This is a genomic window from Archangium violaceum Cb vi76 (genome assembly GCF_000733295.1).
Lineage (GTDB): Bacteria > Myxococcota > Myxococcia > Myxococcales > Myxococcaceae > Archangium > Archangium violaceum.
The window spans coordinates 1-40,653 of sequence record NZ_JPMI01000141.1 but is presented as its reverse complement, the minus strand read 5'-3'; the positions used below and the strand labels follow the sequence as shown (position 1 = coordinate 40,653).

Genomic DNA, 40,653 nt, shown 5'->3' with positions numbered 1-40,653 from the left:
ATGCGCAACAAAGGAGCAGTGCCATGATGAAGAAGCTGCTGTGTGCCCTCGTGGTCCTCACCGCGGTCCCCTCGCTGGCGCAGGACAAGGAGGAGGACGTGCGCATCCGGACGCCGCTGCCCGTCCGGGCGCCGATGCCGCCCCAGCTTCCCATGCCGCCCATGCCGCCCGAGGCTCCCATCGGGCCGCCCTCCTTCGGGATTCCGCCGGAGGTGGCGGCGAGGATCGGCCTGCCGCAGAGCCTCGTGCAGAAGGTGCAGGACATGAGTTTCGAGGCCAATGACGCACTGATCGGCCTGGAGGCGGAGCTCAAGCGGGCCCAGCTCGCACTGGAGAAGGAGCTGCGCCAGCCCACTCCGAACGAGGGAAGCGTGAAGGAGCTGGTGGAGAAGGTGGGCCGGGCGGAGACGGCGGTGCGCCAGAACCGGGTGGGCCTGATGGTGGCCATCAAGAAGGCGCTGGGCCCCGATAACTGGCAGAAGCTGGAGGCGGAGATGGGGAGCCTGAGCATGGGGCGCAGCTTCCCGCGCCGGCTCCACATCCTGCGGCGCGGCGAGGAGCCGCGGGGCGCTCCGGCGGCACCCGTGCCCTCCGGCCAGGAGCCCCAGGAGCGCAAGCGGTAGGCCTCCCCGGAGTGCCGACGAGCCCACACTCCGCACCGCGGTCCCCTTCCATCTCCTGGCCGAGTGTTCATGGTGCCGGGCATGGAAGACGACAAGCAGCATCAGTTGGACGCGGATGCGGCCCAGCTCCAGCGGTTGGGGTACGCGCAGCAACTGCTGCGTGACATGGGTGGCTTCTCCAACTTCGCCGTCTCCTTCTCCATCATCTCCATCCTCACCGGAGCGGTGACGCTCTATGGCCATGGCCTGCGCTTTGGCGGGCCGTTCGTCATGACGGCGGGGTGGCCGTTGGTGGCGGTGATGACGCTGACGGTGGCGGCGAGCCTCGCGCAGCTCGCCTCCTCGTTCCCCACGGCGGGGGCGCTCTACCACTGGTCGGCGATGCTGGGGGGCCCACGGGTGGGCTTCTTCACGGCGTGGCTGAACACGATTGGCCAGTTCGCGATCACCGCGGGCATCGACTACGGGTTGGCGGAGTTCCTGGCGGACATGCTGGGGTTGTCGCGGGAGCGGGGCCATGTGCTGCCGCTCTACGCGGCCATCCTGCTGTCGCACGCGGTGCTCAACCACGTGGGCGTGCGCGCGGTGGCGCTGCTCAACAACCTGTCGGCCTGGTACCACGTGGCGGGCGTGGCGGTGGTGATTGGCGCGCTGGTGGCCTTCGCGCCCCGGCAGGACGCGGCCTTCCTCCTCACGCGCTTCACCTCCGAGTCCAACGTCTACACGTACGGTTTCCTCATCGGCCTGTTGCAGGCGCAGTGGACGTTCACCGGCTATGACGCCAGCGCCCACGTGTCGGAGGAGACGATGGACCCGACGCGCAACGCGCCCTGGGGCATCTTCCTGTCGGTGGCGGTGAGCGCGGTGGTGGGCTACGCGCTGCTGGTGGGGGTGACGCTGGCGATCGGGAACCTGCCGACGGCGGCGGCCGCGCCCAACCCGTTCCTGTATGTGCTGCGCGAGTCGCTCGGGCCCGCGCTGGGCGGGGCGCTGGTGTGGATCACGATCGGGGCCATGTGGTTCTGCGGGCTGTCCTCGGTGACGTCCAACTCGCGGATGCTGTTCGCGTTCGCACGGGATGGGGGGTTGCCGGGCTCGGCGCACCTGGCGCGGGTGTCTCCGCGCTTCCGCAGCCCGCACGTGGCCATCTGGGTGTCGGTGGTGGCGGCCTTCGGGGTGGCCATCTGGAGTGGGGCCTATGCGGCCATGGTGGCGCTCAGCACGCTGGCGCTCTATGCGTCGTATGCGCTGCCCATCTGGGTGGGCTGGCGGGCGCGGCGCAACGGGACGTGGTCGCGCCGGGGACCGTGGGATCTGGGGCGCTTCTCGCCGCTGGTGAACGGGGTGGCGCTCGGCTGGTGCGCGGTGGTGATGGTGCTCTTCGTCCTGCCACCCCACCAGTTGGCGGGGTACACCTTCGTGGGCGTCCTGGCCCTGTTGATTGTCTACTGGCAGGCATCGCAGCGGCACACGTTCCTGGGGCCGAAGGTGACGTTGCTGGCTCCGGCCCAGTCCGGACGGGTTCCGGGAAGTGAGATCTGCTAGACCCGGTCCGGGGTCCCTTCTTCTGGAGTGGCACACGTATGAGCAAGCGGCAGCAATCCGAGTCCTCCGAGTTGGTCAGTGCCGCGGCCTCCATCGAGGAGGAGCTGCGCAGGTTCGAGTCGCTGGCGGAAGAAGTGCGCACGGGCACGATGCGGTCGCAGAAGAACCTGGAGAAGATGGGCAAGCTGCTGACCCAGGTGGCGGACTGCGACGAGCGGATGGTGGGGCACATGCGCACGCTGCTGGGGGTGCTCAACGGGTGGAGGGATCGGCAGCAGGCGTTGGCGTCCGAGGTGAACGAGCGGGCGCTGGAGCTGCAGGAGCGCACGAAGGTGTACCAGACGCTGATGGAGCGGTTCGGCGAGCTGGGGCAGCAGGCGGCATCGTTGAGCTCGCAGATGCACCAGGTGGCGGGGATGACGCAGCAGGGGCAGGCGATGAAGACGGAGGAGGTCATCGCGTCGCTGCAGGCGGTGAACGAGAAGATGACGGAGGTGGCGGAAGGGGCGGGGAAGCTGGCGAGCGACGCGGAGGCGCAGGACTTCATCGACGTGTCGCGAGATGCCGAGTCCCTGCGTCAGCAACTCCTGTCGGCGCGCAACCGGGCGAACCTGTTGCAGCAGAAGCTGCACTCGGCGAACGCCTGATCCCATCCCCAGCGCCCATCGTCCGCGCCAACCCCATTCACACCCGAGCCCATTTCCCCTCTCCCCCTGGGAGAGGAGCCCCCCGTCGTTCAAAGGGGGGGCAAGCCCCCCGGGGTGAGGGTGCCCGGACCCCGGGTTGAATCCGTCACCCCGAGGCCGGTGTATCCGGAGTGGCCGGAGGCTCGGGCTCCTTGTGGAACATCCGGGCGAGAATCCGTTCCGCGGCATCCGCGAGCAGATCCCGCTCGAGTCGGATCTCCTCACCAAAGAATCGGGTGCCCACGGAGGCATCGAGCACGTGGGTGGCGAGGAGCGAGAAGGCGGCGGCCTCATCGAAGGAGGTCTCGGAGGCCAGCACACGCTTGCCGGGTTGGAGGTCCTCCTGGTCGAAGCGGCCTTCCCAGTTCTCGCCGAGGGTGACGGAGAAGTACTGCACGGCCACGTTCCCGGGGCGGGCGGTGTGCGAGACAGCGACCACGGCGCGCAGCCGGGCGAGCTCCTCCGGGGTCATCCGCTGTTTCCAGGCCTCGATGGTCGCGTGCATGGTGTCGATCTGGTCGCGGGCGGCGTCCTCGGCGTTGCGGAGGATGTCCGGGACCTGGGCACGGGTATAGGCGGAGAGCGCCTCGGCCGACACACCGTCCCCGGAGAACACCTGCTCGAGGATCGCCGCCGAGGCCTCGAGGATGCGGCGCTGGCGTGCGCTCTGCTCCAGGGAGAGCCCGCGGCGCTCGATCCCCTCCAGGCTCACGGAGATGAGCCGCTGTATCCCGGAGAGCCGGTCCCGTGTGGCCGCGTCCATCTCCCCGCGTCGGCCGGAGAGCAGCACATGAAGGGCGAGCGGAACGTGGGTGACCACCTTGAGCTCGTGGTAGCGCCGGGTGCGCGCGGGCCCGACGAGACGCTGACCGCCGCGCCGGAGGATGAGCAGGTCATCGATCTGGGCGATGACCGGGCCCATGCCGGCGAGGATGGCGTCCCGGCGAGCCGCGTAGGCGTCGCGGAAGGCCGTGTTGAGCGCGGAGAGTGGATCCGAGGGCTCGAGCGCGGCATGGGTGCTCGGGGGAGCGGACTCAGCGGGACCTTCAGCCATGGTGGGCCCTGGGGAGCTTCGTCCCGCCCATCTCGAGGATGCGCTTGAAGTGCTCGGGAATGACGGGGGTCACGCTCACGCGGCTCTTCTTGATGAGCGGGAACTCCTTCAAGTCGGGGGTGGCCTTGACGGTGGCGAGCGTCACCGGCTCCTTCAGGGCCACCACGGGGCCCACCACCACCGAGGCCCAATCCTCACCGGGCGCGGTGGGGTCCTCGGTCGGCCCGGAGATCACGCGGGCCACGGCCACCACGGCCTTGCCCTCGTTCGAGTGGTAGTAGAGGCACAGGTCCCCGGGCTTCATGGCCCGGAGGTTGTTGCGCGCCTCGTAGCTGCGCACGCCCGTCCACTCCGTCCTGCCGTCCTTCTCCAGCTGGGCGTAGGCGTAGACGGAGGGCTCGCTCTTGATCAGCCAGTACTGGGGTTTCGCCATGGCGGTGCTAGATAGCAGGCCCATGGCCATTCAGGGATACGACGCACTCGACGCCACGGCGCTCGCGGAGCTGGTCCGTAAGAAGGAGCTCCAACCCACCGAGCTGGTGGAGGAGGCCATCTCGCGCATTGAAGCCGTCAACCCGAAGCTCAACGCCGTCGTCCACAAAATGTACGACCAGGCGCGCAAGACCGCCGCGGGCCCGCTGCCGCAGGGGCCCTTCTCCGGGGTGCCCTTCCTGGTGAAGGACCTGGACGGCTATCTGGCGAACGAGCCCTACGCGGGTGGGTGCCGGGCGCTGGTGGGCTTCGTGCCGGACCACGACGCGGAGCTCATGGCGCGCTTCCGCCGCGCGGGCGTCGTCATCGTGGGCAAGACGGCCACGCCCGAGCTGGGCATCCTCGGCGTCACCGAGACGGTGCTCAATGGGCCCACGCGCAACCCGTGGAATCCGGAGCACACGCCGGGAGGCTCCAGCGGAGGCTCGGCGGCGTGCGTGGCGGCCCGGGTGGTGCCCATGGCCCACGGCGGAGATGGCGGTGGCTCCATCCGCATCCCCGCGTCCGCCTGCGGCCTCTTCGGGCTCAAGCCGACCCGCGCCCGCAATCCACTGGGTCCGGACTCGGCGGAGGGGTGGGGTGGCTTCGTCCAACAGCACGTGCTGACCCGGAGCGTGCGGGACAGCGCCGCGATGCTCGATGCGACCCAGGGGCCGGACCTGGGCGCGCCCTACGCGGCGCCTCCACCCGCGCGGCCCTTCCTCCAGGAGGTGGGCACTCCGCCCGGCCGCCTGCGCATCGCCTTCTCCACCGGCTCGCTCTACGGCAAGCACGTGCACCCGGACTGCAAGGCGGCCGTCCAGGACGCGGTGAAGCTCTGCCAGGAGCTGGGTCACGAGCTCGTCGAGGACGCTCCCCGGTTCGATCGCGAGGAGCTGGTGCGCTCCTACCTCGTGAACGTCGCGGCCAACACCACGGTGCAGATGGAGGAGATCTCCAAGGCGACCGGCAAGCCCGTGACGGCGGAGGACGTCGAGCCGTCCACCTGGGCGCTGGTGCAGCTCGGAAGCATCCTCTCCGCGGCGGACCTGCAGCGGGCGCGCGACGTCATGCACAGGGCTGGCCGGATGATGGCGGCCTTCCACGAGCGGTACGAGCTCTTCCTCGACGCGACGCTCGCGTACCCTCCGGTGCGCATCGGCGAGCTGGCGCCCAAGCCCGCGGAGCTCGCGGCGATGGCCGTGCTGCGCAAGCTGCCGCTGAAGCCGGTGTTCCTCAAGCTGCTGGACGCGCTCGCCGGAAACGCCCTGGAGCGGACCCCCAACACCCAGCTCTTCAACCAGACGGGGCAGCCGGCCATGTCCGTGCCGCTCTTCTGGAACACCGCCGGGCTGCCCGTGGGCGTGCAGTTCGCCGCGCGCTTCGGGGACGAGGCCACCCTGTTCCGCCTGGCCTCGCAGCTCGAGCAGGCGCGCCCGTGGGCCGGCCGCAAGCCGTCCTGACCTCTAGAAACACCAAGGGCCTGCCCCCAGGATTTGGGAGGCAGGCCCTGGATCGAGCCTCTATCGTCGAGCGAAGTGGCTCAGGTCCCCATCAGATGGGGCGCACGTTCTGCGCCTGCAGGCCCTTGGGGCCGCGGGCGACGTCGAACTCAACGCGCTGGCCCTCGGCCAGGGTGCGGAAGCCCTCGGTCTGGATGGCGGTGTGGTGGCAGAACAGATCCTCGCCACCGCCCTCCTGCATGATGAAACCGAAGCCCTTCGCGTCGTTGAACCACTTCACAGTACCAGTCGCCATTACTTGTCTTCTTTCTCGTCCGGACGCGGTGGAATGCGCCGGAACTCCGCCGCACTGAGCGCGGAGACCCCTATCTGGCACCTTTGAGCGAACAAAGGAAGTCCCCCCCTTTCTATTTCTCCATGAAAAATGTGGGGGGGCCCTCACCCGGAGCGGCCGATGAAGAGCGTGTGGAGCGGTCCACCGCCCTTGCCGCGCGCCGGTGTCTCCACGACGTCGGTGGTGAAGCCCGCCCGCTTCAGCCGCGTGGCGAAGGCCTTGTCCGGCGAGGCGGACCACACCACCAGCACGCCCCGCGGCTTGAGGGCGCGCTGGATGGAGGCCAGCCCCCGCTCGCCGTAGAGCCAGCGGTTCTCCTCCTGCGTGAGCGCCTCGGGGCCGTTGTCCACGTCCAGCAGCACCGCGTCGTAGTGCCCCTCCGCCTGGCGGAGCAGCTCCCCCACGTCGCGTGTTTCCACCTTCACCCGGGGATCATCCAGCGGCCGTCCGGCCAGGGGTCCGAGGACGCCCCGGTTCCACGTGACGACGGCGGGAACCAGCTCCGAGACCACCACCTCGGCTCCCGGGGGGAGCCGTTCCAGGGTGGCCCGGACGGTGTAGCCCAGCCCCAGGCCTCCCACGAGCACCCGGGGCCGCTTGCCGCCGAGGCCCGTGCAGGCCACCTCGGCCATCTTCTCCTCGGAGCCGTGCTGGCGGCTGGACATGAGCTCGCGCCCGTTCACCCGGATGGCGAACTCCTCGCCCCGTTGGTGCAGCACCAGCTCTCCGCCGCCCGGCGCGGGCGCCCGATCAATCACCTTCCACGGCTTCATCGCCCCGCTACCTTACGCGTTTCCGAGGCACCGTGGAGGTTCCCTCTCCCCTGGGAGACGGTCAGGGGGGAGGGTTTTCCCGCTCTCAGTACGCCTCGGCCGCCTCGTCCTGGCCCACCTCGGCCATCAGCGAGGCCAGCTCGGCCTTGAGCTTGTCCTTGGCGCGGATCTCCAGCTGGCGGGCGCGCTCGCGCGAGAAGCCGAAGTGCTCGCCCAGCTCGCTCAGCGTCATCTCCGCGTCACCCATCACCCGGTTCTCGATGATGAAGCGCTCGCGCGGATCCAGCCGCTGCAGCGCCAGGCGGATGCGCTCGCGGGTGATCTGCGCCTGCTGCCGATCCGCCACCTCGTCCACCTGGGAGGCGGACTCGGACTCCACGAAGTCCAGGTGCGTGGCGTCGCCCTCCTCGCCCACGGGCGCGTCCAGCGACAAGTCCCGCCCGCCCATGCGCTGCTCCATCTCGCGCACCTCGGAGGCCTTCACGTTGAGCTTCCGGGCGATCTCCTCGGCGTCCACGATGGTGCCGTCCGCCGAGCCCAGCTTCTCCAGCTCGCGGCGCGTGCGGGCCAGGCTGAAGAACAGCCGGCGCTGCGCCTGCGTGGTGCCCAGCTTCACCAGCGACCAGTTCTTCAGGATGTAGTTCTGGATGTACGCGCGGATCCACCACACCGCGTAGGAGATGAGGCGGATGCCCTTGTCCGGATCGAACTTCTGCACCGCCTTCATCAGGCCGATGTTCCCCTCCTGGATGAGGTCGGACATCTTGATGCCGTAGGAGCGGTACTCGTAGGCCACCTTCATCACGAACCGCAGGTTGCTCGTCACCAGGCGGTGGCCGGCGGACAGATCGCCCTGGCGGAAGTTGCGGGCCAGGGTCTGCTCCTGCTGCACGGTCAGCAGCGGGTACTGGCTGATGTCCGAGAGGTACGTGGTGAGGGTTTCGGTGGAGGACAGGGAGTTGGTGGCCTGCATGGAGTCTCTCGGGGGATGGAGGACGTTGATCTTCGCGCTGCGACTTCGTGCCCATTGCCAAAAGCAACGGGGATGCCAGCGGCCTTCCGGCAACGTTCCTCAGTGAATGCGGGGAGTTGCATCGCGAGCCCATCGTGACTAGGGCGGAACCCTGTCGTATTTACAGGGCCCGGTTTGGAGGTTTTTTCGGGCCCTACCTGGGCGTACGGAAGCCTACCTCCTGTCCTCGGGTAGGAGGTGGGTGTCAGGCAGTGGACGAGAGGGGGAGGTGGGCCCGGGTGGAGCGTGCGCTGCTGGACGCCCAGGGGCGGTGGGGAAGGGGGGCTGCCTGCTCAGAAGCTCCAGTTGTGGATATTCCAGCCCCATGAAGTCCCCTTCTGAGCTGCCCTACCGCGAGCTCTTCCTCACCATCGTGGAGGAGATGCCGGACGCGGTCTTCACCAAGGATCTGCAGGGGCGCTACACCTTCATCAACGGCATGGGGGCGCACTACCTCGGCAAGCCGGCGGCGGAGATCGTGGGCCGTACCGACCGGGAGCTGCTGTCCGAGGAGGAGGCGCAGAACACGCTGGAGTTCGATCGGCAGACGCTGCTGGCCGGGCGCACGCTCCACGCGGAGATGAGCGAGCACATGGCGGGGGTTCAGCGCGAGTGGCTCTCCACCAAGGGCGTCATCCGCCGGCCGGATGGGCAGGTGGTGGGGCTGTTCGGGATCGCCCGGGACTTGTCGCACCACCGGAGGGGCGAGGCGGCCCAGCGCCAGAGCGAGGCGCTCTTCCGGGCGGCGGCCAGCAACAGCTTCGACGCCTTCTTCATCCTCCGGGGCGAGCCGGAGCACTTGAGGCTGCTGCGCCTCAACAACCATGCCGGGTCGCTGCTGGGCTGTGAGGCGCGCGTGGCGGAGGGGCAACCGCTCTCCGAGTTCCCCCATGCGGCCTTCATCGCGCCGCGCCACCTGTGCGAGCAGGTGTGGCGGACCGGCCGGACCCATGAAGACGAGGTGGATCAACTCCTGCCCGGCAAGGGCCGCCGTTGGTTCCGCCGCCAGCTGTGCGCGGTGGGGGACTGCATGGCCGTCACGGTGCGGGACATCACCGCCCAGCGGGAGAACGAGCTGCGCCTGCGGCTCAACGAGCGGATGGCTTCCATCGGGATGCTCGCCGCGGGGGTGTCGCACGAGATCAACAACCCGCTGGCCTTCGTCTCCAGCAACCTGGGCTTCATCGGCACGGAGCTGCGCCGGCTGGAGCTGCCGGAGGAGGACGGGCAGGAGTTGATGGAGGCGGTCAACGAGGCCCGCGAGGGCACCGAGCGCATGCGGCTCATCGTGGAGAGCCTCCGGGCGCTCTCCCGGGGCGACGCGGTGAACACCCACCCGTTGGAGCTGCACGAGGTGTTGGAGAACTCGGTGCACCTGGCGTGGGGCCGGTTGCGCAGTCGCGGCCGGCTGGTGCGCGACTACGGGGATCTGCCCGAGGTGCTGGGCAACTCCGTGCAGCTCGCACAGGTCTTCACCAACCTGTTGATCAACGCGGCGCATGCCCTGCCCAGGTCGGGCGGGGAGATCCATCTGGTGACGCGCCTGCACGGCACCTCGCAGGCGATGGTGGAGGTACGGGACAACGGCTGCGGGATTCCCGTGGAGAACCTCGAGCGCATCTTCGAGCCCTTCTTCACCACCAAGCCGGTGGGAGAGGGAACGGGGCTGGGGCTGTCCATCAGCCACGACATCATCCGCGGGCTCGGAGGGACGCTCTCGGTGGACAGCGTGGTGGGGCAGGGAAGCACCTTCCGGGTGCTGCTGCCCCTGGCGTGGGCGGAGGCGGAGGACCCACGCCCCGCCGGGCCCGGGCGTCACTCCGTGGCCTGAGCGATAGCGCCAGCTCCCCCTGGTTGGGTAGGACAGAACTTTCGACGCGCACATCCGTTTCCCCGTCGGCTCCTGTTCTCCGCTCCAGGGAATTTCATGCTCGAACACGTCGTCCCACGTGCCCTCCTCGTCCTCGTCACCGTGGGCCTCGCCTTTCCCTCCGTCCAGCAGCAGGTATTGGCCGCCCGGGCGGACACGGATTCACTCGGCGGGCCCGACCGCCATCTGACCTTCATCAGCACCGACAAGCCCCTCTACCGGCCCGGTGAGAAGGTGATGGCGCGAGGCCTCCTGCTCGAGGCCCGCCGTCATACCCCCTTCGGGCACCCGGTGATGGCCAACGTGGAGATTCGGGGTCCCAAGGGGGACGTCGTCACCTCCACGAGGGTGGGGGGCGACGCCTCGGTCTGGGGTTACTCCTGGACCGTTCCACAGGACATGGCCGGGGGTGAGTACACGCTCCGCGTCTCCTATCCCCAGACGGGCGACGCCCCCGCCGAGCGCAAGTTCGATGTGCGGGCCTACCGCGCTCCCCGGCTCAAGTCGCAGATCGAGTTCCTCCGCGATGGTTACGGACCGGGGGACACGGTCACCGCCACGCTCGACGTGAAGCGTGCCGAGGGAGGTGTTCCCTCGGGGGCCCGGGTCACCGCCACCGCCCTCGTGGATGGCGCCACGGCGGCGCGGGTGACGGGCGTGGTCGATGCGCGGGGGTTGTGCACCGTCAGCTTCAAGCTGCCTGGCCGGATCGAGCGGGGTGAGGGCTCTCTCGCCTTCGCCATCGAGGACGGTGGGGTGGTCGAGACGGCGGCCAAGACGATCCCCATCCTGTTGCAGACCCTCGATCTCACCCTGTATCCGGAGGGCGGCGACCTGGTGGCGGGACTGCCTTCGCGCGTCTACTTCCAGGCGCTGACGCCCGCGCACAAGCCCGCGGACCTGTCCGGCGCGGTAATCAATCTGGCCACGGGCGAGGTGGTGGCGCCGGTGCGCTCGGAGCACGAGGGCCGGGGCCGTTTCGAGCTGACCCCCAGGGCTGGCGTGAAGTACGCGCTGCGCATCGACGAGCCCTCGGGCATTCGCGGGCCCTTTCCGCTGCCCGAGGTGAAGCCCCGGGGCGCCGTCCTGCGTGCGAGCGAGGACGTCATCCCCGCCGGACAGGCCGTGGTGCTCACCGTGGGGTTGTCGGGGGTGAAGCAGGCGAAGGTGACCCTGAGCCAGCGGGAGGTGGAGCTCGCCTCGTCGCGGGTGGACCCGAACGAGCGGGTCATCCTCGATCCGAAGGACGCGGACGGGGTGCTCATCGCCACCGTATGGGACGCCGAGGGCCGTCCGCTCGCGGAGCGGCTGGTGTTCCGCCAGCCCGCGAAGGCCCTGTCCATCGAGTTGAAGGCGGACAAGCCGCGCTATGTGCCGGGCGATCGGGTGGAGCTCACCGCCCGGACGACGCGCGGAGGAAAGCCGGTCCCGGCGCTGGTGATGCTCACCGTCACGGACGACGCGGTGCTGGAGCTCATCGAGAAGCGTGATCAGGCGCCTCAGTTGCCGGTGATGGTGCTGCTCGAGCCCGAGGTGCGGGAACTGGCCGACGCCCAGATCTACCTCGACGAGAAGAACCCCAAGGCGAAGCGGGCGGTGGACCTGCTGCTGGGCACCCAGGGCTGGCGGCGATTCGCGCTGGCGGACGCCGGGCAGTTCCTGGCCCAGCATGGCGAGCTGGCTCGGCGCGCGCTCGCCGTCCGGGTGCCGCTGCCGCCTCCGGAACCGGATTTCGAGGGGGGCGTCCTCGATGAGATGGCCGGGGCGCCGCCTCCCATGCCCGCAGCGGTGCCCCAGGCCGCGCCAGTCCCCCCAGCGGTGCCAGCTCCCGAGCCCGTGATGGCTCCGCCTCCCGCGGCCGTCGCCGCGAAACCCGTGGCTCCCGCGGGCAGGGTGGCGGCGGAGCGCAGGGCCAGGAAGGAAGCCCCGCGGCAACAGGAGATTGCCGCGGACCGGGAGATGCCAGCGGAAGAGATAGCGGCGGCGGGGATGGTCTGGGAGCCCTGGGTCTATTTCCGCGAGTACGCCCACACGGTGCGGCCCGGGCGCAAGGCGGGGGATCGCGTGGACTTCACGGAGACGCTCTTCTGGAACGCGGGCGTGCGCACCGACGAGAAGACGGGAGAGGTCCGCGTCTCGTTTGGCTTGAACGACTCGGTCACCAGCTTCAAGGCGTTCGCGGGGGCCGTGGGGGATGACGGCGCGCTCGGCTCGGCGGTGGCCACGATCGAGTCGGTGCAGCCCTTCTATGCCGAGCCCAAGCTGCCGCTCGAGGTGACGTCCGGGGATGTGATCCAACTGCCGCTGGCGCTGGTGAATGGCACGTCCGAGACGCTCAAGGGAGCGGCGGTGAAGGTGTGGCTGAGCGGTGATGTGAAGGCGTCCTCCCTCGGTGCGATGAACCTGGCCGCGAACGAGCGGGCCCGGCGCATCCTGGAGCTGAAGGTCGGTGCTCAATCCAGACCCGTGGACGTGACGCTCACGGCGAGCGCGGGCAACTACGTGGACACGGTGAAGCGCACGCTGAGCATCAAGCCCAATGGCTTCCCCATCCGGGCCTCGTTCGGCGGGCTGCTGTCGTCACGGCAACCGGTGGTGCACGCGGTGACGCTGCCCGCCAACCACGTGCGCGGCAGCGTGAAGACCTCCATCGCCGTGTACCCCTCGCCACTGGCCAACATGACCGAGTCGCTGGCCCGGCTCATCCAGGAGCCCTCCGGCTGCTTCGAGCAGACGAGCTCGACCACCTATCCGATGACGATGGCGCAGCAGTACTTCCAGACACACAGCGGAGTGAGCCCCGAGCTGGTGGCGGCGGCGCGCGAGAAGCTGGAGAAGGGCTACAAGCGGTTGGTGGGCTTCGAGTGCTCGGAGAAGGGCTACGAGTGGTTCGGCGAGAATCCGGGCCACGAGGCCCTCACGGCGTTCGGGTTGATGCACTTCAGCGACATGAAGCAGGTTCGGGACGTGGACGCCGCCATGCTCGAGCGCACGCGGGCCTGGCTGCTCAAACAGCGCGATGGCAAGGGCGGCTTCGAGCGGAAGCGGCGTGCGCTCCACACCTGGATCGAGGACTCCGACACCTCCAATGCCTACATCCTCTGGGCCTTGCTGGAGAGCGCGGACAAGCCAGCACAGCAGGCCCGTGAGCTGTCCAAGGAGGTGGGGGCGTTGAAGGTAGCCGCCATCCAGAGCAAGAACAGCTACGTGCTCGCGCTCGCCGCGAACGTGATGGCGCTCGCGGGGGAGGGGGCCGAGGCCCGCAAGCTCATGGCGCGGCTCGCGGAGAAGCAGGGGAAGACAGGGGTGGTGGAGGGGGGCACACAGTCGATCGTCGGCAGCATGGGAGAGACGCTCCAGATCGAGACCACCGCGCTGGCGGTGCTGGCCTGGCTGAGGGAGCCCGCCCATGCGGGGAACGTGGAGCGCTCGATGCGGTTCCTGGCGGACTCGTGCGAGGGTGGCCGCTATGGCTCGACCCAGAGCACGGTGCTCGCGCTGCGAGCCATCGTCGCCTACGACCAGGCGCGCGGGGCGAAGCGGGCTCCAGGCTCGGTGCGCGTCTACGTGGACGGCCGGCCCGTGGGCGACGCCGTGAAGTTCGATGGCAAGACGCAGGAGGCGCTCAAGCTGCCGGAGGTGTCCGAGCTGCTCACCGCGGGTGAGCGGAAGATCGAGCTGCGGATGGAAGGAGGCTCGGAGATGCCCTACTCGGTCGAGGTCACGTACAACGCCCTCGTGCCGGCCAGCTCGCCGGACACCCGGGTGGACCTGGAGGTGGCGCTGGCGAAGACGGCCCTGACCGAGGGCGAGCCGACCGAGGCGCGCGTCTGGGTGACGAACCGGAGCGACCAGAAGCTGTCCACCACGGTGGCGATCTTCGGCGTGCCGGGGGGGCTCGAGGTCCGGCATGACCAGCTCAAGGAGCTGGTGAAGAAGCACACGGTGGACTCCTACGAGGTCATCGGCCGCGATGTCGTCCTCTACTGGCGGGGCATGGAGCCGCGGAAGAAGTTGGAGGTGCCCCTGTCGCTCATCGCGGCGGTGCCGGGCACCTACACGGGTCCGGCGAGCCGCGCGTACCTCTACTACGCGGACGATTACAAAATCTGGCGCGACGGCCTCAAGGTCTCCATCGCTCCGAAACAGTGAGTGTCTCCCGCCCTGGCGCGGGCCCCTCTGGGCAGCGGCGGATGCCGTTGCCCATCCCCGCTGAGTCGCCAGCCATGTTCACGGGCTCTCTTGTGCCCCTGGCTCGGTGGATGGTGCTCTCTCCTGGGGGGCAGGAGAGGGTCAGACTTCCTCGTCAGGCAGGAGTGTGAGCAGCAACTCGTCGTCGGGGCCGAGCGGGCGCCAGCCGGGATGCGGCGGTGTGGCGAGGAGTGCATCGCCGGCCTTGTCGGCGCGTTCCTTATGGGTCTCTGGGGTGAAGGTAACCCACGCGCCGAGTGCATGGGCGACGTCGAAACGGTTTGCGTCGTCGAGCACTGCTGGCCAGCCGTTTGGGAGACATGCCCACAGTTCTCGCACGAGTTGTCCGCGCACCAGGCGTGTGAGCCGACGGCTTCGCTCTGCTTCGGCCACCAGCCCTTTGAACACCTGCACTCCCGCGACGTCGTCCGGACCAAGCTCCTCAGCCAGAGCCACCAGCGACGCGGTGGGGCGTGCCTCGGCGAAGGCCGTGAGTGAATCGTAACCCCGCTCGCGGACCCGCTCGTACAGGCGTGCTACCCAGTTGCCCTGAAAAGGATGTCTATCGCTCATGGTCCTCTCCACGGGATGAAATTCATTGGGATGTAGTACGCCTTCATACGCTCCGCGACGATCTTCAGGATCTCGTTCTGAGTCAACATACGGCCCGCTCTGGACTCGGTCCTTCCCAACACCTCCATGATCATCCGGTTCCATTCGCCGGGCCATATGCGCCCCAGCTTCCAGTCGCCACCGCCGTGAATGGCCTCGTGGTGAGCCTGCTCCAGCCTGACGCAGAATTGGTCGATGTCCATCTCGCCGGTGAAGCCGCGCTTCTCGAACCACTCGCGGAACTCTTTCGGCATGACGTGGTGCCGTGGTGGCTCGGCCATGCCGGCGCCCGCTTTGCCCGTCACGTGCATGCCCCGCACCTCGGGCCCATCGCCGAGCGCCTCGCGCACGCCCCTGGGAAGCTCTCCGTGCGCCTCGGCCATCATCACCTGGCCGGCCTGAATCCGAACGGCGGCGCTGACCGCGGGCACGGAGAGGATGCCTGCCCGCACCAACTGGCGCATCATCTCCACCCACTCGGCGGAGACGACCATCCGCGTGCCGAGCATCACGCCGTTGGAGCCCACCATGAATCCCACGCCGAGTGTGGCGGGACCGGCTCGCGGCAGCAGCCGGGGCAGTGAGAATTTCAGCGAAGACAGCAGGGTGAGCGCCTCCATGGCCTCCTTCAGTGCCAGCGCCTTCTGGAGGACTTCCGCCCCCTTGCGTATGGCCTCACGGAGTGCGGCGAACTCGCTGGTGAGGTGGCCTACCAGGGCGGGGACGTCTTGCGCCGCTGCCTCCACCTGCTCTGGCTCCAACGACGAGAGCGCCGTCATGGTGGGCTCGAGCATCTTCTGGAGGCGGTCCATGTTCATGAACAGCGTCTCCACGCTCTGGAGGTGCCGGGCGAGCGCGGTGTCGGTGAGGTTGAGGAAGTCCAACCACACAGCCAGAAGGAGGGAGCCCATCATGGCGGCCTCCAGCCGTGGGCCAGCCAGGCGTAGCAGGGCGAGCCGCATGTCCGGGTCTTCCACCTTCGAGGCGGCGGTGGCCATCCGGGTGGCTGCTGCGAGTTCGGCATCAATCCACTGCCGTTGACGTTCGCCGTAGTCGACGTATCGGACGAAGATGCTGTTGCCTACGCTGGGGATGCCCGGGTCGCCGGCCTTGAGCCTGGAGAGCGCACTGGAGACACGGCGCGAGGAGGCTGACACCTCGTTCACGGCACCGAGAAACGCCACGTGGGCCGAGAGGGCGATCGACCACGCATTTCCCTCAACCCTTCCTGGACTCTCCGCCGTCATGGCTTTCCGCGATCCCCGGCTCCGGTGCAGCGGCTCCACACCGCTTGACTCGGGCGGGGTGGGAGGCGGGGAGGCGCGGGAGATGGGAAGCTCCTCGTCTGGCCCTCCGGCCATCGCGAGCCTTGTGGACTCGCGCGGCGTGTAGTGCAGGCTCATCCCCCGGCCGGGCGGTGGCTTCAGCGACGCACATGCGTTGGACAGCAGAGCCAGGGCGAGCAATAGCCCCGTTCCCCTTGCCCCTGGCGAGTCAGCACGCATTGTCTACCCCCAGACCCAGGGACGCGAAACAGCAGTGTGCCGAGGATTCACACAAACTGCGGGAAAGCCGCAACTGGGGCAAGCCCACTGGCGGTGGCATGGGGGAGCGCTCTCTCGCCACGTGACGAGACCGGACACCCACCAGGGCGTCCCCACCTTGATTCGGACTCCATGGGTGTCTACCTGACGCATCGCACCGAGGCGCGAGGACCCTCCCGTGGGTGGGATGTTGTGCTATGCGCTCGGGCGGACCGGACGGGATTCCGCTGCCTTCGGGCACGTTTCACGTCCAGTGAACGAAAGGCACGATTCGATGGCGTCACTCACCGAGACGTTGACCAACCAGAGCAAGAAGGCGGCGGTCATTGATGACTGCTGCACGCTCATCGACGCCGAGGTCGCCGACAAGGGCGGCATCTCGGGGCTCGCCATCAAGGCGGGCTACAGCGCCGTGAAGAACATCAAGCCGGGTTTCATCCGGCACGCCGTGGAGGATCTCCTCCCCGACTTCGCCAAGGCGCTGGATCCGCTCTACCAGGAGGCGAAGACGGGCGGGAGGCCGGTGGGGGCGCACATCGCGGCGAACTCCGGCCGCGCCGCGGATGCCCTGCTCACCATCACCGATGGCAAGGTCCGCAATGCGCAGAGCGGCCTCGTCAAGGGCACCTACGAGAAGCTGCGCGGCACGGCGAAGAAGAACGTCGAGGCCGCCATTCCCCGCATCGGCAAGCTCCTCGAGAAGCACGCCGGCTGAGCGGTGGGGGGAACCCCACTGGCTCTTGCATCACGCCACTGCACGCACGGGTCTGGACGCAGCGGCCGTATCCCCGGACTCAGTCCGTCGCTCCTCCTCGATGAGCGCGAGGGTCTTGCGGTACTCGGCCGCCTCGGCCACCCGGGTCAGCTCGAAATCGCCGTGGTGCTTGCGCACCGCCTCCGCGATCTCATCGAGCGATACCCGGAAGAACTCCTTGCGCTCGTTGATGCGGTTGACGCGCCTGTGCGCGAAGCTCCGGTGCAACGCTGCTTCCAGTGCCGGAGCATCCTGGGTGCGGATGATGGCGTGGACGTCGAAGTCGAAGGGCACCGAGGCATCCCCCAGTTCGTCGACGCGATCCTGGGGGACGAGCCGCCGTGTCATACCCACCTTGAAGACGTCTTCTCCGAAGGAGCCGATGTTGGAGATGACGTAGACGTGGCCGGTGCGCGTCAGCTGTGCCTGGGAGATGGCGCGCTGCCGCTCCTGATCCTCGGCCACCTTGCGCTCGAGTTCCGCGATGCGCTCGAGCAGCTTCTGCTGTTTGCTGCCCTCAGCTTTTTCCAGCTCGGCCCGAGCCTTGTTCAGGGCGTCTTCGTCGCGTCTGGCCTCACGCTCGGCCTCGAGCTTCGCCCGCTCCAACTCGCGCTGTGCGGCCTCTTCCTCGCGCATCTGCTCGCGGATGCGCCGCTGTTCCTCACGCTCCTCCTGCAGCTTCTCCTGATACTCGTATGCCAGGTGCAACTCGTCGAGCTTCAGGCTGACGTATTGTTTGGCGATGAAGCACTGCTGGACTTCTGCGAGGTGGGTAATGGCCTCGGCGGCTTTCTGGATACGCGCCTCCATCGCTTTCACGTTCTTGTAGGTCACCTTGGTGACACAGGCGTCCGACTCACCGTTGAAGGCGCGCAGCATCAGCTTCAAGGTGCGTTCCGTCTGCTTGCGACCCTCGGCCTTGCTCCCATTGACCTGCCATTCGGTGGTGCAGAAGGCCGCTTTCTTGTCCTTCAGCATGGCTTTCTGCTGCTCACGAATCTGCTCCAGCCTCTGCTCGTATTTCTCCGAGGAGGAGAAGTTGTAGATGGGCTTGTAGAAGCCGTTGGCGCGAAGGACCTCTTCCTCCTCGAGTGCCTGGAACTCCGCCGTCAATCGGGCAATGCCCGCCTCGAGTTCGGCCCACTGGGCGTTTGCTCGTTGACGCCGCGCCTCGGCGTCTTTCACGGCCTTGTCGGCCTCCTCGCGTATGCGCGTCACTTCGTCCGCCGTACGTTTCCGCTCCGCGGCCAGTGCTTTCTCGGACTCGGACTTTTCGCGCGCCAGTTCGTCCGCCACGCGCTTGCGCTCGGCTTCCACGTCGATGACGGGCTGGGAGCGTTCCGTCATCGCACGGAGTTTCAAGAACGTGCGAACCAGAAGGCCCGCGAGCAGGGTGCTTAGAAGCACCAGGGTCACGACGGTCACCAGCATGTCCGCTCCTTCTCGAAGACCGACCTTCGGCGATTTCTGATGGCGATCGGGTCGGCCCATGAGCTTCGCGCCAGGGCGGTTGGCGCGACAATACTCCCTGAGAGGTATTGTCGCCCCCTGACCGCCTATGCAGTGCGGTGGTCCTCGCAAGCCATCTTGGCCTACCGGCGGAACCGGTCCGTGGCCTCGACGAGCGCGCTCGTGGTCCCCGGCTCGAACGCCGCGTGTCCCGCGTCCGCGATGATCTTCAGCTCCGCCTCCGGCCACGCCTTGTGCAGCGCCCAGGCGCTGTCCATCGGGCAGCACATGTCATAGCGGCCCTGGACGATGACGGCCGGGATGTGGCGGATGCGCGGCACGTCGTCCAGCAGCTGCGTGTCGCTGCGCAGGAAGGCGCGGTTGACGAAGTAGTGGCACTCGATGCGCGCGAAGGCGAGCGAGAACTCGTCCTCGCCCAGGTGCGCGATGTAGTTCGCGTTGGGCGCCAGATAGCTGGTGCGGCCCTCCCAGACGCTCCAGGCCCTCGCCGCCTCCTGGCGCACCTTGGGATCATCCCCCATCAGCCGCCGGTAGTAGGCCTGGACCAGATCCCCCCGCTCCTCGGGAGGAATGGGCGCGAGGTAGTCCTCCCACGCGTCCGGGAAGATGGTGTGCGCACCGTGCTGGTAGAACCAGCGGATCTCCTGCTGGCGCAACAGGAAGATACCGCGCAGCACCAGCTCCGAGACATGCTCCGGGTGCTTCTGCGCGTACGCCAGCGCGAGCGTGCTGCCCCACGAGCCGCCGAACACCTGCCACTTCTCGATGCCCAGGTGGCGGCGCAGCGTCTCCATGTCCTCCACCAGGTGCCAGGTGGTGTTCTCCTCCACGGAGGCGAAGGGCGTGCTCTTGCCGCAGCCGCGCTGGTCGAAGAGGACGATGCGGTACGCCGCCGGATCGAAGAAACGCCGCTGCTTGGGATCCGTGCCGCTGCCCGGCCCACCGTGCACGAAGACCACCGGCTTGCCCTTCGGGTTGCCGCTCTCCTCGAAGTAGAGCTCGTGGAGATCGGACACGCGGAGGCGGCCGGTGTTGTAGGGCTCGATGGGCGGGTAGAGGGTGCGGAGCTCGGTGGTGGCCATATGGAGGCGCACCCTATCAGACGAGCGCTTCACGGGCCCTCGGGTTGGAAGCGGGAGCAATCACCAGCCCATGCACGCCGCCCGTCAGGGCTTGTCCGTATCTGATTCGATGTGGCGGGTGTGGTAGCAGGGGGCGCGAACGCCGTACGCGATCCCGAGAGGGGGGAGTCAGCATGAAGCTTTGGAAGACAGGGTGGATGCTCGCCGTGCTGGGTGTGGTGATGGCGGGCTGCCCCACCAGCGATCCCGACGACACGTGCGCGCGGGATTCGGACTGTGCCGCGGGCCAGCGGTGTGAACTGGCGACAGGCCGGTGCGTGGCCAGAACGGATGGTGGGATGGATGGCGGGGGCACCGGTGCGGTGGATGGCGGGGCGGACGGTGGGACGGATGGCGGGATGGACAGTGGCGTGGATGGTGGAACGGACGGTGGGGCGGATGGAGGCGCGTCGTGCGTGGACGCCTCGGATTGTCTGGCGTCGGAGTTCTGCGATCCCACGGCGACGGTCTGTGTGCCCAGGTGCACCACGGACACGGACTGTGGCGAGGGCCACACGTGTGACACGGCGACGGGCCGGTGCGAGGAGAAGGTGGTGGACAGGGACCCGTCGTGTACGGCCGACACGGACTGTCTGGAGGGGGAGATCTGCCACCCCACGGCGAAGGCGTGCGTGCGGACGTGCGTGAGCAGCGTGGACTGCCCTGACTCCGCGAAGACGTGCGACCCGATGAGCGCCACCAGCTCCCAGAAGATCTGCAAGTGCTCCACGGACGTGCTGTGCAACCTGTACCGCGAAACGTCTGACCTGGTGTGCTTGAACCAGGACAAGGTGTGCGCGCCGAGGTGCACGGCGGATGTGGACTGCGCCGCGGGGCAGATCTGCGAGACGTCAACGGGGCAGTGCCAGGCGTGGGGCGGTACTGGCGCTCCCTGCACGGGAGAGGGCCAGTCGACCTGCGACTACGGCACGCACTTCTGCGGCACGAACCAGTGCACACCGTTGCCGGCGCCGACCTGCGCCAACTACGAGAGCTTCTCGGGCAAGGGTGATCTCGGCACCATGGGCCCCATCCTCTACAATGCCCGGCTGGTGAGCGTCGTGACGGACTCGGCCTACTGCGGGTCGACGACGCCCAAACAGGTGAAGATCGCCCTCTCGGCGTACAACAACAATCCCTTCCCGACGACCCGCAGTGGCCTGAGCGGCTTCTTCTTCGTGCGGGTCGATGGCACGATGGTGGACGCCACCAATCTGATGCTGTCGGCCGCGGGCAACTACACCGTGTCGGGGAGCAACCGGGAGCGCGCCGAGCTCATCGTGAACCTCTGCTACCCCTCGACGAGCACGTCCGTCTCGACCGGCTTCTACTTCACGACCGGCAACTTCCTCTGCTACCAGGCCACCTTCTAGGACTCACGGTGAAAGGCCGTGCCTCCAAGGCTCGCGGAGTTCCCTTCCACTCCGCGAGCCTTCCCCCGTAGCTTTTTCAGGCTTCCTTGGCGATGCCGGCCGCGGGCACCGTTTCCTTACCGGTGCCCAGCATGGAGCTGCCCGCGAACAGGCCCGCGCCCACCAGTGCGAGCGAGGCCGCCTCCGCGTAGGTGCCCAGCACCGGGCCGAGCAGCGCCATCATTCCCGCTCCCACCACGAACATCCCGACCACCGCCCCCGCCGCCGCCTTGCGCATAGCCGCCATCCACTCCTCGCTCGCCCGGGCTTTTCCCGCCCCCGGGTTCCGCGAGAGATGATTTCAAGCGGCGTGCCACCTCTTCCCCCGGGGGAATGGGAAAAACCCCGGCACGGGGTGGGAAAAGTGTTTCCCTTTGTGAGGGCCTCCCGGCGTGTGATCCGTACCCGCCCCTCGGGGTGATGCCGGAATTTTTTCCCGGACATCCCACCCGCTTCCGTAGGGGTGTAGCGCGTAACCCATGACGATCCGGGGACTTTGCCTGTCCGAGGGCTTTGGCACACCCGCTGCTAATGCCTCCCGCGAACATGTGCTCCCTGTCCTTTTTGGGGGCAGGGGACTTTGGGAGAGGCGAGCGATGGGAAAGACGAGCGCGAGGTGGTGGGTGGTGCTGGGATTGCTCCTCCTGTCGGGGTGCGCCCACCGGGCCACGGCGCGGGTGGACAATTCGGACCAGCCGTACCGCATCGGCCGTGAGGACGTCCTCGATGTGGCGGTGTGGCGTGACGCGGATCTCTCGCGCACGCTGCCGGTGCGCCCCGATGGTTTCATCTCCCTGCCCATGGTGGGCGAGGTGAAGGCCGAGGGCCGTACGCCCAACGAGCTGGCCGATGAGATTCGCGAGGCCCTCAAGCCGTACGTGCAGGAGCCCCGCGTCACGGTGATCGTCCGTGAGGTGAACAGCAGCCGCGTCTTCATCACCGGCGAGGTGACGCACCCTGGCGCCTACCCGCTGCGGGGCCGGGTGTCCATCCTCCAGGCCATTGCCCTGGCGGGAGGCTTCACGGACTTCGCGGACCGCGACGCCATCGTCGTGCTGCGCCGCTCGGCGGCGAAGCAGGCCAATACCGCGCAGGGTTCGGGCACGGGTGGCTCGGGTGACATGGAGGGCGCCTCGCAGGGCGACTACATCTCCGTGAGCTACCGCGACCTGGTGGAGGAGCCGCAGAAGTACGAGCCGCTCATCCTGCGGCCCGGTGACACCATCATCGTGCCGTGACGGAACGGGAGCACCGCGGAGCGTGGTCTGGGTGGGTGCGTGGGGATGGAGGGTGCCGTGAGGGTTTCCTGGAAGAGATGGTTGGCGGCGGCGGCGGTCGTGGGGACCTCTCCAGCCGCGCTCGCGGGCACGGTGGTGGAGCCTCGGGCCCGGGTGTCGCTCGAGGAGCGCTACGACGATGACTTCCGGCTCAACACCGCCGGCGCGACGGGTGGTCAGTTGATGACCAAGGTCACGCCGCGGATCGGGCTGGACGTGAAGGATCCGACGCTGAAGCTGGAGAGCTACTACGCGGCGGATCTCCTGATGCGGCATGGCAGTGGCCGGGTGACGTTGGATCACCGCGGCGGGCTGATGGTGAACAAGCGGCTGTCGCGCCGCCTGCGGGTGGAGGCGTCCGGGAGCATCTACCGGGTGACGGATCCGGCCTCGCTGCCGCGTGACAGCGTGGCCCGCTCGACGGACCCGGTGCTCTATGGCCAGTCGCGCGTGTACGTGTCGGGGCGGCTGAGCCGGGTGGTGGACGTGGGGGCCGGTTACAACTTCGAGGGCGTGAGGGTGCAGGTGCCGGGCAGTGACGCCGGTTTCGTGCACACCCCGTTCGCGGAGCTGTGGCTGCGCACCACGCGGCGGTTGTCGCTGGGAGTGGAGTACCGCTACCAGGGCTTCGTCTTCGGCGACAACTTCCAGCAGGCGCACGGTGTCTTCGGTGCGCTGCGCTACCGGCTGTCGCGGCAGACGACCTTCACGGCTCGCGGTGGCCCGGTGTCCTTCGACTCCGGGGATGGGACGAGGGGGCTGATCCCCCGGATGAGGCTGGAGCTGCTGCACGAGGCGGGGCCGTTCGACCTGGGCTTCGTCGCGGGGCATGACCTGGTGGGAGCCAGTGGCTTCACCAACGCGCTGTGGGCGGACTTCGCGGGACTGGTGCTCAACCGGCACTTCAGCGACCGGGTGTCCGTCTACGGGATGGCCAGCTTCTTCCGCAATGGACGCGCGCCAGGGGAGGGGGCCTTCACCTGGGATGGGGGGGGCGCGGGTGGCCCAGGGCTACGCGCTGGGCGCGGGGCTCGAGTACGAGATCAACCGGTATGTATCGATGCAGGCGGCCGTGGATCGGATCTCGCAGGTGGGGATGGAAGAGGAAGTGGCGGCGGGAGTGAACCTGACCCGGAACGTCGCGGCGATCCGGCTGCACATGAAGGCTTGGTGACACGTGGAGCGAGGAGGAGGAGCGCACATGGAGCGTGGGATGACGGCAGACCAGGTGCTGAAGGCACTGTGGCGCCGGAAGGTGCTGGTCGGGGCCATCGTGCTGGGAGTTTTCGCGGTGGGAGCCGCCATCGTATTGAGCCAGCCGAGCGTGTACGAGGCGACGGCGGTGGTGCGCGTGCAGCACCAGCGCCCCGGAGAGGAGATGGTGCAGCGCACCGTCAGTGAGCTGGTGGAGCAGCGGCTGCTCACCGTCCGCCAGGAGCTCATGGCGCGGCCGGTGCTGCAGAAGGCCATCGAGGAGATGAACCTCTATCCGGACATCGTCTCGGAGAAGGGCATGGAGGCCGCCGTCAACCGCATGCGCAAGGACATCACCGTGCGCGTGGAGGGGGAGAGCGCTTTCGAGCTGACGTACGCGAGCACGGATCCGAACGTGGCGGCGCAGGTGGCCAACCGGCTGCCGCAGCTCTTCGCCGAGCAGGCGATGAAGTCCCGTCAGGAGCAGGCGGCGCGTGCCACGAAGCTCTTCGAGGACGAGGTGGTCGCGCTCTCCAAGAGCGTCACCGAGTGGGAGAAGAAGATCGCCCAGTTCAAGGTGGACCACCAGGGTGAGCTGCCCGAGCAGCTGGAGATGAACATGCGCGGCCTGGAGCGCGTGGGCGCCCTGCTGCAGACGAAGTCCGAGGAGCTGCGCGTGGCCGAGGCCCGCCGCTCCGATCTGGCGCGGGCCCGCAACGCCGCGGACAGCGAGGCCGGCCGTCTCGAGGCCGCCGAGAGCACCCTCACCCAGGGCCTGGTGGCCGCCCGCTCCTCGTGGACGGCGGATCACCCCGAGGTGAAGCGCCTCACCCAGGAGCTCAACACCATGCGTGAGCGCCGCAAGGATGCCGAGAGCCGCCAGTGGGCCGAGCGTCAGGAGCGCACCCGCGTGGCCGACCTCATCACCAGCATCCAGAAGGAGATCGAGGCGCTGCACGTGCAGGCCAAGGACTACCAGTCCCGCCTGGATCGCACCCCGCAGTGGGCCCACGCGCTGGGCGTGCTGAACCGGGACTACGAGATCGCCCGCACCAAGTACCAGAGCGTGGTGTCCCGCCGGGTGGAGGCGGAGCTGGCCCAGGAGCTCGAGGCCAAGAGCGCCGAGAGCCTCTTCTCCACCATCTCCCCGGCCGGCGTGCCGGTGGCGGCGGCGAAGCCGGACCGGGTCAGCGGGTTGCTCATCTGCTTCCTGCTCGCCCTGGGCGCGGGAGTGCTCACCGGTGTGGTGATGGAGATGCGTGACGACAGCATCCGCGACACCCAGGAGCTGCGCGAGCGCCTGCCTCTTCCCGTGCTCGCGGTGGTCCCGAACATGCAGGGCAAGGTGGAGAAGCGGGTGTTGATGCCCGCCACGGGGAACCGCAATGGGGTGGTGACGTCTTCTTCGTCCGACTCGCCGCTCAACTAGGAGACTTCGGGTGAACAACGCGGAATCCGGGAGGAATGGAATGGAGCAGCAAATGGATCGGGCGGGGAATTTCCTTCCCCGGGTGGATGACGCGGCGGGCTCGCCCAACGCGGTGGACAGGCGGGTGGTGTCGCTGACGGCGCCGGCGTCGGGTGCGGCGGAGCAGTACCGCAGCCTCTACTACCGGCTGGAGCGGATGCGCGAGCTGCGTCCGCTCAAGGTGGTGGGTGTCACCTCGGCCATGCCCGGCGAGGGCAAGACGGTCACCACCGTCAACCTCGCCCTGGCGGCGGCCCGGGCGAATCCGGAGCGCCGCATCCTCCTCATCGACGCGGATCTGCGTCGCGGCCAGGTGGCGGACGTGCTCGGCATCAAGGGGCGGCCCGGCTTGTCGGAGCTGCTCAGCGGCGAGTGCGAGGTGCGCGAGCTGGTGCGCCGCTTCCACGCCACGCGCATGGCCGTCATCACCGCGGGCGCCACGCCGGAGGAGCCCACCCAGGCGCTGGCCAGTGGGAAGATGAAGCAGTTCCTCAAGGTGGTGCGCGAGCACTTCGACGAGGTCTACATGGATCTGCCGCCGACGCTGCCCTTCGCGGACTCGGCCATCCTGGGGCACCAGACGGACGGTCTGCTCATGGTGGTGCGCGCCAACGTCACCCCGGCCCGGGCCGTCAACCAGGCCGTGGAGCAGCTGGGTGGGGCGCCCATCCTGGGCTGCGTGTTGAACGGCGCGGAGATGAGCGACACGCCGTACCTGAAGAACTACGTCCGGAAGTAGCGGACGCGGAAGCGCATCCGGCCACGTGCGCAGCGGGCGCGTGGCCGGGTGTCGCCGGGCAGGACAGGGGGGAGTGGGCGAGGTGGTCGGAGGGAGATACGTGCTTCGGGTATTCCATCATTACTTTTCATCCAGGAAGCTGACGCTCTTCGTCATCGAGGGCGCCGCCATCGCCCTGGCGTGTCTGTTGGGGGCGGCGGCTTGCGCGAGGATGCTGGCGCCGGCGGACACCCATCTGGCCCTGAATCAGGCGATGCCGGGGCTGCTACTGCTGGGGGCCACGTTCGTCCCCACCTTCCAGTTCTCGCTGTACCTGATGGATCTGTACAACCTGCGGGTGGCGGCGGAGGACCGGGGCCGTGGCGCGCGGCTGCTCAAGGCGGCGGGTGTCACGACGGCGGTGGTCGGCCTGTTGATGCTGGCGCTGCCGCTGGTGTTGCCGGTGCGGCTGCCGCCCGGGGCGCTGCTGGGCGGGGCCGTGGGAGCCCTGGTGGGCACGCTGCTGGTGCGCGCCTCGCTGCGCGCGGTGGTGGGGGTCCCCAGCCGCGTGCTCATCGTGGGGGATGGCCTCAAGGCGCGCTCGGTGGCCAACGCCATCGAGCAGGGCGGTGAGGACAGCTTCCAGGTGGTGGCGCTGGTGGATCCGCGCGAGCCGCGGGCCAACGGCCAGCCGGCCGAGCCGGTGGATGTGACGGCCGAGCGGCTCGGGGCCGAGTTCGTGGTGCAGGCGGCGGATGACATGCGCGGGGCCAACTGGATGGAGGCGCTGCTGCGCTGCCGCCTGGCCGGGCGCCGGGTGTACGAGGCCTCCGGCTTCTGCGAGCGGGTGCTGCGCCGCTTCCCGGTGGCGCACCTGCGCACCAGTGACTTCGCCTTCGCGGACGAGCTGACGGTGTCGCGCCCCCGCCGGTGGGCCAAGCGCGTCTTCGACATCCTCGTGGCCTCGACGCTGCTCCTGTGCGCCGCGCCCTTCCTGCTGCTGGTGGCGGTGGCCCTCAAGCTGGACTCCAAGGGGCCGCTCTTCTACCGGCAGGAGCGCGTGGGGCTGAATGGCAGGACGTACCAGCTGTGGAAGTTCCGCAGCATGCGCACCGACGCGGAGAAGGACGGCGCGGTGTGGGCCCGGGCGAATGATGACCGTGTCACGCGGGTGGGCCGCTTCATCCGCAAGACGCGCATCGACGAGATTCCCCAGGTGTTCAACATCCTGACGGGCGACATGAGCTTCGTGGGGCCCCGGCCGGAGCGCCCCGTGTTCGTCGAGCAGCTCAAGCAGCAGATTCCCTTCTATGGGTTGCGTGAGGCGGTGAAGCCCGGCCTCACGGGGTGGGCGCAGATCCGCTACCCGTATGGGGCTTCGGTGGAGGATGCGCGCAACAAGCTGGAGTTCGACCTGTACTATGTGAAGAACGGCTCCCTGTTCCTGGACATGGGCATCATCTTCCACACCGTGCGGCACGTGTTGCTGGCGCGGGGGGCGCGGTAGGGCGGTACGGGCCGGAGTGGCTCGGGTGGAGTGACGCCGCCGGGGGGCCCGGCGGTGGTGGTTGGGATGGGCGTTGGAGGGGATGGGACATGCTCGAGTCGTTGGAGTGGGAGGCGCGCGAGGAGCGCCGGGCGGGTAACCGCAACGAGTTGATGCAGGCGCTCGATGTCCGGCCGACGCGGATCGTCGCCATGGGCGGAGGGACGGGGTTGCCCATGGTGCTGCGCGGCCTGGCCCGGCGCGCGGATCCGAAGCTGGGAGACCCTGGCCTGGACATCACCGCCGTGGTGGCGATGAGTGATGACGGTGGGAGCTCCGGCCGGCTGCGGCGCACGCGGGGGACGCTGCCTCCCGGGGACGTGCGCAACTGCCTGGTGGCCCTGGCGGGTGGAAAGGCCAACAGCCCCCTGAGCGAGGTCTTCCAGTACCGCTTCGCGGGCAGGCGCGGGCTGGCGGGCCATGCGGTGGGCAACCTGCTGATCGCCGCGCTCGCCGAGCTCAAGGGGGACTTCCTGGAGGCGGTGCGCGTCTCCGGGGAGCTGCTGGGCGTGAAGGGCCGGGTGCTGCCGAGCACCACCTCGCCGGTGCAACTGGTGGCGCAGATGGAGGACGCCACCGAGGTGGTGGGCGAGCGCAACATCAGCCGCGCCCATGGCCGCATCCGCAAGGTGCTGCTCAGCCCGCGCTCGCCGCCTCCGGTGGATGGGCTGATCGAGTCCATCCGCACCGCGGACCTGATCGCCATCGGGCCCGGCTCGCTGTACTCGAGCGTGATGCCCAACCTGCTGGTGGACGGGGTGGCCCAGGCGCTGTGCGAGACGCGGGCGCTGAAGGTGATGGTGGCCAACCTGATGACGCAGCCGGGTGAGACGGACGGCATGGACTGCCTGGATCACGTGCGCGCCGTCATCGACCACGTGGGCCCGGTGCTGGACGCGGTGTTGATCAACGGCGCCCATCCTTCCGAGGAGGCCGCCAAACGCTACGCCCTCAAGGGCCAGTTCCCCGTCCGGGTGGATCGCCGCGCCCTCATCAGCGCGGGCGTGGTGCCGGTGGAGGCGGACCTCCTCAAGGAGTGCCCGCGCATCCGTCACGACAGCCGCAAGGTGGCGCGCTGCCTGCTGAAGATGGCGCGCTCCGGGTTGTAGCGCGCCTGTCTACTGGACGGTGCCGGAATCGGGAGAGTCCTCCGGTGCGTCTGGAGAACCGCCGTCGGCCACCGCGGGCGGAGCGGGGGATGGGGCGATGGGGTCTGGCTCCATCCCTCCGTCCGGTATCTCGGTGCCTTCGGGTTCGGCACCGATGATGCGCCGCAGGATCCGTCCGTCGGTACTGATGGCGTACCTGGCCCCCGTATCCAGCGACAGGTACTTCAACCCGCAGAACTCGTCATCGTCCTCGATCTGGACGAAGACGATGTCTCCACGCCGGATGACGCGGTAGCGGTGTGCTTCCAACTTGTCCCGGCACGGTTGCTCCTCTTCAGGAGGCGGCAGGAAGTCCCTGGCGGCGAGCACGAGGGCTCGCAGGGCCACGCCATCCAATTCATACGGGCCTTCTCGCGCTCCGACCTTGATGGCGGATTGCTCGTGGAACCGTGGGAAGACAATCGTCTTGTCTTCCTCTATTGGGAGCGGGTGTTGAAGCCTGAACCACGAGCAACTGGCGAGCAAGGCGGCAAGGCAAAGGAACAGGCTTGTCGCTCTCATGGAATCCCTTTCTCCCTGGCCGGCACGAACCTGAAATCCGTCTTGTTTTCCCAGATGACCGTGCCGGCTTTCTCTCGACGCCACTGGCCTTGCTGATCAGGCGCCCACTCCACGACTTCGGAGCTTCCCTTGCTGTATTCGTAGAAGCCATCGCACGCCGTGGGGTTGGGGTCGTAGTGGCGCGAGAAGAAGGCGACGATGCTGATGGGGATCTTCCCCTCCTTCGTCTCGACGAACTCACCATGGATTTTCGCCGCGGTGACGACAGCGGTGATGTCTCTCTCGGAGATGTTGGTGGGCGTGCCAGGATGGTTGTGAAGGACGTAGAGGTGTTTCAGGCTGTTCGCTGGATACCGCTGATCATCCACGAATGCAGGCAGTGTGCACCCGCGCTCGTCCTGATCGTCGGGCGGAGTCGGGTTCGTACTTTCCACCAGCCTGCTCAGTTCGTACTTGCTGTCGGGTGTGTAGTAGAGCCAGGCGCAATACTCCGTCGAGACTCGCCAGCGTGTATTGAAGCTCATGTCACCCCGGTGGCCGGCGTTCGCCCCCCGTTGTGAGAGAATCAGAGGGCAGGCGGCGAGCAGTGCGTCCCAGTGGGACTCAAATGGTCCGAAGCCAGGCATGGGCCCCTTGACGCTCTCCGGGAAGGCTCTCGGATCGAAGCGTTCGACGCCAGGGGGTGGCCTGGTCGGCGCACATCCCAGGACGGTGAGCACGAGAAGGTATTGTCGTATCTGGCTTCCAAGAGGCATGGATGATGAGCTCCAAACTCAGGCAGCCTGCTCCTTGGCGGCGGCCGGGGCGAAGGGCGGCTCCGGCTTTCGCTCGAGATCGGCGACGGTGGGCTTCGTGGTGAGGACCTTCAGCACCATGCGCGGGGAGAAGAGGGCCGTGGGCTGATCGACCATCTGCATCACCCGGACGAAGGTGAGCAGGGCCTCCTCGTCGATGCACGCGAGCGTCTGGAAGCGGTCGCTGTACCAATTCGTCAGGGCGAACGCGGGGGGGCGCTTGCCCTCCACGTGGGGGAAGCGCAGGTCTCCGGTCGTCGCCATGGACCAGGGGGTGGACAGGAGCTCGCCCACCTGCCGGCGGTAGCGCTCGGACACACCGCTCAGGCCCTGACGCAGGCACTCGCCCAGGGCCCGTGCCTGCAGCGCGCCCGTGGTCATGCCCTGACCGTAGATGGGATTGAAGGAGCAGAACGCATCGCCCACGGGTGCCAGCCCTTCCGGGAAGCGAGGCATTCGCTCGTAGTGGCGCCGCTGGTTGTGCGAGTAGCGGAAGATGTTGATGGGCCCGAGCGGCTCGGCGTGCTGGAGCACCTCGTGGATGTGCGGCTGGGCCAGGGTCCGCGTGAATTCGATGTAACCGGCGTCATCCAGGGGCGGTTGCACGCCATGCCAGCCGCCGAGCAGGAGCAGCATCTGGTCGTTCTCGATGGGGGCGAGCACGGCCATCCGCGGATCCGTGGGCAGTTGGGGGGCGATGGTCATCATCTTCCAGTCCGCCACGAGGCCGGGAGGCCGCCGGAAGAGCCGGCTGGCGTAGACCAGATCGACCTGGATGTGCGTCTCCTCCACGCGGGGGTAGCCGAGGGCCTCCAGCCACTGGGGCGTGCGTGAGCCGCGGCCACTGGAATCCACCACCAGCTCGGCCTCGAGCGTCTCCTCCTGGCCGCCGCCGGGGATGCGCAGGTGGACACCGGTGACGCGGGCCTTGTCCGCGCTCGTCTGGAAGCCCGTCACCTCGCGGCCATCGCGCACGGTGACGTTCGGCAGGGCCTTGAGGCGCCGGCGGATCACCCACTCCAGCAGGGGCCGGCTCTGCGCGTAGAAGTGCAGACCGCAGGGGATCCGCGGGCGCCAGAGGCCGCCCATGAACCAGGCATGATCCCGGGTGAAGTCGACGAAAGTGGAGCCGGCTGCCTCGAGCTCCTCCCGGAAGCCGGGGAAGACCTCGCACAGGACGTTCATGCCGGGCGTGAGCAGGCCGTGAACGTGGGAGCCCTGGGGGACGCCCTTGCGGAACTGGGGACCGTCCTCGAGGCGGTCACGCTCGACCAGGGTGACGCGCTCGAAGTGGCGGGCCAGGACACCCGCGGCGATCAGCCCCGCCGTGCTGCCGCCATAGACGAGGGCGTGCTTGCCGGCGGGTGTGGAGGGGAGGGGGGTCGAAGTGCTCATGAGAACCTCGGTGCCGCGAATGAGGCCCTGGAGCGTAGGCGACAACCCGCCCGGCCGTCGAACACGTGAAGGCTCGCCTGCTCAGACGGCTTGGTTGCTGGCGATGGCCATCGGCTTCGGCGCGTGCTTCCGGGCATCGGCGCCGGGCCGGGCGGTGAGGACCTCCAGCAGCCTGCGGGGAGAGGCCATGGCGGAGGGGGACTCGACCATGTGCACCACTCCCATGAACGTCCTCAGCGTCTCCGGATCCTGGGTCGCGAGCCGCTGGAAGCGGTCACCGTACCAGTTCATCAGGGCGAATCCGGGGGGACGTTTGCCCTCCACCTCGGGGATGCGCAGGTCCCCCGTCGCCGCCATGCTCCAGGCGGTGGCCAGGAGCTGGCCCACGTGCCGCCGGTAGCGCTGCGCCACGCCGTCGAGGCCCTGGCTCAGGTGCTCGCCCAGGGCGTGCGCCTGCAGCGCGCCCGTGGTCATGCCCTGGCCGTAGATGGGGTTGAAGGAGCACAACGCATCCCCCACCACGGCCAGTCCCTCCGGGAAGCGAGGCATGCGCTCGTAGTGGCGCCGCTGGTTGTGTGAGAAGCGGTAATGGTGGATGGGGCCGAGCGGCTCGGCGTGCCGGAGGGCCTCGTAGAGGTGTGGCTCGGGCAGGCTCCGGGCGAACTCGAGGAAGTCCGCTTCATCCGTCGCCGAGGGGCCCTCGCCCAGCCAGCCGCCCAGCGCCACCAACCAGCGATCCCCTTCGATGCGCTGGATGTTTCCGAACTTGCGCTGCTCGGGCAGCCGGGGCGAGATGCTCATCATCTCCCACCCCGGCTCGAAGCCACGGGGCCGCTGGTAGACGCGGCTGGCGTAGACCACGTCCACCTGGATGAGCGTCTCCTCCACGCGGGGGTAGCCCAGGGCCTCCAGCCACTGGGGCGTGCGCGAGCCCCGGCCACTGGCGTCCACCACCAGCTCGGCCTCGAGCAGCTCCTCCTCGCCACCGCCGGGGGCCTGGAGCCGGACGCCGGTGACGCGGGCCTTGTCCGCGCTCGTCTGGAAGCCCGTCACCTCGCTGCCATCGCGCACGGTGACGTTGGGCAGGGCCTGGATGCGCTGGCGGATGACCCACTCGAGCAGCGGCCGGCTCTGACAGGTGAAGTCGAGCCCGATGCGCCCACGAGGCAGCCAGACTCCTCCCATGCACCAGGCGTGGTGCTCGGTCATGTCCAGGATGAGCGCGCCGGCGGCCTGGAGGTCCTCGCGGAAGCCGGGGAAGACCTCGCCGAGGATGTTCAAGCCCCGCGTGAGCAGGATGTGGGCGTGCGCTGCCTGGGGGACGCCCTTGCGTACTCGCGGCCCGTGCTCGAAGCGGTCTCGCTCCACGAAGGTGACGCGCTCGAAGTGACGGGAGAGCACGCCCACGGTGATCAGCCCGGTGATGCTGCCGCCATAGACGAGGGCGTGCTTGCCAGCGGGAGTGGAGGGCAGGGGGGTCGAAGTACTCATGCGTGACTCGGTGTGTGTGTATGAAAGGACCCGGAGAGTAGGCGACATCGACCGGATGGTCGACTTGCTGACAAATCCCCGCCTGGACTCGGGAGTCCCCCCTGCGTGGAGCTGGACGGAAATGCCCCGCGTGGGTTGTGGGCGGGCGCGTCCGTTACCACCTTCCGGCGCACGCGGACCCCTGGAGGTTCCGCGCCGTCAGGAGCCGGACACATTCACATGGAAGCCAGACAGCTCTCCCCCGCACCGGGTGTCATCGAGGTGCAGGATCGGACCGCCTTCATGGCGCTCGAGCCCGAGTGGAACGCGCTCGTGGAGTCCACGGCCGACGAGCCCTTCTATCGTCACGAGTTCATCCGGGTATGGGTGGACAACTTCGCCCCGGAGTCGCGGCTGCGCGTGCTGACGCTGCGCGACGAGGCGGGGCGGCTGAGCGCCGTGCTGCCGCTGATGGAGGGGCGGGTGTCGATGTATGGGGTGCCGGTGCGGCAGTTGAGCGCCGCGGCCAATGCCCACTCGTGCCGCTTCGACGTGGTGGCGCGCGAGCCCGGGGTGGCCGCGGAGGCATTCCTCTCGCACCTGCGCGCGGACAAGAGCTGGGACGTGCTGCTGCTCACGGACGTGCCCGAGGGTGGGGCCGGCTGGCCGCTGTACGAGGCGGCGAGGGCTGCGGGGCTGTCGGTGGGGACGTGGGAGTCGCTGCAGTCGCCCTACATCCCGCTGCCGGGCTCGTGGGAGGCGTACCAGCAGACGTTGCAGTCCAAGTTCAAGGCCAACTGCCGCCGCCGGCGCCGCAAGCTGGAGGAGAAGGGCCGCGTCACGGTGGAGCGGGTGGAAGGCGGGCTGGAGCTGGAGGCGAAGCTGGAGGAGGGCTTCGCGCTGGAGGCGAGCGGCTGGAAGGGCCGGCGCGGGACGGCGATGGCGCAGGACGCGCGGACGCGGGGCTTCTACTCGGAGCTGGCGCGCACGGCGGGGTATGCCGGCCGGCTGGCGCTCTACTACATGCGGCTGGACGGGCGGGCGGTGGCCTTCCAGTACGCGCTGGAGTACGGCGGGCGCTATTTCCTGCTCAAGCCTGGCTACGACGAGTCGCTGGGAGACTGCAGCCCGGGCCAGCTCCTCATGGAGGACGTGCTGCGTGACTGCATGTCGCGGGGCCTGCGCGAGTTCGACTTCCTGGGGCCGGACATGGTGTGGAAGCGCGACTGGACGGACAAGGCGCGCCGCCACACGTGGCTCTACGTCTTCAACGATACGGCATTGGGCCGCGCCATGTGCGCGGCGAAGTTCCGCTGGGCCCCGGTGGCCAGGGAGGTGGTGGCGAAATGGAAGCGCTGAAGAATACGCGGTTGTTCGTTCCCGCCCTGCCGACGTTGTGGCCGGGCATGTTGCTGGGCCGCGGTGAGCCGAGCGGCTTCATGCCCTTCAGCGCGCCCAACGTCCGCTGGTTCTACTTCGCCCGCAACGCCGTGTGGCTGACGGTGAAGATGCTGGGGTTGGACAAGGGCGAGGTGTTGATGCCGGCCTACCACCACGGTGTGGAGGTGGAGGCGGTGGCGGACGCGGGAGCCACGCCGCGCTTCTACCGGGTGGGCAGCCGGTGGGACGTGGACGTGGAGGACGTGGAGCGGCGCATCGGGCCGAACACGAAGGCGCTCTACCTCACGCACTACGCGGGCTTCCCCGGCCCGGCCGAGGAGATGCGGCGGATCGCGGACAAGCACGGCCTGCCGCTCATCGAGGACTGCGCGCTGTCGCTGCTGAGCGCGGACGGCTCGGTGCCGTTGGGGACGACGGGGGACATTGGCATCTTCTGCCTGTACAAGACGCTGCCGTTGCCGCATGGCGGGGCGCTCGTCGTCAACGGCCCGAGGCAGTACAGCCTGCCCGAGCCGCCCACGCCGCCCATCACGTCCACGCTGAGCCACACGCTCTCCGCGCTGCTGCAGAACCTGGAGCTGCGAGGGGGCCGGTTCGGGCGCGGGCTGCGCGGCTTCATCCGGAGCCTGGGCAAGGGAGCGGTGAAGGCGGCGGACATCCAGCGGGTGGCCACGGGCACGCAGCACTTCGACAGGCGGCACGTGGACCTGGGGATGAGCCCGTTCGCCAGGCGGATCGCCCAGGCGCAGGACCTGGAGGCGATCGTCGAGCGGAGGAGGCGCAACTACTTCTTCCTGCTGGGACGGCTGAGGGACGTGTCTCCGCCGCTGTTCAACCAGTTGCCGGCGGGGGTGAGCCCGCTCTTCTACCCGCTGGTGGTGGAGGACAAGGCGGAGGTGCTGGCGAGGCTGCACGCGCGGGGGATCGAGGCCATCGACTTCTGGAGGCACATGCACCCGGCGTGCGACGCCTCGGCCTTCCCCGAGGTGATGCAGTCGAGGCGGAGCATCGTGGAGATTCCGTGCCACCAGGATCTCTCGCCGGAGGTGATGGCGGAGGTGGCGCTGGTGGTGCGGGGCGCGCTGACGCAGGACCGGCGCACCCGCAAGCACGCGGGTTGATCCCCGCCACCCGCCACATCATTCCAAAAGCCCCGAGTTCCATCCCTTCCCTCTCCCCCCCGGGAGAGGGTCGGGGTGAGGGTATTTCGAGCCACGAGGTCAACACCGTGATCCACGAAGCGGAACTGTCACCCACTCCGAGCCCCGCGCAGTGGCTGGAGGTAGGCACCGTCCGGGAACTGTCCCAGCTCGCGGGGCTGAGGAACGAGTGGAGCGAGCTGCTCGACGCGAGCAACGCGGGTCCGTTCAACGCATGGGAGTGGCTGTATCCGTGGTGCCGGCGGATCGGCGCGGAGCGCAAGCCCTTCGTGTTGCAGGCGAAGGATCGGACGGGGGCGCTGGTGGGGCTGATGCCGCTGGGCTTCGAGTTCCACTGGGTGCTCGGGAGGCCGGTGAGGCGGCTGGCGTTCCTGGGCGAGACGCACGTGGGGAGCGACTACCTGGACGTGGTCGCGCGGAGGGGCCGCGAGGAGGAAGTGGCGCGCGTCTTCGCCGAGGCCCTGTGGGAGCTGAGGGATCAGTGGGACGTGCTGGACCTGACGGACCTGCGTGAGGACTCGGTGACGGTGCGGGTGCTGCGGGAGACGTTCGAGAAGTACCGGGCGGACCTGCGGATGTCCACGCGGTACGTGTGCCCGTACGAGCCTCTGGCGAAGGGCGAGTCCTTCGACGGTTTCCTGAAGCGGGCGAGCCGGCGGGACAACTACCTGCGGCGCAAGAAGTGGCTGGAGAAGCAGGAGGGCTACCGCATCGAGAAGACGGAGGCGCCAGGGGCGCTGGCGGGGCCGCTGACGGACTTCTTCCGGCTGCACTCGGCGCGGTGGGAGTCGGACGGAGGCTCGCAGGGCATTCGTGGGAAGGGCGTGGAGTCCTTCCACCGCGACGCGACGCAGCTGCTCGCGGAGCGGGGCCGGCTGCGCCTGTACACGATGAAGGTGGGAGGCCAGGCGGTGGCCTCGGTGTACGGCATCCTGCACCGGGACACGTTCATCTACTTCCAGTCCGGCTATGACCCGGCGTGGCGCAACCGGAGCGTGGGCCTGGTGTTGGTGGGCGAGACGTTCAAGGACGCCATCGAAGCGGGGCTCCGCGAGTACGACTTCCTGCGCGGCACCGAGTCCTACAAGTCCGACTGGACGACGCAGCAGCGGCGCACGGTGTCGATGCGTGTGCTGTCGCCGGGTGGGGGAGGGGAGTGGCTGGTGCGGCGCGAGGAGGCCATGAAGCAGGTGCGAGAGGTGGCCAAGCGCGTGATGCCCCAGGACATGGTCGAGCGGGTGCGCCGGTTGAGGCGCAGGCTCTCCGCGGTCCGCGGTTGAGCCCGCTCCGAATTCCTCATCGCGTGGCAGCCGGGCGGACAGGCGCCACGACCACTTCGCCGGTCCACCCAGGGGGGCCGGGCCTCTCCTGAATGGAAGCATCGTGCGCGATCGGTCATACTTGGCCGGCTGCCCGAGACTCCATGTGCCCCCGGTCGTCCTTCATCTCCCTCCTGCTCGCACTGGCCGCTTCGCTGAGCCCCTGCGACGCCGCGGCCACATCCCTCGACCATTACGCCTACACCCCGTTCTCGGTGACTGACGGCGCGCCCGCCGACATCTGGACGCTGGAGCAGGCACCCACGGGCTACCTCTGGCTCGGCACGGGCGTGGGCCTCTATCGGTTCGATGGGGTCCGCTTCGACCGCTATCCGCTGCGGGATGGGCAGCGGCTGCCCTCCTCCAATATCAACGCGCTGAAGGTGCTGCCCAACGGCGACATCTGGCTGGGCTTCTACACCGGAGGTGTGGCACGACTGCGTGATGGCCGCTCCACCGTCTTCGGTCCCCACGAGGGGATTCCGCCCGGCCGCGTGCTGAGGTTCGCTGGCACCCCGGACGGTGCGCTCTGGGCCGCCGCCGCGGGTGGGTTGGCCAGGTATGAGGCGGGGCAATGGCAGGTCGTGGGCCGGGAATGGGGCTACGACGATGGCGCCGCGGAATATGTCTATGTCGATCGGCGCGGCGTGCTTTGGGTCTGCACGCCACACCGGCTGGTCTTCCTCCGTCCGGGGGAGCGGCGGTTCCAGGATACGGGAGAAACGATCTCCCGGGATGCCGTGCTCGCGGAGGACGCCGAAGGCCGGCTCTGGCTGAGCGAGGAGCTCCAAGGGACGCGTCCTCTGCCGGAGCATGTCCGGTCCGTTCCTCCGAGCACCGCACTCGCATCTTCAGCGGCTCCGCGGACGTCAGGCTCATCTTCGACGACGGGCGCGCCTGCTTTCCTACGGGCCAAGCAGATGCTGTTCGCCCGCGACGGTAGCCTCTGGCTCACCGTCTGGGGTGCCGGCATCTGGCGACTGCCCTCTCCGGCCAGCATTCCTACCGGGCGCGGCCTGCTCCCCTCGGACCCGCTGGAGAAGTTCGAGCGGCCCGATGGGCTGGCTTCCCCGGTGGTGGTACCGGTGATCGAGGACACCGAGGGCACCGTGTGGGTGGGCACGAACGCCGGGCTGGCGAGCTTCCAGAAGAAGCGCTTGCACGACATCCCCGAGCTGTCGTCAGCGTCTCAAGGCGGCTTCTCGCTTGCGATTCTGGGGACCGGGGTGATGGTGGGCAATCGGCGGACCGCGCTGGTGGTGGACCCTTCCGGCCCACCTCGCGCCTACGGCGGTCCGGTACCGGCCCGCTCGGCCATCACCGCCGCCGATGGTGCGCTGTGGTGGATCAACGGACGGGAGGTGTTCCGGCGCTTGGGCGACACGTTGCGGAAGTTCAACCTCCCCGCCGGCAATGCTCAGTCGTATGTGATGGCCTTCACACCGAACGGCGAGGACGGCATGTGGCTGTCCATCTGCGGGCTCGGGATCTTCGTCATCACACCCGAGGGTATCCAACCCGAAAGGCGGTTCGGCGACAGCCCCGCCCCCAACGCCATGGTGCTCGGTCCCGGCAACGTGGTCTGGATGGCGTTCGAGGACGAAGTGGTCCGGTGGTCCGGCGGCCACGCGATCCGATATGGCCCAGGCGATGGGTTGGCGATCGGCCGCGCTACCTCGATTCACGCGACCGGCAAGAACCTGTTGGTCGCTGGCGAGAACGGGGTCGCTCGTTTCGACGGCCAGCGCTTCGCGACGATTCTGGAAAGTCAGGACATCGCTTTCGGTCTCATCACCGGCATCGTCGAGTCGTTGGACGGGGACCTGTGGATGAACGGCGGGCGGGGTGTGGTCCAGGTGAAGGCCGGCGACATCGAAAGGATGTTCTCTCAGCCCGGCAGTGAGCTGAACTATCGCCTGTTCGATTGGCGCGACGGGCTGCCCGGCATCGCCTTGCAGGCGAGCGCGGTCCCCACGGCGGTGCGGGATCAGCGCGGACGGTTGTGGTTCGCCACCAACCTCGGCGTCGCGTGGCTGGATCCAGCCGCGTTGCCCAGGAACGAGCGCCCACCTCGGACCGAGATCCAGAGCGTACGGGCTGGCGACCGTACCTATCTCGCCGGGGACGGCCTGCATCTGCCAGAAGGCACCCGCAGCGTGACGCTGCGCTACACCGCGGTCACGCTATCGGCGGCGGACCGGGCCCGCTTCCGCTATCGGCTGGAGGGGGTGGACGGCGAGTGGCACGACGGCGGCTCGGTGCGCGAGGCGACCTACGCCCATCTCACCCACGGCCGCTATCGTTTCCGGGTGGTCTCCTCCAACGGTGACGGCGTGTGGGACGAAACCGGCGCCACGCTGGACTTCACCATCGAGCCCACCCTGGTCCAGACGAAGGCTTTCGCCGTGACGTGCGTGGTCTTGCTGTTGGCCATCGTCTGGAGTGCGTACCGGATGCGGGCCCGTGTCATCGAGAAACAGGTCCAGCTGCGGCTGGAAGAGCGCCACCGCGAACGGGAGCGGATTGCCCGGGAGCTGCACGACACGCTGCTCCAGGGCGTGCAGGGCCTGGTGCTTCAGTTCGACAGCGTGGCCAGGCGAATCTCCGAACCCAGACTCAACGAGGAGATGGAGCGCGCGATCGTGAAGGCCGAGGGATTGATCGCCGCCGCGCGCGATCGGGTCTCGGATCTGCGCGAGACGGACGGGCCGCTCGGCACGGCGCTCGCTCGTGCGGCGTGGGAGCTGGCGGACGGAAAGCTCCTCGTCGATGTCTCCGTCACCGGCGACGAACGGCCGCTGCGCGCCGCCGTTCGCGACGAGTTGCTCATGATTGCCCGGGAGGCGGCGGCCAACGCGGTACGCCATGCGAAGGCCCGATCCATCGCCGTGTCCCTGACGTATGAGGAGCACCGTTTGAGCCTGTGCGTGAAGGATGACGGCACGGGCCTGGACCCTCTCTATGCCAACCACCAGGGCAAGCCGGGCCGTTACGGCATCAAGGGCATGTTCGAGCGAGCCAGGCGCCTGGGTGGAGCGCTGCGGATGAGCAGTGCACCGGAGGGAGGCACGGAGGTGGAGGTGTGGATCCACGCGGCCTCCGCCTACGCGGAAACTTCATCCGGTCTGTTGAACCGGTGGATGAAACGGCTCAAGGCCGCCCGGCCTGGATGACCCGAGCGCTCAACCGCCGATCACCGCAAATCGAGGCGTGGCTCCCGGGCGAGCGCCTCGCGCACGGCCGTGAGCAGGGAGTCCACCGAGTCCATGGCCACCTCGCGGAGAGAGCACGGCGCGGGCTGCGCCGGGCCAGACGGCATCAGGTGAAAATTAGGGATGCGGCGCGCGCCCCCGCTCTTGGCCTCCTGTCCCGTCTCCTCCGGTGCCATGCGAGGCAGCCCTCTCTGCTCCCGATGGCGCTCCGATGGGGTGAAAGGCGCCAAACCAGACGCGGATGTGGCGTTTACGTCACGCGGCTTCATTTTTCCCATCTTCATTGCGTTGGAGATTCAACTGTGTATTCTGAACATAAGCGTTTTACTGCTTTCCCTTCGTAAGGAGCGGGCCATGCGGCGAGACCTGATGCGGACTTCCTTGCTCGCCTTGTTGGGAGGGATGCTGTGGATGGCCTGTGGCGCCCCTCCCGAGCGCGTCGGGGCTCCCTCCGAGGAGCCGCTGGGGTCCTCCGAGGCGGCCCTGTGCTCGGGGCTGAGCGTCAACAGCCTCACCCTCCAGGGCGTCAGCTCCTACCAGGGTGAGTTGGCCGGCGGTGGAAACTGGACGGTGTCCACCGGCGCCAACGCGGTGAAGCTGGAGTACTTCCTCAATGGGGCCTCGTACGCGGCCGAGGAGCGCGTCGGCAATTCGGGCAGCTGGTTCTTCAGCCAGTCCGGTGTCGCCTGTGGCGTGCACGCTTTCGAGGTGAAGGCGTGGCCGATGGTCATCGACAGCGCGGGCAACCGGACCGTCTGCACCTCCACCTCCACGGTGCTCTTCCAGAACGTCCCCCAGACATGCGCCAGAGCGACCACGGGCCTCTACCATACGGTGGAGCTGAAGGCGGACGGCACCGTGTGGACCTGGGGCCACAACACCTATGGCCAGGTCGGCAGCGGAACGCTCACGCCAGACTCCGCGCCCGTGCGGGTGAGGGGGCTGGCCAACATCATCGCCGTCTCCGCGGGCTACTACCACTCGGTGGCGCTCCGGGAGGACGGCACCGTGTGGACCTGGGGCTACAACACCTATGGCCAGCTCGGGGACGGCACGACCACGAACCGCTTGTTGCCGGTGCAGGTGCCGGGCCT

33 protein-coding genes are annotated in these 40,653 nt (G+C 68.5%); 18 read left to right on the top strand and 15 right to left on the bottom strand.

Features of this window, described 5'->3' with window-relative positions:
• The 3 genes from Q664_RS20965 to Q664_RS57880 all read left to right on the top strand — a co-directional run.
• Window positions 1-623, top strand: a 623-nt coding sequence (locus tag Q664_RS20965) for a hypothetical protein (RefSeq protein WP_326938721.1), incomplete at its 5' end; no start/stop codon positions are given.
• Window positions 624-704: 81 nt separating this feature from the next.
• Window positions 705-2,168, top strand: a complete 1,464-nt coding sequence (locus Q664_RS20960; RefSeq protein WP_043398385.1) for an amino acid permease — start codon at window positions 705-707, stop codon at window positions 2,166-2,168.
• A gap of 38 nt (window positions 2,169-2,206) precedes the next feature.
• Window positions 2,207-2,815, top strand: a complete 609-nt coding sequence (locus Q664_RS57880) for a hypothetical protein (protein WP_043398358.1) — start codon at window positions 2,207-2,209, stop codon at window positions 2,813-2,815.
• A 145-nt stretch (window positions 2,816-2,960) separates the two neighbouring features.
• Here the strand turns inward: Q664_RS57880 and Q664_RS20950 are convergent, their stop codons facing one another.
• A complete protein-coding gene (locus tag Q664_RS20950; RefSeq protein WP_043398356.1) occupies window positions 2,961-3,908 on the bottom strand; it encodes a hypothetical protein in 948 nt (315 codons plus the stop codon).
• The gene (locus tag Q664_RS20945; RefSeq protein ID WP_043398354.1) at window positions 3,901-4,341 is read right to left on the bottom strand and encodes an EVE domain-containing protein; all 441 of its coding nucleotides are present in this window, start codon (window positions 4,339-4,341) and stop codon (window positions 3,901-3,903) included. Before Q664_RS20945 ends, Q664_RS20950 begins: the two co-directional genes overlap by 8 nt.
• A gap of 22 nt (window positions 4,342-4,363) precedes the next feature.
• On the opposite strand from Q664_RS20945, the gene Q664_RS20940 reads away from it, so the two are divergent.
• Window positions 4,364-5,842: an amidase gene (locus Q664_RS20940; RefSeq protein WP_043398353.1), complete on the top strand. Its 1,479-nt coding sequence runs from the start codon at window positions 4,364-4,366 to the stop codon at window positions 5,840-5,842.
• Between the two features lie 91 nt (window positions 5,843-5,933).
• On the opposite strand, the gene Q664_RS20935 is transcribed toward Q664_RS20940, so the two are convergent.
• The 3 genes from Q664_RS20935 to Q664_RS20925 all read right to left on the bottom strand — a co-directional run bounded on the left by Q664_RS20935 (window position 5,934) and on the right by Q664_RS20925 (window position 7,922).
• A complete protein-coding gene (locus Q664_RS20935; RefSeq protein ID WP_043398352.1) occupies window positions 5,934-6,137 on the bottom strand; it encodes a cold-shock protein in 204 nt (67 codons plus the stop codon).
• A 143-nt stretch (window positions 6,138-6,280) separates the two neighbouring features.
• On the bottom strand, window positions 6,281-6,949 hold the full coding sequence (locus Q664_RS20930; RefSeq protein ID WP_043398351.1) for a spermidine synthase: 669 nt from the start codon (window positions 6,947-6,949) through the stop codon (window positions 6,281-6,283).
• A gap of 85 nt (window positions 6,950-7,034) precedes the next feature.
• Window positions 7,035-7,922, bottom strand: a complete 888-nt coding sequence (locus Q664_RS20925) for an RNA polymerase factor sigma-32 (protein ID WP_043398349.1) — start codon at window positions 7,920-7,922, stop codon at window positions 7,035-7,037.
• A 364-nt stretch (window positions 7,923-8,286) separates the two neighbouring features.
• On the opposite strand from Q664_RS20925, the gene Q664_RS20920 reads away from it, so the two are divergent.
• The gene (locus tag Q664_RS20920) at window positions 8,287-9,792 is read left to right on the top strand and encodes an ATP-binding protein (RefSeq protein WP_084610182.1); all 1,506 of its coding nucleotides are present in this window, start codon (window positions 8,287-8,289) and stop codon (window positions 9,790-9,792) included.
• A 96-nt stretch (window positions 9,793-9,888) separates the two neighbouring features.
• Entirely contained in the window at window positions 9,889-13,983 is a 4,095-nt protein-coding gene (locus Q664_RS20915; RefSeq protein WP_043398347.1) for an MG2 domain-containing protein, read from the top strand.
• Between the two features lie 141 nt (window positions 13,984-14,124).
• Here the strand turns inward: Q664_RS20915 and Q664_RS54985 are convergent, their stop codons facing one another.
• Window positions 14,125-14,595 carry an NUDIX hydrolase gene (locus Q664_RS54985; RefSeq protein ID WP_075207477.1) on the bottom strand — a complete coding sequence of 157 codons (471 nt, stop codon included), beginning with the start codon at window positions 14,593-14,595 and terminating at the stop codon, window positions 14,125-14,127.
• Window positions 14,592-15,800: a DUF2380 domain-containing protein gene (locus Q664_RS20905; protein ID WP_326938720.1), complete on the bottom strand. Its 1,209-nt coding sequence runs from the start codon at window positions 15,798-15,800 to the stop codon at window positions 14,592-14,594. The genes Q664_RS54985 and Q664_RS20905 overlap by 4 nt, the downstream gene beginning before the upstream one ends.
• A 652-nt stretch (window positions 15,801-16,452) precedes the next feature.
• On the opposite strand from Q664_RS20905, the gene Q664_RS20900 reads away from it, so the two are divergent.
• Window positions 16,453-16,893, top strand: a complete 441-nt coding sequence (locus tag Q664_RS20900; RefSeq protein WP_043398338.1) for a DUF6918 family protein — start codon at window positions 16,453-16,455, stop codon at window positions 16,891-16,893.
• Between the two features lie 30 nt (window positions 16,894-16,923).
• Here the strand turns inward: Q664_RS20900 and Q664_RS20895 are convergent, their stop codons facing one another.
• On the bottom strand, window positions 16,924-18,363 hold the full coding sequence (locus Q664_RS20895; protein ID WP_043398335.1) for an SNIPE associated domain-containing protein: 1,440 nt from the start codon (window positions 18,361-18,363) through the stop codon (window positions 16,924-16,926).
• A 161-nt stretch (window positions 18,364-18,524) separates the two neighbouring features.
• Complete coding sequence (gene pip, locus Q664_RS20890) at window positions 18,525-19,484, bottom strand: prolyl aminopeptidase (protein ID WP_043398332.1); 960 nt, start codon at window positions 19,482-19,484, stop codon at window positions 18,525-18,527.
• A gap of 173 nt (window positions 19,485-19,657) precedes the next feature.
• On the opposite strand from pip, the gene Q664_RS59220 reads away from it, so the two are divergent.
• Entirely contained in the window at window positions 19,658-20,896 is a 1,239-nt protein-coding gene (locus tag Q664_RS59220) for a hypothetical protein (protein WP_160174463.1), read from the top strand.
• A gap of 76 nt (window positions 20,897-20,972) precedes the next feature.
• Here the strand turns inward: Q664_RS59220 and Q664_RS20880 are convergent, their stop codons facing one another.
• A complete protein-coding gene (locus Q664_RS20880; protein ID WP_152622244.1) occupies window positions 20,973-21,182 on the bottom strand; it encodes a hypothetical protein in 210 nt (69 codons plus the stop codon).
• Window positions 21,183-21,531: 349 nt separating this feature from the next.
• Here Q664_RS20880 and Q664_RS20875 point away from each other — a divergent pair, with 349 nt between their 5' ends.
• The 5 genes from Q664_RS20875 (at window position 21,532) to Q664_RS20850 (ending at window position 28,247) form a co-directional block, all read left to right on the top strand.
• A complete protein-coding gene (locus tag Q664_RS20875) occupies window positions 21,532-22,173 on the top strand; it encodes a polysaccharide biosynthesis/export family protein (protein WP_043398326.1) in 642 nt (213 codons plus the stop codon).
• Between the two features lie 1,240 nt (window positions 22,174-23,413).
• Entirely contained in the window at window positions 23,414-24,835 is a 1,422-nt protein-coding gene (locus Q664_RS20865) for a GumC family protein (protein ID WP_043398322.1), read from the top strand.
• A gap of 40 nt (window positions 24,836-24,875) precedes the next feature.
• Window positions 24,876-25,613, top strand: a complete 738-nt coding sequence (locus Q664_RS20860) for a CpsD/CapB family tyrosine-protein kinase (RefSeq protein WP_043398319.1) — start codon at window positions 24,876-24,878, stop codon at window positions 25,611-25,613.
• A 100-nt stretch (window positions 25,614-25,713) separates the two neighbouring features.
• Window positions 25,714-27,099, top strand: coding sequence for a sugar transferase (locus Q664_RS20855; RefSeq protein WP_043398376.1), 1,386 nt, complete (start codon window positions 25,714-25,716; stop codon window positions 27,097-27,099).
• Window positions 27,100-27,188: 89 nt separating this feature from the next.
• Window positions 27,189-28,247 (top strand): gluconeogenesis factor YvcK family protein, encoded by a 1,059-nt coding sequence (locus tag Q664_RS20850; RefSeq protein WP_043398316.1) that lies wholly within the window; start codon window positions 27,189-27,191, stop codon window positions 28,245-28,247.
• A 9-nt stretch (window positions 28,248-28,256) separates the two neighbouring features.
• Here Q664_RS20850 and Q664_RS20845 read toward each other — a convergent pair whose 3' ends face one another.
• The 4 genes from Q664_RS20845 to Q664_RS20830 all read right to left on the bottom strand — a co-directional run bounded on the left by Q664_RS20845 (window position 28,257) and on the right by Q664_RS20830 (window position 32,488).
• Window positions 28,257-28,634, bottom strand: coding sequence for a hypothetical protein (locus tag Q664_RS20845; RefSeq protein WP_152622243.1), 378 nt, complete (start codon window positions 28,632-28,634; stop codon window positions 28,257-28,259).
• Window positions 28,635-28,804: 170 nt separating this feature from the next.
• The gene (locus Q664_RS20840) at window positions 28,805-29,563 is read right to left on the bottom strand and encodes a hypothetical protein (protein WP_152622242.1); all 759 of its coding nucleotides are present in this window, start codon (window positions 29,561-29,563) and stop codon (window positions 28,805-28,807) included.
• A gap of 18 nt (window positions 29,564-29,581) precedes the next feature.
• Window positions 29,582-30,997: an FAD-dependent oxidoreductase gene (locus tag Q664_RS20835; RefSeq protein WP_052518450.1), complete on the bottom strand. Its 1,416-nt coding sequence runs from the start codon at window positions 30,995-30,997 to the stop codon at window positions 29,582-29,584.
• A gap of 81 nt (window positions 30,998-31,078) precedes the next feature.
• Complete coding sequence (locus tag Q664_RS20830; RefSeq protein WP_052518449.1) at window positions 31,079-32,488, bottom strand: FAD-dependent oxidoreductase; 1,410 nt, start codon at window positions 32,486-32,488, stop codon at window positions 31,079-31,081.
• A 219-nt stretch (window positions 32,489-32,707) separates the two neighbouring features.
• Between Q664_RS20830 and Q664_RS20825 the strand changes: the two genes are divergently transcribed.
• From Q664_RS20825 to Q664_RS20810, 4 genes are all read left to right on the top strand, one after another.
• A complete protein-coding gene (locus tag Q664_RS20825; protein ID WP_043398307.1) occupies window positions 32,708-33,826 on the top strand; it encodes a GNAT family N-acetyltransferase in 1,119 nt (372 codons plus the stop codon).
• The gene (locus Q664_RS20820; RefSeq protein WP_200883737.1) at window positions 33,814-34,989 is read left to right on the top strand and encodes a DegT/DnrJ/EryC1/StrS family aminotransferase; all 1,176 of its coding nucleotides are present in this window, start codon (window positions 33,814-33,816) and stop codon (window positions 34,987-34,989) included. The genes Q664_RS20825 and Q664_RS20820 overlap by 13 nt, the downstream gene beginning before the upstream one ends.
• A 107-nt stretch (window positions 34,990-35,096) precedes the next feature.
• A complete protein-coding gene (locus Q664_RS20815) occupies window positions 35,097-36,308 on the top strand; it encodes a GNAT family N-acetyltransferase (protein WP_052518448.1) in 1,212 nt (403 codons plus the stop codon).
• 143 nt (window positions 36,309-36,451) lie between these two features.
• On the top strand, window positions 36,452-39,520 hold the full coding sequence (locus tag Q664_RS20810; RefSeq protein ID WP_043398304.1) for a sensor histidine kinase: 3,069 nt from the start codon (window positions 36,452-36,454) through the stop codon (window positions 39,518-39,520).
• A gap of 20 nt (window positions 39,521-39,540) precedes the next feature.
• On the opposite strand, the gene Q664_RS60040 is transcribed toward Q664_RS20810, so the two are convergent.
• Window positions 39,541-39,735, bottom strand: a complete 195-nt coding sequence (locus tag Q664_RS60040) for a hypothetical protein (RefSeq protein WP_043398302.1) — start codon at window positions 39,733-39,735, stop codon at window positions 39,541-39,543.
• 178 nt (window positions 39,736-39,913) lie between these two features.
• On the opposite strand from Q664_RS60040, the gene Q664_RS52425 reads away from it, so the two are divergent.
• Window positions 39,914-40,653: RCC1 domain-containing protein (locus Q664_RS52425; RefSeq protein ID WP_369406337.1), on the top strand; the 740-nt coding region annotated here is incomplete at its 3' end.

Coding starts and splice junctions, on each gene's coding strand:
- Q664_RS20960 (WP_043398385.1), top strand. CDS start 705: ATGGAAGACGACAAGCAGCATCAGTTGGACGCGGATGCGGCCCAGCTC.
- Q664_RS57880 (WP_043398358.1), top strand. CDS start 2,207: ATGAGCAAGCGGCAGCAATCCGAGTCCTCCGAGTTGGTCAGTGCCGCG.
- Q664_RS20950 (WP_043398356.1), bottom strand. CDS start 3,908: ATGGCTGAAGGTCCCGCTGAGTCCGCTCCCCCGAGCACCCATGCCGCG.
- Q664_RS20945 (WP_043398354.1), bottom strand. CDS start 4,341: ATGGCGAAACCCCAGTACTGGCTGATCAAGAGCGAGCCCTCCGTCTAC.
- Q664_RS20940 (WP_043398353.1), top strand. CDS start 4,364: ATGGCCATTCAGGGATACGACGCACTCGACGCCACGGCGCTCGCGGAG.
- Q664_RS20935 (WP_043398352.1), bottom strand. CDS start 6,137: ATGGCGACTGGTACTGTGAAGTGGTTCAACGACGCGAAGGGCTTCGGT.
- Q664_RS20930 (WP_043398351.1), bottom strand. CDS start 6,949: ATGAAGCCGTGGAAGGTGATTGATCGGGCGCCCGCGCCGGGCGGCGGA.
- Q664_RS20925 (WP_043398349.1), bottom strand. CDS start 7,922: ATGCAGGCCACCAACTCCCTGTCCTCCACCGAAACCCTCACCACGTAC.
- Q664_RS20920 (WP_084610182.1), top strand. CDS start 8,287: ATGAAGTCCCCTTCTGAGCTGCCCTACCGCGAGCTCTTCCTCACCATC.
- Q664_RS20915 (WP_043398347.1), top strand. CDS start 9,889: ATGCTCGAACACGTCGTCCCACGTGCCCTCCTCGTCCTCGTCACCGTG.
- Q664_RS54985 (WP_075207477.1), bottom strand. CDS start 14,595: ATGAGCGATAGACATCCTTTTCAGGGCAACTGGGTAGCACGCCTGTAC.
- Q664_RS20900 (WP_043398338.1), top strand. CDS start 16,453: ATGGCGTCACTCACCGAGACGTTGACCAACCAGAGCAAGAAGGCGGCG.
- Q664_RS20895 (WP_043398335.1), bottom strand. CDS start 18,363: ATGCTGGTGACCGTCGTGACCCTGGTGCTTCTAAGCACCCTGCTCGCG.
- pip (WP_043398332.1), bottom strand. CDS start 19,484: ATGGCCACCACCGAGCTCCGCACCCTCTACCCGCCCATCGAGCCCTAC.
- Q664_RS59220 (WP_160174463.1), top strand. CDS start 19,658: ATGAAGCTTTGGAAGACAGGGTGGATGCTCGCCGTGCTGGGTGTGGTG.
- Q664_RS20880 (WP_152622244.1), bottom strand. CDS start 21,182: ATGGCGGCTATGCGCAAGGCGGCGGCGGGGGCGGTGGTCGGGATGTTC.
- Q664_RS20875 (WP_043398326.1), top strand. CDS start 21,532: ATGGGAAAGACGAGCGCGAGGTGGTGGGTGGTGCTGGGATTGCTCCTC.
- Q664_RS20865 (WP_043398322.1), top strand. CDS start 23,414: ATGGAGCGTGGGATGACGGCAGACCAGGTGCTGAAGGCACTGTGGCGC.
- Q664_RS20860 (WP_043398319.1), top strand. CDS start 24,876: ATGGAGCAGCAAATGGATCGGGCGGGGAATTTCCTTCCCCGGGTGGAT.
- Q664_RS20850 (WP_043398316.1), top strand. CDS start 27,189: ATGCTCGAGTCGTTGGAGTGGGAGGCGCGCGAGGAGCGCCGGGCGGGT.
- Q664_RS20840 (WP_152622242.1), bottom strand. CDS start 29,563: ATGCCTCTTGGAAGCCAGATACGACAATACCTTCTCGTGCTCACCGTC.
- Q664_RS20835 (WP_052518450.1), bottom strand. CDS start 30,997: ATGAGCACTTCGACCCCCCTCCCCTCCACACCCGCCGGCAAGCACGCC.
- Q664_RS20830 (WP_052518449.1), bottom strand. CDS start 32,488: ATGAGTACTTCGACCCCCCTGCCCTCCACTCCCGCTGGCAAGCACGCC.
- Q664_RS20825 (WP_043398307.1), top strand. CDS start 32,708: ATGGAAGCCAGACAGCTCTCCCCCGCACCGGGTGTCATCGAGGTGCAG.
- Q664_RS20820 (WP_200883737.1), top strand. CDS start 33,814: ATGGAAGCGCTGAAGAATACGCGGTTGTTCGTTCCCGCCCTGCCGACG.
- Q664_RS20810 (WP_043398304.1), top strand. CDS start 36,452: ATGTGCCCCCGGTCGTCCTTCATCTCCCTCCTGCTCGCACTGGCCGCT.
- Q664_RS60040 (WP_043398302.1), bottom strand. CDS start 39,735: ATGGCACCGGAGGAGACGGGACAGGAGGCCAAGAGCGGGGGCGCGCGC.